At 70.5% G+C, this 57,204-nt stretch carries 50 protein-coding genes and 1 tRNA gene (2 of these 51 only partly in view); 39 read left to right on the top strand and 12 right to left on the bottom strand.

The features are described 5' to 3' along the window. The 9 genes in view from hisD to hisF are tightly spaced (at most 42 nt apart) and all read left to right on the top strand, a layout consistent with a single transcriptional unit that may run on beyond the window. Nucleotides 1–1,194 carry the 3' portion of a histidinol dehydrogenase gene (gene hisD, locus ACIBI9_RS03020; RefSeq protein WP_397220239.1) on the top strand. The gene continues 123 nt to the left of window position 1, outside the view, so only the last 1,194 of its 1,317 coding nucleotides appear in the window; its start codon lies beyond the left edge, outside the window; the stop codon is at nt 1,192–1,194. After that, the gene (locus ACIBI9_RS03025; protein ID WP_397220240.1) at nt 1,191–2,261 is read left to right on the top strand and encodes a histidinol-phosphate transaminase; all 1,071 of its coding nucleotides are present in this window, start codon (nt 1,191–1,193) and stop codon (nt 2,259–2,261) included. Before hisD ends, ACIBI9_RS03025 begins: the two co-directional genes overlap by 4 nt. Continuing rightward, nucleotides 2,258–2,851, top strand: coding sequence for an imidazoleglycerol-phosphate dehydratase HisB (hisB, locus tag ACIBI9_RS03030; protein ID WP_185073043.1), 594 nt, complete (start codon nt 2,258–2,260; stop codon nt 2,849–2,851). Before ACIBI9_RS03025 ends, hisB begins: the two co-directional genes overlap by 4 nt. Beyond that, on the top strand, nt 2,848–3,003 hold the full coding sequence (locus ACIBI9_RS03035) for a hypothetical protein (RefSeq protein ID WP_394494361.1): 156 nt from the start codon (nt 2,848–2,850) through the stop codon (nt 3,001–3,003). The genes hisB and ACIBI9_RS03035 overlap by 4 nt, the downstream gene beginning before the upstream one ends. Continuing rightward, nucleotides 2,994–3,632, top strand: coding sequence for an imidazole glycerol phosphate synthase subunit HisH (hisH, locus tag ACIBI9_RS03040; protein WP_397220241.1), 639 nt, complete (start codon nt 2,994–2,996; stop codon nt 3,630–3,632). Before ACIBI9_RS03035 ends, hisH begins: the two co-directional genes overlap by 10 nt. A gap of 39 nt (nt 3,633–3,671) precedes the next feature. Next, the gene (locus ACIBI9_RS03045) at nt 3,672–4,001 is read left to right on the top strand and encodes a hypothetical protein (RefSeq protein WP_192792284.1); all 330 of its coding nucleotides are present in this window, start codon (nt 3,672–3,674) and stop codon (nt 3,999–4,001) included. Further along, entirely contained in the window at nt 4,002–4,724 is a 723-nt protein-coding gene (gene priA, locus ACIBI9_RS03050) for a bifunctional 1-(5-phosphoribosyl)-5-((5-phosphoribosylamino)methylideneamino)imidazole-4-carboxamide isomerase/phosphoribosylanthranilate isomerase PriA (RefSeq protein WP_397220242.1), read from the top strand. It begins immediately after the preceding gene. 42 nt (nt 4,725–4,766) lie between these two features. Further along, on the top strand, nt 4,767–5,156 hold the full coding sequence (locus ACIBI9_RS03055; protein ID WP_357728606.1) for a Rid family hydrolase: 390 nt from the start codon (nt 4,767–4,769) through the stop codon (nt 5,154–5,156). Further along, nucleotides 5,153–5,914: an imidazole glycerol phosphate synthase subunit HisF gene (gene hisF, locus ACIBI9_RS03060; protein ID WP_357728603.1), complete on the top strand. Its 762-nt coding sequence runs from the start codon at nt 5,153–5,155 to the stop codon at nt 5,912–5,914. The genes ACIBI9_RS03055 and hisF overlap by 4 nt, the downstream gene beginning before the upstream one ends. 60 nt (nt 5,915–5,974) lie before the next feature. On the opposite strand, the gene ACIBI9_RS03065 is transcribed toward hisF, so the two are convergent. The 3 genes from ACIBI9_RS03065 to ACIBI9_RS03075 form a co-directional block, all read right to left on the bottom strand. Continuing rightward, entirely contained in the window at nt 5,975–7,336 is a 1,362-nt protein-coding gene (locus ACIBI9_RS03065; RefSeq protein WP_397220243.1) for a glutamine synthetase family protein, read from the bottom strand. 62 nt (nt 7,337–7,398) lie between these two features. Continuing rightward, entirely contained in the window at nt 7,399–7,614 is a 216-nt protein-coding gene (locus tag ACIBI9_RS03070) for a hypothetical protein (RefSeq protein WP_185079467.1), read from the bottom strand. 128 nt (nt 7,615–7,742) lie between these two features. Continuing rightward, nucleotides 7,743–8,372, bottom strand: coding sequence for a TIGR03085 family metal-binding protein (locus tag ACIBI9_RS03075; RefSeq protein ID WP_397220244.1), 630 nt, complete (start codon nt 8,370–8,372; stop codon nt 7,743–7,745). Between the two features lie 116 nt (nt 8,373–8,488). On the opposite strand from ACIBI9_RS03075, the gene ACIBI9_RS03080 reads away from it, so the two are divergent. The 11 genes from ACIBI9_RS03080 (at nt 8,489) to ACIBI9_RS03130 (ending at nt 22,118) form a co-directional block, all read left to right on the top strand. Next, nucleotides 8,489–10,279 (top strand): ABC transporter ATP-binding protein, encoded by a 1,791-nt coding sequence (locus tag ACIBI9_RS03080; RefSeq protein WP_397220825.1) that lies wholly within the window; start codon nt 8,489–8,491, stop codon nt 10,277–10,279. Then, nucleotides 10,276–12,057, top strand: coding sequence for an ABC transporter ATP-binding protein (locus tag ACIBI9_RS03085; RefSeq protein WP_397220245.1), 1,782 nt, complete (start codon nt 10,276–10,278; stop codon nt 12,055–12,057). Before ACIBI9_RS03080 ends, ACIBI9_RS03085 begins: the two co-directional genes overlap by 4 nt. 67 nt (nt 12,058–12,124) lie before the next feature. Continuing rightward, nucleotides 12,125–12,472 carry a phosphoribosyl-AMP cyclohydrolase gene (gene hisI / locus ACIBI9_RS03090; RefSeq protein WP_397220246.1) on the top strand — a complete coding sequence of 116 codons (348 nt, stop codon included), beginning with the start codon at nt 12,125–12,127 and terminating at the stop codon, nt 12,470–12,472. 9 nt (nt 12,473–12,481) lie between these two features. Next, the gene (locus ACIBI9_RS03095) at nt 12,482–13,060 is read left to right on the top strand and encodes a Trp biosynthesis-associated membrane protein (RefSeq protein ID WP_397220247.1); all 579 of its coding nucleotides are present in this window, start codon (nt 12,482–12,484) and stop codon (nt 13,058–13,060) included. 130 nt (nt 13,061–13,190) lie between these two features. Beyond that, the gene (locus ACIBI9_RS03100; RefSeq protein ID WP_397220248.1) at nt 13,191–13,847 is read left to right on the top strand and encodes a DUF4190 domain-containing protein; all 657 of its coding nucleotides are present in this window, start codon (nt 13,191–13,193) and stop codon (nt 13,845–13,847) included. A gap of 158 nt (nt 13,848–14,005) precedes the next feature. Further along, entirely contained in the window at nt 14,006–14,566 is a 561-nt protein-coding gene (locus ACIBI9_RS03105) for a CD225/dispanin family protein (protein WP_397220249.1), read from the top strand. A gap of 23 nt (nt 14,567–14,589) precedes the next feature. Continuing rightward, on the top strand, nt 14,590–15,021 hold the full coding sequence (locus ACIBI9_RS03110) for a DUF2752 domain-containing protein (protein ID WP_397220250.1): 432 nt from the start codon (nt 14,590–14,592) through the stop codon (nt 15,019–15,021). Nucleotides 15,022–15,151: 130 nt separating this feature from the next. Further along, nucleotides 15,152–15,991: an indole-3-glycerol phosphate synthase TrpC gene (gene trpC, locus ACIBI9_RS03115; RefSeq protein WP_192792295.1), complete on the top strand. Its 840-nt coding sequence runs from the start codon at nt 15,152–15,154 to the stop codon at nt 15,989–15,991. A 23-nt stretch (nt 15,992–16,014) separates the two neighbouring features. Continuing rightward, nucleotides 16,015–17,235 (top strand): tryptophan synthase subunit beta, encoded by a 1,221-nt coding sequence (gene trpB / locus ACIBI9_RS03120; protein WP_397220826.1) that lies wholly within the window; start codon nt 16,015–16,017, stop codon nt 17,233–17,235. 73 nt (nt 17,236–17,308) lie between these two features. Next, nucleotides 17,309–18,103 carry a tryptophan synthase subunit alpha gene (trpA, locus tag ACIBI9_RS03125; RefSeq protein WP_397220251.1) on the top strand — a complete coding sequence of 265 codons (795 nt, stop codon included), beginning with the start codon at nt 17,309–17,311 and terminating at the stop codon, nt 18,101–18,103. 136 nt (nt 18,104–18,239) lie between these two features. Continuing rightward, complete coding sequence (locus tag ACIBI9_RS03130; RefSeq protein WP_397220252.1) at nt 18,240–22,118, top strand: endo-alpha-N-acetylgalactosaminidase family protein; 3,879 nt, start codon at nt 18,240–18,242, stop codon at nt 22,116–22,118. Nucleotides 22,119–22,127: 9 nt separating this feature from the next. Here ACIBI9_RS03130 and ACIBI9_RS03135 read toward each other — a convergent pair whose 3' ends face one another. After that, nucleotides 22,128–22,697, bottom strand: a complete 570-nt coding sequence (locus ACIBI9_RS03135; RefSeq protein ID WP_397220253.1) for a TetR/AcrR family transcriptional regulator — start codon at nt 22,695–22,697, stop codon at nt 22,128–22,130. 175 nt (nt 22,698–22,872) lie between these two features. On the opposite strand from ACIBI9_RS03135, the gene ACIBI9_RS03140 reads away from it, so the two are divergent. From ACIBI9_RS03140 to ACIBI9_RS03165, 6 genes are all read left to right on the top strand, one after another. After that, the gene (locus ACIBI9_RS03140) at nt 22,873–23,358 is read left to right on the top strand and encodes a MauE/DoxX family redox-associated membrane protein (protein WP_397220254.1); all 486 of its coding nucleotides are present in this window, start codon (nt 22,873–22,875) and stop codon (nt 23,356–23,358) included. Beyond that, the gene (locus ACIBI9_RS03145; RefSeq protein WP_397220255.1) at nt 23,345–24,103 is read left to right on the top strand and encodes a DsbA family protein; all 759 of its coding nucleotides are present in this window, start codon (nt 23,345–23,347) and stop codon (nt 24,101–24,103) included. Before ACIBI9_RS03140 ends, ACIBI9_RS03145 begins: the two co-directional genes overlap by 14 nt. Before the next feature lie 110 nt (nt 24,104–24,213). Beyond that, entirely contained in the window at nt 24,214–25,299 is a 1,086-nt protein-coding gene (lgt, locus tag ACIBI9_RS03150; protein WP_397220256.1) for a prolipoprotein diacylglyceryl transferase, read from the top strand. Beyond that, entirely contained in the window at nt 25,296–26,000 is a 705-nt protein-coding gene (locus tag ACIBI9_RS03155; protein WP_397220257.1) for a VIT1/CCC1 transporter family protein, read from the top strand. Before lgt ends, ACIBI9_RS03155 begins: the two co-directional genes overlap by 4 nt. A 1,931-nt stretch (nt 26,001–27,931) precedes the next feature. Beyond that, nucleotides 27,932–28,672 carry a hypothetical protein gene (locus ACIBI9_RS03160; protein ID WP_397220258.1) on the top strand — a complete coding sequence of 247 codons (741 nt, stop codon included), beginning with the start codon at nt 27,932–27,934 and terminating at the stop codon, nt 28,670–28,672. 166 nt (nt 28,673–28,838) lie between these two features. After that, nucleotides 28,839–29,426, top strand: a complete 588-nt coding sequence (locus tag ACIBI9_RS03165) for a hypothetical protein (RefSeq protein WP_397220259.1) — start codon at nt 28,839–28,841, stop codon at nt 29,424–29,426. 921 nt (nt 29,427–30,347) lie between these two features. Here the strand turns inward: ACIBI9_RS03165 and ACIBI9_RS03170 are convergent. After that, a complete protein-coding gene (locus ACIBI9_RS03170; protein WP_397220260.1) occupies nt 30,348–31,892 on the bottom strand; it encodes a bis-aminopropyl spermidine synthase family protein in 1,545 nt (514 codons plus the stop codon). Between the two features lie 1,657 nt (nt 31,893–33,549). Here ACIBI9_RS03170 and gltB point away from each other — a divergent pair. Both gltB and ACIBI9_RS03180 read left to right on the top strand, forming a co-directional pair. Next, nucleotides 33,550–38,055: a glutamate synthase large subunit gene (gltB, locus tag ACIBI9_RS03175; RefSeq protein WP_397220261.1), complete on the top strand. Its 4,506-nt coding sequence runs from the start codon at nt 33,550–33,552 to the stop codon at nt 38,053–38,055. 16 nt (nt 38,056–38,071) lie between these two features. Next, entirely contained in the window at nt 38,072–39,550 is a 1,479-nt protein-coding gene (locus tag ACIBI9_RS03180) for a glutamate synthase subunit beta (protein ID WP_397220262.1), read from the top strand. A gap of 40 nt (nt 39,551–39,590) precedes the next feature. On the opposite strand, the gene ACIBI9_RS03185 is transcribed toward ACIBI9_RS03180, so the two are convergent. Beyond that, nucleotides 39,591–40,421: a helix-turn-helix domain-containing protein gene (locus ACIBI9_RS03185; protein WP_397220263.1), complete on the bottom strand. Its 831-nt coding sequence runs from the start codon at nt 40,419–40,421 to the stop codon at nt 39,591–39,593. A gap of 93 nt (nt 40,422–40,514) precedes the next feature. Between ACIBI9_RS03185 and ACIBI9_RS03190 the strand changes: the two genes are divergently transcribed. The 6 genes from ACIBI9_RS03190 to pyk all read left to right on the top strand — a co-directional run bounded on the left by ACIBI9_RS03190 (nt 40,515) and on the right by pyk (nt 47,460). Continuing rightward, on the top strand, nt 40,515–41,576 hold the full coding sequence (locus ACIBI9_RS03190) for an aldo/keto reductase (RefSeq protein WP_397220264.1): 1,062 nt from the start codon (nt 40,515–40,517) through the stop codon (nt 41,574–41,576). Between the two features lie 111 nt (nt 41,577–41,687). Beyond that, nucleotides 41,688–42,269, top strand: coding sequence for a TetR/AcrR family transcriptional regulator (locus ACIBI9_RS03195; protein WP_397220265.1), 582 nt, complete (start codon nt 41,688–41,690; stop codon nt 42,267–42,269). Nucleotides 42,270–42,415: 146 nt separating this feature from the next. Then, entirely contained in the window at nt 42,416–43,849 is a 1,434-nt protein-coding gene (locus tag ACIBI9_RS03200) for an MDR family MFS transporter (protein ID WP_397220266.1), read from the top strand. 133 nt (nt 43,850–43,982) lie between these two features. Then, nucleotides 43,983–45,647 (top strand): S8 family peptidase, encoded by a 1,665-nt coding sequence (locus ACIBI9_RS03205; protein ID WP_397220267.1) that lies wholly within the window; start codon nt 43,983–43,985, stop codon nt 45,645–45,647. Continuing rightward, complete coding sequence (locus tag ACIBI9_RS03210) at nt 45,644–45,994, top strand: DUF2784 domain-containing protein (protein WP_397220268.1); 351 nt, start codon at nt 45,644–45,646, stop codon at nt 45,992–45,994. Before ACIBI9_RS03205 ends, ACIBI9_RS03210 begins: the two co-directional genes overlap by 4 nt. Nucleotides 45,995–46,029: 35 nt before the next feature. Then, nucleotides 46,030–47,460 (top strand): pyruvate kinase, encoded by a 1,431-nt coding sequence (pyk, locus tag ACIBI9_RS03215; protein ID WP_397220269.1) that lies wholly within the window; start codon nt 46,030–46,032, stop codon nt 47,458–47,460. A 422-nt stretch (nt 47,461–47,882) separates the two neighbouring features. Here pyk and dapD read toward each other — a convergent pair whose 3' ends face one another. The 3 genes from dapD to ACIBI9_RS03230 are packed head-to-tail and all read right to left on the bottom strand — an operon-like array spanning nt 47,883 to nt 50,220. Next, nucleotides 47,883–48,845: a 2,3,4,5-tetrahydropyridine-2,6-dicarboxylate N-succinyltransferase gene (gene dapD / locus ACIBI9_RS03220; protein ID WP_397220270.1), complete on the bottom strand. Its 963-nt coding sequence runs from the start codon at nt 48,843–48,845 to the stop codon at nt 47,883–47,885. A 24-nt stretch (nt 48,846–48,869) separates the two neighbouring features. Next, nucleotides 48,870–49,292: a pyridoxamine 5'-phosphate oxidase family protein gene (locus tag ACIBI9_RS03225; RefSeq protein ID WP_397220271.1), complete on the bottom strand. Its 423-nt coding sequence runs from the start codon at nt 49,290–49,292 to the stop codon at nt 48,870–48,872. After that, on the bottom strand, nt 49,216–50,220 hold the full coding sequence (locus tag ACIBI9_RS03230) for a LysR family transcriptional regulator (RefSeq protein WP_397220272.1): 1,005 nt from the start codon (nt 50,218–50,220) through the stop codon (nt 49,216–49,218). Before ACIBI9_RS03230 ends, ACIBI9_RS03225 begins: the two co-directional genes overlap by 77 nt. Before the next feature lie 71 nt (nt 50,221–50,291). Between ACIBI9_RS03230 and ACIBI9_RS03235 the strand changes: the two genes are divergently transcribed. Beyond that, nucleotides 50,292–51,020, top strand: a complete 729-nt coding sequence (locus tag ACIBI9_RS03235) for an SDR family oxidoreductase (protein ID WP_397220273.1) — start codon at nt 50,292–50,294, stop codon at nt 51,018–51,020. A 4-nt stretch (nt 51,021–51,024) separates the two neighbouring features. Here the strand turns inward: ACIBI9_RS03235 and ACIBI9_RS03240 are convergent, their stop codons facing one another. Together ACIBI9_RS03240 and ACIBI9_RS03245 are read right to left on the bottom strand one after the other, a co-directional pair. Then, nucleotides 51,025–51,795: a helix-turn-helix domain-containing protein gene (locus tag ACIBI9_RS03240; protein WP_397220274.1), complete on the bottom strand. Its 771-nt coding sequence runs from the start codon at nt 51,793–51,795 to the stop codon at nt 51,025–51,027. A gap of 61 nt (nt 51,796–51,856) precedes the next feature. Then, a tRNA-Leu gene (locus ACIBI9_RS03245) sits at nt 51,857–51,934 on the bottom strand. A gap of 113 nt (nt 51,935–52,047) precedes the next feature. Between ACIBI9_RS03245 and ACIBI9_RS03250 the strand changes: the two genes are divergently transcribed. From ACIBI9_RS03250 to ACIBI9_RS03260, 3 genes are all read left to right on the top strand, one after another. Beyond that, complete coding sequence (locus ACIBI9_RS03250) at nt 52,048–52,632, top strand: response regulator (protein WP_364832690.1); 585 nt, start codon at nt 52,048–52,050, stop codon at nt 52,630–52,632. Nucleotides 52,633–52,785: 153 nt separating this feature from the next. Next, entirely contained in the window at nt 52,786–54,126 is a 1,341-nt protein-coding gene (locus tag ACIBI9_RS03255; RefSeq protein ID WP_397220275.1) for an ABC transporter substrate-binding protein, read from the top strand. A gap of 230 nt (nt 54,127–54,356) precedes the next feature. Continuing rightward, the gene (locus ACIBI9_RS03260; RefSeq protein ID WP_397220276.1) at nt 54,357–55,661 is read left to right on the top strand and encodes an ABC transporter substrate-binding protein; all 1,305 of its coding nucleotides are present in this window, start codon (nt 54,357–54,359) and stop codon (nt 55,659–55,661) included. Here ACIBI9_RS03260 and ACIBI9_RS03265 read toward each other — a convergent pair. After that, nucleotides 55,658–56,500, bottom strand: coding sequence for a hypothetical protein (locus tag ACIBI9_RS03265; RefSeq protein WP_397220277.1), 843 nt, complete (start codon nt 56,498–56,500; stop codon nt 55,658–55,660). The two genes, ACIBI9_RS03260 and ACIBI9_RS03265, sit on opposite strands and share 4 nt — an antisense overlap. A 188-nt stretch (nt 56,501–56,688) precedes the next feature. Between ACIBI9_RS03265 and ACIBI9_RS03270 the strand changes: the two genes are divergently transcribed. After that, on the top strand, nt 56,689–57,204 hold the 5' portion of the coding sequence (locus ACIBI9_RS03270; RefSeq protein WP_397220278.1) for an ABC transporter substrate-binding protein. The gene runs 786 nt beyond the window's last position; the window shows 516 of its 1,302 coding nt (coding positions 1–516); its start codon is at nt 56,689–56,691; its stop codon lies beyond the right edge, outside the window.

The following is a 57,204-nucleotide window of genomic DNA, read 5'->3' on the forward strand; positions in this document are numbered from 1 at the left end:
CATCGCGGGGCGGCAGCCGTACGGGAGCTGACCGCCAGGTTCGACGGCGTCGAGATCGCCACCACCCGCGTCTCCGCCGAGGCCGTCGACCAGGCTCTGCGTGAGCTCGACCCCAAGGTCAGGGCGGCGCTGGAGGAGTCGATCAGGCGGGCCAGGCTGGTCCACCGCGATCAGCGGCGCACCGAGGTCACCACCCAGGTCGTGCCCGGCGGCACCGTGACCGAGCGGTGGGTGCCGGTCGACCGGGTGGGCCTCTACGTCCCCGGCGGCCGCGCGGTCTACCCCTCCAGCGTGGTCATGAACGTCGTCCCGGCGCAGGAGGCCGGCGTCGGCTCGCTGGCCGTGACCAGCCCGGCGCAGAAGGAGTACGGCGGGCTGCCGCACCCCACGATCCTGGCCGCGTGCGCGCTGCTCGGCGTGGACGAGGTCTATTCGGTGGGCGGGGCGCAGGCGGTGGCCATGTTCGCCTACGGCACGGAGGAGTGCCCGCCCGCCACCATGGTGACCGGTCCCGGCAACATCTGGGTGGCGGCGGCCAAGCGGCTGCTCAAGGGGCGCATCGGCATCGACTCCGAGGCGGGCCCGACCGAGATCGCCATCCTGGCCGACGAGACGGCCGACCCGGTCCACGTGGCCGCCGACCTGATCAGCCAGGCCGAGCACGACCCGATCGCCGCCGCCGTGCTGGTCACCACCAGCGTCGAGCTGGCCGACGCGGTCGAGAAGGAGCTGCCGGGTCAGGTGTCGGCGACCAGGCACTCCGAGCGCATCGCCGAGGCGCTGGGCGGCAGGCAGTCGGGCATCGTGCTGGTCAGCTCGATCGAAGACGGCATCAAGGTCGTCGACGCGTACGCCGCCGAGCACCTGGAGATCCACACCGCGAACGCCGCGGAAGTAGCCGGAAAGATCCGGAACGCCGGGGCCATCTTCGTGGGCACGTACGCCCCCGTGTCGCTCGGCGACTACCTCGCCGGGTCCAACCACGTGCTGCCCACGGGCGGCTGCGCCTGCCACTCCAGCGGCCTGTCGGTGCAGTCGTTCCTGCGCGGCATCCACGTCGTCGACTACACCCGCGACGCCCTCGCGGGCGCGGCGGCCCATGTGTCGGTGCTGGCGGACGCCGAGGACCTTCCGGCCCACGGCGCCGCGGTCCGCGCCCGATTCGACTGGCAGATTCCCACGGAGACCGCGTGAACCTCGACGACCTGCCCATCCGAGACGACCTCCGGGGTAAGTCGCCGTACGGCGCGCCCCAGATCGACGTCCCCGTAAGGCTCAACACCAACGAAAACCCCTACCCGCCCTCGCCGGAGCTGGTCGCCGACCTGGCCGAGGCGGTCCGGGCGAGCGCGGGCGAGCTCAACCGCTACCCCGACAGGGACGCCACGGCCCTGCGCGCCGACCTGGCCGGCTACCTCGGCCACGGGCTGACCACCGAGCAGGTGTGGGCAGCCAACGGCTCCAACGAGGTGCTCCAGCAGATCCTGCAGGCCTTCGGCGGCCACGGCCGCACGGCCATCGGGTTCGAGCCGTCGTACTCGATGCACCCGATCATCACCAGCGGCACCAGCACCGAGTGGATCGCGGCCAGCCGCGAGGACGACTTCTCGATCGACCCCGGCAAGGCGACGGCGGCGATCGAGGAGCACCGGCCCGACATCGTGTTCCTGGCCTCGCCCAACAACCCGACCGGCACCGCCCAGCCGCTCGAGACCATCAAGGCCGTCCTGGCCACCGCCCCGGGCATGGTCGTGGTCGACGAGGCCTACGCCGAGTTCGCCCGCGAGGGCACGCCGTCGGCGCTCACCCTGCTGCCCGAGCACCCCAGGCTGATCGTCACCAGGACGATGTCCAAGGCGTTCGCCATGGCGGGCACCCGGCTCGGCTACCTCGCCGCCCACCCGGCCGTGGTGGAGGCGCTGCTGCTGGTGCGCCTGCCCTATCACCTGTCCACGCTCACCCAGGCGGCGGCGCGCGTGGCGCTGCGGCACCGCGCCGAGCTGCTGGGCACGGTCGACGCGCTGCGGCGCGAGCGCGACGACACGGTCGCGTGGCTGCGCTCCAAGGGCCTGGCCGTGGCCGACTCCGACGCCAACTTCGTGCTGTTCGGGCGCTTCCCCGACCGGCGCAAGGTGTGGGAGGGGCTGCTGGAGCGCGGGGTGCTCATCCGCGAGGTGGGCCCGCCACAATGGCTGCGGGTGTCGATCGGCACCGGTGAGGAGATGGCGGCCTTCCGCGCCGCCCTGGAAGGAGTCTTGTGAGTCGCGTAGGCCGCGTCGAGCGCGTTACGAAGGAGACCTCGGTCCTGGTGGAGGTCGGCCTCGACGGCACCGGCCGGGTCGAGGTGTCCACCGGGGTCGGCTTCTTCGACCACATGCTGGCCCAGCTCGGCAAGCACGGGCTGTTCGACCTGACGGTCAAGACCGAGGGCGACCTGCACATCGACTCCCACCACACGATCGAGGACACCGCGCTCGCGCTGGGCGCGGCGTTCCGCGAGGCGCTGGGCGACAAGTCGGGCATCAGGAGGTTCGGCAGCGCGTCGTGCCCGCTGGACGAGTCGCTCGCCCAGGTCACCGTCGACCTGTCCGGGCGCCCCTATCTCGTGCACTCCGAGCCCGAGGGCATGGCGCCGATGATCGGCCCCGAGTACGACACGACGATGACCCGCCACATCCTGGAGTCGCTCGTCGCGCAGGCCGCGATCTGCCTGCACGTCCACGTGCCCTACGGGCGCAACGCCCACCACATCGTGGAGGCCCAGTTCAAGGCCCTGGCCAGGGCGCTGCGTGAGGCGTCCGAGCTCGACCCGCGCGCCACGGGCGTGCCGAGCACCAAGGGCGTCCTATGACCGAGAACATCCTCGCCATCGCGATGGTGTTCATCGGGCTGTTCCTGATCGGCGGCGTGTTCTCGCTGGCCAAGCAGGGGCTGAAGATCGGTGCGGCCGTCTGCGCGCTGGGCGCGGCGATGGCGATCACGGCGGGGGTGCTGTGGTGGTAGGCAAGAAGGTTGTGGTGCTCGACTACGGGTCGGGCAATCTGCGCTCGGCCGAGCGGGCGCTGGCCAGGGTGGGCGCCGACGTGACCGTCACGTCCGACTTCGACGCCGCCATGGAGGCCGACGGGCTGGTGGTGCCGGGCGTCGGCGCGTTCGAGGCGTGCATGACCGGGCTCAAGAGCGTGCGTGGCGAGCGGATCATCGGGCGGCGCCTGTCCGGCGGGCGTCCGGTGCTGGGCATCTGCGTGGGCATGCAGATCCTGTTCGCCCGGGGCGTCGAGCACGGCGTGCAGACCGAGGGCTGCGCCGAGTGGCCGGGCACGGTGGAGCGGCTCGAGGCGCCCGTGCTGCCCCACATGGGGTGGAACACGGTCAAGGCGCCCGCCGACAGCGTGCTGTTCGCCGGGCTCGACGCCGCGACGCGCTTCTACTTCGTGCACTCGTACGGGGTGCGGGAGTGGGAGCTGCACGCCGGCGAGGGGTTCGCGGAGCCGCTGGTGACCTGGGCCGAGCACGGCGTCCCGTTCGTGGCCGCCGTCGAGAACGGCCCGCTCAAGGCCACCCAGTTCCACCCCGAGAAGTCCGGCGACGCCGGAGCCGTGCTGCTGAAGAACTGGCTCGGCACGCTGTGAGCGCGCCGAGCACCCGGCTCTCGTGAGCAAGGAGCTCCCATGAGCAAGGAACGCGCGCGCCGCAGGGCCGAGCGGGAGGCGGAGCGGGCGCGCGCGATCCGGGCCAACGAGGAGCGGCAGGCGCGCCGGGCCCGCCGCCGCGCCCTCCTGGCCCGGCTGACCCCGCGCCCGGTGCGGTTCTACCGCCAGGGCGGCCTGATCGCCCGCCGCCATCGCGCCCAGAACATCGTGGTCGCGCTGGGCTTCCTGTTCGTCCAGGCCATCGTGTGGCTGGTGTGGGGCTCGCTCCCGCTCAGCCTCGCCGTCCTGGTCTTCTCACTGCTGCTGGTGCCCGTTGTCGTGACCCTCGCTTTCGACCGGAGGATCTGAATGTCGCTCGTATTGCTGCCCGCCGTGGACGTCGTCGACGGCCAGGCCGTGCGCCTGGTGCAGGGCGAGGCCGGGACCGAGACCGGCTACGGCGAGCCGCTGGCCGCCGCGCTGGCCTGGCAGGAGGCGGGCGCCGAGTGGATCCATCTGGTCGACCTGGACGCCGCGTTCGGCCGGGGCAGCAACCGGGAGCTGCTCGCCGACGTCATCGGGCGGCTCGACGTGAACGTGGAGCTGTCCGGCGGCATCCGCGACGACGACTCCCTGGCCGCCGCGCTGGCCACCGGCTGCCGCCGGGTCAACATCGGCACCGCCGCCCTGGAGAAGCCCGAGTGGTGCCGGAAGGTCATCGCCGAGCACGGCGACAGGATCGCGGTCGGGCTCGACGTGCGCGGCACCACGCTGGCCGCCCGCGGCTGGACCGAGGACGCCGGTGACCTGTGGGAGGTCCTCGACCGCCTCGAGGCCGACGGCTGCCCCCGTTACGTCGTCACCGACGTGACCAAGGACGGCATGCTGAAGGGCCCCAACCTCGACCTCTACCGCCGGATCCTGGCCCGCACCAGCCGGCCGGTCGTGGCGAGCGGCGGCGTCTCCTCCATCGATGACCTGGTCGCGCTCGCGTCCCTCGTCCCCGACGGGCTGGAGGGCGCCATCGTGGGCAAGGCCCTCTACGCTCACGCGTTCACACTGGAAAACGCGCTTGACGCAGTACGCGTGTAGCTCTTGCCGGGAGGGGGCGAGATGAGCGTCAGCATCTTTGGTATGGAAAGCACCGGACGCAGGGTGTTTTCCGGCGGCATCTGGGAGGAGCGGTACGGCTACGCCCGTGCCGTCGTGGCGGGTGACCGGGTGATCGTGTCCGGCTGCACCGCCACGGTCGACGGAGAGGTGCGCCATGTGGGCGACGCCTACAGGCAGAGCCTGACCGCGATCGACATCGCGCTGGAGGCCGTCCTGATGGGCGGTCTGACCAGCGAGGACGTGGTCATGGTCCGTTACTATGTGGTGGAGCAGCGCCACTTTGACCTCGTCGGGCAGGCCATCGGCGAGGTCTTCGGCAAGGTGCGCCCCGCCTGCACCGGAGTGAGGGTGGCCGGGCTGGTCGACCCGAGAATGCTGGTCGAGATCGAAATCGAGGCACACCGAGCATGACCGTAGCCGTAAGAGTCATCCCCTGTCTCGACGTGGACGCCGGCCGCGTGGTCAAGGGCGTCAACTTCGAGAACCTCCGCGACGCGGGCGACCCGGTCGAGCTGGCCAGGCGCTATGACGAGGAGGGCGCCGACGAGCTGACCTTCCTCGACATCACCGCGTCGTCCGGCGAGCGGGAGACCATGCTCGACGTGGTGCGCAGGACCGCCGAGCAGGTGTTCATCCCGCTCACCGTCGGCGGCGGCGTGCGTGCGGTGGAGGACGTCAACCGCCTCCTGCGGGCCGGGGCCGACAAGGTCTCGCTCAACACCGCGGCCATCGCCCGGCCCGAGCTGCTCACGGAGGCGTCCCGCCGCTTCGGCGCCCAGTGCGTCGTGCTGTCCGTGGACGCCCGCCGCGCGCCCGGCACCCCCAGCGGGTTCGAGGTGACCACGCACGGCGGTCGCCGCGGCACCGGGATCGACGCGGTGGAGTGGGCGGCCCGCGGCGAGGAGCTCGGGGTGGGGGAGATCCTGCTCAACTCGATGGACGGCGACGGCACGCTCGACGGCTACGACCTGGAGATGCTGCGCGCGGTCCGCGCCGCGGTGCGGGTGCCGGTGATCGCCAGTGGCGGCGCCGGCCGGCTGGAGGACTTCCCTCCGGCGGTGGCGGCGGGCGCCGACGCGGTGCTCGCGGCGTCGGTGTTCCACTTCGGCACGCTCAAGATCTCCGAGGTCAAGGACACGCTCCGGATGGCGGGCCACCCGGTCCGCTAGCCCACCGGGGCGGGTGTCACGCGTGCGGGCGGGTCGAAAAGGCCCGCCTGCGCGCGTCCGTCAGAAGACCCGCAGGTGGTGGAACAGCTCGTACGCGACGTCCTTCGCGGCGAACGCCGCCGCCTCCGAGCGCTTGACCGCCAGGTACGCGCTGCGCCGCAGCGGCCCCAGCGCCTCCATGAGCACCTCGTCGGCCTCCAGCGCGTCCAGCGCCTCGTCCAGCGACGCGGGCAGGCGGGTGTACTGGCCGGGCCGGGTGTCCGGGTCGACGTCCACGGCCGGCCCCGGGTCCAGCTTGCGCCGGATGCCGTCCAGGCCGGCGTGGATGACGGCGCCGAGCGCCAGGTAGGGGTTGGCGGAGGAATCGGACGGTTTGAACTCCAGGTTGGGTTCGCCGCTCTCGCCGAGCGGGGAGCACACGCGTACGGCGGCCTCGCGGTTGTCGGGCCCGTAGACGGCGTACGCGCTGGACCACGTGCGGGGCGCCAGCCGCCGGAAGCTGTTGACGCTCCCGCACGTCAGCGCCGTCAGGCCCGGCAGGTGAGCCAGCAGGCCGCCGATGAACCCGTCGCGCACCTCGCCGTCCTCGGCGAAGACGTTGCGGTTGTCGCTCCACAGGGACAGATGCAGGTGGGCGCCGTTGCCCGCCTGGTCGGCCAGCGGTTTGGGGGCCAGCGTGGCCCACATCTGCATGCGCAGCGCCGTCCCGCGCACGGTCTCGCGGTAGAGGACGTGGTTGTCGGCGGCGCGCAGCGCGGGCGCGTGGCGCACGGACAGCTCCTGCTGGCCGGGCCCCAGCTCCGGATGGTAGTGCTCGACCCGCAGCCCCTGTGTCTCCAGGGCGTGGATGAGCTTGATCGTGTAGTCGTGGGCCGTGTCGAACCCGGCGTTGGCATAGCACAGCGAGTCGTCGAGCGGGACCAGCCGGTCGGGGCCGCCGGTCGGGTCGGGCAGGCGGCGGCCGAGCGTGAACTCCGGCTCGAACGCCGCGACCAGCGTGTAGCCCTCGGTGGCGAGCTCGGCGACGGCGTCCTTGAGGAAGGTGCGCGGGCAGGCCCCCCATGGCGAGCCGTCCGGCAGGCGCAGGTCGGACAGCATCGCCGCCGCGCCCGGCGCATGGGGCAACGGGACGTAGGTGGCGGGGTCGGGGACAATGCGTACCTCGCCCACCGGACCCATGTGCTCGACGTCCTGGAGCTGGTCGAGCATGTTCATCGCCATCATGGCCACCGTGTGCCCGATGCCCGTGCTGAGCCGTTCTGCCAACCTCGACCGGGACGCGGCCTTGCCCCGGATCACGCCACCGTGGTCGGCGTACAGAAAACGGATCAGCTCGATGCCCTCGAGCTCGGTTCGCTCGAGGATCCGCCGCGCGTTCGGATCGAGCTGATTGATCTTGTTGCCGCTCGGGCGATCTCTCATCCTGCCTGCGTAACACGATCCGGCAGCGCGGGGAAGCATCTGGCGCAGACAGAAGCCTCGCGTCAGGTCAGAACATTTGTAAAGAACACAGCCAATTGGTCGGCTCCGTGAAGGATTCCTTCAAACACTCCGTTGACCGCCGCCGCAGCCTGGGTCGGCTTGGTGAACAGGTAGAACACCACGAACGCGACAGCCACGTAGGTGATCACCTTCTTGACCTGCATGGGGGCCTCCTGCAGTCCATTCCCAGCCGTATATACCCGGATCTGGGCGATCATCGGCATCTTCTGTGAAGATGTACATGATCCTAACCGGGGGGCTTCCTTACTGAGCCAATGGTAAGCGCAGAAGGTCTGGCGTGAGCCCCTAGTTCACCGGGATTTCCGCGATAGGTCGCCCGGATCGCTCAGACGCCGAGGGAGGCGTCGCGGAGCCGTTCGACGGCCTCCGGATCGCCCGTCAGCTCCACCTTGGCGTGCCGCTGCCGCCCGAAGCAGAACATGAGCAGCTCGGCCGCCCGGCCGGTGACCTCGACCCGCGCGCCTCCGCGGGGGCCGCCGAGCGCCACGCCGCCGCCGAGCCGGTGCAGCACCACGCCGACCGGCGCCTTGCGCAGCATCAGCCGGGCCCCGGTGGCGACCCGCTTCCAGACGAGCCGTTCGAGGTCGTCGGACAGCTCGCGGGGCTCCCATGACGGCTGGGCGCGGCGGACGTCCTCGTGGTGGACGAAGTACTCCAGCGTGTTGACGGCGTCGTCGAGGAAGGGCAGCAGCCCGTAGACGCCGCCCGGCTTGCGTACCAGGCCGACCAGTTCGGGGAAGGGGTGCCGGGCCTTGAGGCCGTCCTGCACCGAGGCGGTGTAGCCGGCGAGGGGCTTGAGCGCGATGCCGCCCATCGCGTCGGGCCTGCGCTCGCGCAGCACCAGGTGGGCGGCCAGGTCGTAGGTGGTCCAGCCCGTGCAGAGCGTCGGGGCGTCGGGACCGAGGCGGTCGAACAGGTCGCAGAGCGCGGAGCGTTCGTCGCGGGCGTACGTCACGTGGTCAACCCTACCGGTGGGAATAACGTGCATATCTGGAGTGATAGTGACTTAGGTAGATATGCCGGATTGAAGGGGGAACGTGCCGCGTGGCGACCAAGGTCACCTCGGCCGTGATGCGTCAAGGGCTGCGTGTCCTTGGGGTGGCCATTCGCACGGAGAAGGCGGTGTTCGCGCTGGCGGTGCTGGCCAGCGCGGTCTACGGCGGCATGACCGTCGCGTCCGCATGGGCGCTGGGCTGGGCGACACAGAACGTGGTGCTGCCGGCCTTCGGGTCGGGCCGCATCGCTTCGGGGGCGCTCTGGACGGGAGTGCTCCTCATCGTCGGGACGGCGTTGCTCAAGGCGGTCGGCGTGGCCGGGCGCCGCATCCTGGCGGGGGTCATGCAGTACCGCATGCAGGCCAGGTCACGCAGGGACGTGACCAAGCAGTACCTGAGGCTGCCGCTGTCCTGGCACCACCAGCACCCGACCGGGCAGCTCCTGTCGAACGCCAGCGCCGACGCCGAGGCCGCCTGGGCGCCGCTCGCGCCGCTGCCGATGGCCGTGGGCGTGATCGTCATGCTGTTCACCGCGGCGATCGCGATGCTGTTCACGGATCTCGTGCTCGCGCTGGTTGGTTTCTTGATTTTTCCGGCTATCGCCGTACTTAACCTGATTTATCAGCGCAAGCTCAGCCCGCTGGCCACCCGCGCGCAGCAACTGCGCGCCGAGGTCAGCGAGATCGCGCACGAGAGCTTCGACGGCGCCCTCGTCGTCAAGACGCTCGGCCGGGAGGAGCTGGAGACCGACCGGTTCCGGCGGCGCGCCCACGAGCTGCGCGACGCCAACATCGCGGTCGGGCGCGTGCGCGGGCTGTTCGACCCGCTGCTGGAGGCGCTGCCCACGATCGGCGTGCTCGCGGTGCTCGCCGTCGGCGCGGCGCGGCTGTCCTCCGGTTCGATCGACTCCGGCGACCTGGTGCAGGTGGCGTACCTGTTCACGTTGCTGTCCTTCCCGATCAGGGCGCTCGGCTGGGTGCTGGCCGAGCTGCCGCGCAGCGTCGTCGGCTGGCAGCGGGTGCAGGCCGTGCTGGACGCCACCGGTTCCATGGAGTACGGCGGCGTGGACGCCACCACCTCCTCCACTCCTGCCGCGCTGGAGGTCTCCGGCGTCTCCTACGCCTACGGCGAGGCCGAGGTGCTCCACGACGTCACCTTCGACGTGCCCGCCGGCCGTACCGTCGCCCTGGTCGGGCCCACCGGATCGGGCAAGTCCACGCTCGCGCAGCTGCTCGTCCGGCTCGTGGACCCCGGCACGGGACAGGTGCTGCTCGACGGCGTGGACCTGCGCGAGCTGGCCTACGGCGGCATCGCCGAGTCGGTGGCGCTGGTGCCGCAGCAGACGTTCCTGTTCGACGACAGCGTGCGCGGCAACATCGCGCTCGGGCTGGAGGCCGGCGACGAGGACGTGTGGGCCGCCCTGCGGCTGGCCCAGGCCGACGGGTTCGTGGCCAGGCTCGCCGACGGGCTCGACACGCGGATCGGCGAGCGCGGCGCGACGCTGTCCGGCGGCCAGCGCCAGCGTCTCGCGCTGGCCCGCGCGGTCGTGCGCCGGCCCCGCCTGCTCATCCTCGACGACGCCACCTCCAGCGTGGACCCGCAGGTCGAGGCCAAGATCCTGTTCGGGCTGCGGGACGCGGCCGAGGCCTCGACCGTCGTGGTCGTCGCCTACCGGATGGCCACGATCGCCCTGGCCGACGAGGTGGTCTTCCTCGACCACGGCCGGGTCGTGGACCGGGGCACGCACGAGGAGCTGCTGGAGCGCTGCGAGGGTTACCGCAACCTGGTGACCGCCTACGAGCGCGAGGAAGCCGAGCGCGCCGCCATCGACCTGCAGGCCGAAGAGGAAGAAGGGGTCAGCGCATGACGGCGCAGAGCATCCAGGCGAATTCCGAGCGTTCCGCGCTGGCCACGATCCGGCAGGGCCTTTCGTTCACGCCCGAGTTCCGCAAGGGGCTGGCGGGCACGCTGGCGCTGGCCGTCATCGCGACCATCGGCAAGATCATCGTGCCGATCGCGGTCCAGCAGACGATCGACACGGGGCTCAAGGGCGGCTCGCCGGACCTTCCGTACATCACCAAGGCTGTTCTCATATGCGCGGCCGCGGTGCTGCTCACGGCCCTCGCCGCGTACGTCATGAACGTCCGCCTCTACAAGGCCACCGAGTCGTCCCTGGCGACCCTGCGCGTGCGCGGCTTCCGCCACGTGCACGACCTGTCGGTGCTCACCCAGAACACCGAGCGGCGCGGCTCCCTGGTCTCGCGCGTCACCAACGACATCGACCAGATCAGCGCGTTCATGCAGTGGGGCGGGCTGATGATCATCGTGGCGTTCGGGCAGCTGTTCGTGGCGACCGTGCTCATGTTCGTCTACTCCTGGCAGCTCACCCTGCTCGTCTGGGCGTGCTTCATTCCGCTGATGGTCGCGCTGCCGCGCTTCCAGCGGCTGCTGTCGCGGGCGTACACCATCGTGCGCGAGCGCACCGGCGACATGCTGGCGGCGGTCAGCGAGTCCGTCGTCGGGGCCACCGTCATCAGGGCGTACGCCTCCGAGCGCCGCACCGCCGAGCGCATCGACACGGCCGTGAACGCCAACCGGCGCGCCCAGGTCAGGGCGCAGACCATCGTCGGCTTCGTCTTCCCCCTGACCGAGATCGTGGCCGCCGTCGCCATCGGCGCGATCGTGCTGCTCGGCGTGCGGCTCGGCCTGTCGGGCGACATCACGCAGGGGCAGCTGGTGGCGTTCCTGTTCCTGGTGACCCTGTTCGTCTCGCCGCTGCAGACGGCCACCGAGGTGCTGAACGAGGCCCAGAACGCCATCGCCGGCTGGCGCCGCATCCTGGGCGTGCTCGACACGCCGCCCGACGTGGCCGACCCCGGCGACAAGGGCGTGGCCCTGCCCCGCGGCCCCATCTCGGTCGCCTTCGAGAACGTGCACTTCTCCTATCCCGGCGGCGCGCTCGTGCTGCGCGAGGTCACGGTGGACATCCCGCCGCGCTCGCGGGTCGCGGTGGTGGGGGAGACGGGGTCGGGCAAGACCACGTTCGCCAAGCTCCTGACCCGCCTCATGGACCCGGCCGCGGGCCGCGTCACGGTGGACGGCCACGACCTGCGTGACATCCGCTTCTCCTCGCTGCGCGAACGGATCGTCATGGTGCCGCAGGACGGCTTCCTGTTCGACGGGACACTGGAGGAGAACATCCGCTACGGCAAGCCGTCGGCCACCGTCGAGGAGATCCGGCTCGCGATGACCGAGCTGGGCCTGGCCGACTGGCTGGAGGGCCTGCCCGCCGGGCTGGACACCCCCGTGGGCCAGCGTGGCGAGTCCCTGTCGGCGGGCGAGCGGCAGCTCGTCGCGCTGGCCCGGGCGTACCTGGCCGACCCCGACCTGCTCCTGCTGGACGAGGCCACCTCGGCGGTGGACCCGGCCACGGAGGTACGGCTGGCGCGGGCGCTGGAGGGCGTGACGCGGGGCCGTACCGCCGTCTCGATCGCGCACCGCCTGTCGACGGCGGAGAACGCCGACGAGGTCCTGGTCTTCGACGCGGGCCTCCTGGTGCAGCGCGGCCCGCACGCCGAGCTGGTGGGGGAGCCGGGCGTCTACGCCGACCTGCACGCGTCGTGGGTGTCGGCGGCCCGCTCCTGATCGGACGTGACAGCCGGCCCGCATGCCCGGTAAACCGGGCACGCGGGCCGGCTGGTTGAATGGACGCATGTCCCTTGACCCCAAGATCGCCGCGCGGTTGAAGCGCGACTCCGACGGCCTCGTCGCCGCCATCGCCCAGCAGTACGACACCGGCGAGGTGCTCATGCTGGCCTGGATGAACGACGAGGCGCTGCATCGGACGCTCACCACCGGCCGGGCCACCTACTGGTCCCGCAGCCGCGCCGAGCTCTGGGTGAAGGGCGACACCTCCGGCCACGTCCAGCACGTCAAGTCGGTGGCGCTCGACTGCGACGGCGACGCCCTCCTCGTCAAGGTCGACCAGGTCGACGGCGCGTGCCACACCGGAGACCGCACGTGCTTCGACGCCGACCAGCTCGAGATCGCGCTCGGATAGCAGGTCGCCATGGGGCACAGAGAGCTGTGGGGCTGGCTGGGGGCGACCGTCCTCGGATGCGTGCTCGTGCTGTTCGGCGCGAGCCGGGCCTGGGTGCGGATCCTGGAGGCGGGCTTTGCCGCGCCCACCGGAGGCGAGCTCAGCCCCGTGCTGACCCCCGTCGCGCTGGCCGCGCTGGCCGGGGTGGTGGCCGTGCTGGCCACCAAGGGCGTGGGGCGCCGCGTCGTCGGGGCGCTGGTCGCCCTGTGCGGGGCGGGCGCGGCGGCCGGGACGTGGGCGGCGCTCGGCGGCTACACCGTCACCGGCTGGCTGCGCGAGCAGAACGTCCTGCGCGGCACCGCCGACCTCCCCTGGGAGGTCGCCCCGCTCTGGCCGACGGTCACGGCCGCCGGGGCGGTCCTGGTGATCGCCGGCGGGATCGTGACGATCGTGCGCGGCGGCAGGTGGGCGGGCATGTCGGCGCGCTACGACAGGGCCGCCGACGGCGGCGCCGGCAAGGGTGCGGACAAGGCCCGCGCCGAGGTCAAGGACGACAGGGCGCTGTGGGACGCGCTCGACCGCGGCGACGACCCCACCGACTCCCGCTGACCCCCGCCGCGGCCCCCTGACGGGCCTGCGCTATGACGATTTCTTTACTGTTCTGAACCTCTGTCTGCTTGGCAAACATTTCCTCAATAAGCTGCCGTTGCAACGCCACGAGGACTTAGGAGCCAAGCGCATGAGCTACGGGGATCAGGGCAACGGCGGCGGCTACGGCGCGCAGCAGCCCGGCGGTGGATACGGCCAGCAGCCCGGCAGCGGGGGCGGGGGCGGGTACGGCCAGCAGCCCGGCAGCGGGGGCGGCGGGTACGGTCAGCAGCCACCCAGCTACGGGGGCGGTTACGGTCAGCAGCCCCCGACCGGGGGCGGCGGTTACGGCCAGCAGCCCGGCAGCGGCGGCGGGTACGGCCAGGGCGGCTATGGCGAGCAGCCGCCGAGCTATCCGCAGGAGCCGCTCGGCTACGGCCAGCAGCCCCCGAGCGTCGGCGGCTACGGCCAGCAGCCCCCCAGCTACGGCCAGCCGGCCTACGGCTACGGCATGCCGCCCCAGCAGCCCCGCTCGACCAACGGCATGGCGGTGGCCTCGCTCGTCCTGGGCATCATCGGCCTGATCTTCTGCGGCCTGACCAGCATCCCGGGTGTGATCCTCGGCCACATCGCCCTCAACCGGATCAAGAAGACCGGCGAGGAGGGCTCGGGCATGGCCGTCGGCGGCCTGGTCACGTCCTACATCACCGTCGTGATCTGGGTGCTGTGCTGGCTCATCTTCGGCGGATTCATCCTGTCGATGATCGGGCTCAGCGCCGCCGCCACGTCGTCCTCGTACGACTACTGAACCGGTCGGTAACCCTCCGCGAGCGTGGCCGGACCGTGACGGGCCGCTTGCGGTCCGATTACAAATTGTCCGCAAAATGGACGTTCTTCCACGTAGGGGACTTATCCTCGCTAGGCTGCCGCGCGCAACGCCACAGATGACGACATGAGAGGTCCTTCATGAGTTACGGCAATCAGGGCGACGGCGGCTACGGCTCGCAGCCGCCCGGCGGCGGTTATGGCCAGCAGCCTCCCAGCAGCGGCGGCTACGGTCAGCAGCCTCCGAGCGGTGGTGGCTATGGCCAGCAGCCTCCGAGCGGTGGCGGCTACGGTCAGCAGCCCCCCAGTGGTGGTGGCTATGGCCAGCAGCCCCCGAGCGGTGGCGGCTACGGCGGCGGTTACGGCCAGCAGCCCCCGAGTGGCGGTGGCTACGGCGGCGGCTACGGCCAGCAGCCCCCGGCCGGTGGTAACCCGCCGGACAACCACCTGGTCGCGGCCATTCTGACCACCCTGTTCTGCTGCCTTCCCCTGGGCATCGTGTCGATCGTCAAGTCTTCGCAGGTCAACTCGAAGTGGCAGATCGGCGACTTCCAGGGCGCCGCGCTGGCGAGCGAGGAGGCCAAGACCTGGTGGAAGCGGTCCTTGATCGCGGGCATCATCTGGTGGGTGCTGGTCATCCTCTTCTACGTCGTGGTGTTCGTCCTCCTGGCCGCCAGCGTCCCGAGCACGTCGAGTTACTGAGCCGGAAGGCGGATACTGGGAGCATGAGCATCGCAACAACCGAGCGGCGCGGCACGGCACGCCTCAAGGGCCTGCTCGCGCCGCTCGGTGTTGCGGGCGCGACGGCCGCCGTGTTCGCGTTCGTCGGGCTGGTGGACCCCAACCAGCCGGGTCACTACCCGACCTGCCCGTTCCTGTACATCACCCACCTCTACTGCCCGGGCTGCGGCACGCTGCGCACCATCCACGCGCTCGCCCACCTCGACCCGGCCACCGCGCTCGGGATGAACCCTCTCGCCGTGGCCATGATGCCGTTCCTGCTGTTCTGGTGGGGGAGATGGGTCGTACGCGCCTGGCAGGGCAGGCCGAGACGCACCACGCTGGCCCATCCGGCGTGGCTGTGGGCCTTCATCGCCCTCATCATGGTCTACTGGGTTGTCCGTAACCTGCCGTTCGGGGCGTTCCTCGCTCCGTAGGGCCTCCCACTTGGGGGGCCTGTGGTGAGGTGACCCCGTGCGGGCCGATACCATCGCAGGACAAGGCAGAGAGCGGACGCGACGCGAACTCTCCGCCGCCCCCACAGTCGACCGGAGGGACCTCAAGCGCGTGAGTGAGCGGACGGAAGGGCCGAGTGTCCTCGACGACATCCTCGACGGGGTGCGCGCCGACCTCGCCGCACGTCAGCAGGCCGTGTCCATTGACGAGCTCAAGCGGCGGGCCGAGCGCGCCCACGCCCCCAGAGACGCCATGGCCGCGCTCGGGGGCGACAGGATCTCGGTGATCGCCGAGGTCAAGCGGTCCAGCCCGTCCAAGGGCGCGCTGGCCGCCATCGCCGACCCGGCCGCGCTGGCGGCCGACTACGAAGAGGGCGGCGCCCACGTCATCAGCGTGCTGACCGAGCGACGCAAGTTCGGCGGCAGCCTCGAGGACCTGGCGGCGGTGCGCGCCCGGGTCGACATCCCGATCCTGCGCAAAGACTTCATCCTGACCTCCTACCAGCTCTGGGAGGCCCGGGCCCACGGCGCCGACCTGGCGCTGCTGATGGTCGTCTGCCTGGAGCAGGAGGCGCTGGTGTCGCTGATCGAGCGGGCCGAGTCGATCGGGCTCACCCCGCTGGTCGAGGTGCACACCGAGGAGGAGCTCGAGCGGGCGGTCGCCGCCGGCGCCCGGGTCATCGGGATCAACGCGCGCAACCTCAAGACACTCGAAGTCGACCGCGAGGTCTTCACGAAGCTGGCGCCCAAGATCCCCGATAATGTGATCAAGATTGCCGAGTCGGGCGTGCGCGGCCCGCACGACCTGCTCGCCTATGCCAGGGCCGGCGCCGACGCCGTCCTGGTCGGGGAGAGCCTGGTCACCGGCAAGGACCCGCGCAAGGCTGTGGAGGCCCTGGTGACCGCCGGAGCCCATCCCGCGACGCGCCCCGACCACTCAGCAGAGGGATAGCAGTGGCACACGAAGGCTCCATCCTGACCGCCGCCGACCTGACGGGCAACGGCCCGCTCGGCGACGACCCCGACGTGCACGGCAAGTTCGGCATCTTCGGCGGCCGGTTCGTCCCCGAGGCGCTCATCCCGGCGCTCGACGAGGTGGCCGCGGTCTACGAGAAGGCCAAGAACGACCCGGAGTTCCTGCGGGAGTTCGACCATCTGCTGCGCACGTACGCGGGCCGGCCGACCACGTTGACCGATGTGCCGCGCTTCAGCGAGCACGCGGGCGGCGCCAGGATCGTGCTCAAGCGTGAGGACCTCACCCACACCGGTGCTCACAAGATCAACAACGTGCTCGGCCAGGCCCTGCTGACCAAGCGGCTGGGCAAGAAGCGCGTGATCGCCGAGACCGGCGCGGGCCAGCACGGCGTGGCCACCGCCACCGCGGCCGCCCTGCTCGGCCTGGAGTGCGTGATCTACATGGGCGCGGTCGACTGCGAGCGCCAGGCGCTCAACGTCGCCAGGATGAAGCTGCTCGGCGCCACCGTGGTGCCGGTGACCAACGGCTCCCAGACGCTGAAGGACGCCATCAACGAGGCGTTCCGCGACTGGGTGACCAACGTCGACACCACCCACTACCTGTTCGGCACGATCGCGGGGCCGCACCCGTTCCCCGAGATCGTCCGTGACTTCGCGCGCATCATCGGCGTCGAGGCCCGCCGCCAGATCCAGGAGCTGACCGGCGGCCTGCCCGACGCGGTGTGCGCGGCGGTCGGCGGCGGCAGCAACGCGATCGGCATCTTCCACGCGTTCCTCGGCGACGAGGGCGTCCAGCTGCACGGCTACGAGGCCGCCGGGCGCGGTCTGGAGTCCGGCGAGCACGCGCTGACGCTCACCGCCGGCTCGATCGGCGTGCTGCACGGCTCGCGCACCTACGTGCTGCAGGACGACGAGGGCCAGACCATCGAGTCCCACTCGATCTCGGCCGGGCTCGACTACCCGGGCGTCGGCCCCGAGCACGCCTGGCTGAAGGATTCGGGCCGCGCCACCTACCACGGTGTCACCGACGACGCGGCGATGGCCGCGTTCTCGCTGCTGGCCAGGACCGAGGGCATCATCCCGGCCATCGAGTCCTCCCACGCCCTGGCGGGCGCGCTGGAGCTGGGCCGCGAGCTCGGCCCCGAGGCGACCATCCTGGTCAACCTCTCCGGACGCGGCGACAAAGACATGGGCACGGCGATGAAATACTTCAACCTCTGACGAGCCGCCACCCCGGCGCGGGGCCCTGCGCCGGGGCATAAATGGTGGGACTCGACCTTCGAAACGGACAGACATGACGACTCTTCAGACGGTTTTCGCCAAGGCGAAGGCGGACAACCGGGCCGCGCTCGTCGGCTACCTGCCCGCGGGCTTCCCCTCCAAGGGCGGCGACGTCGCCGCGGCAGCGGCCCTGGTCGAGGCCGGCTGCGACGTCATCGAGATCGGCCTGCCCTACTCCGACCCGCTCATGGACGGGCCGACGATCCAGGACGCGGTGCACCGCTCGCTGGTCAACGGCACGCGCATCGCCGACGTGCTGCGCACGGTCGAGGGCGTCGCGGCCACCGGCGCCGCCACGCTCGTCATGACGTACTGGAACCCCATCGACAAGTACGGCGCCGAGCGGTTCGCCCGCGACCTCGCCGACGCGGGCGGCGTGGGCACGATCACGCCCGACCTGACGCCCGAGGAGTCGGAGCCGTGGCGGGCGGCGTCGGCGTCCGCGGGCATCGACACGGTGTTCCTGGTGGCGCCCAGCTCGACCGAGCAGCGCATCAAGGCCGTCGTCGACTGCTGCACGGGCTTCGTGTACGCGGCCTCGCTGATGGGCGTCACCGGCGCCAGGGAGAGCGTCAACGTCGCCGCCGAGGGCCTCGTCGAGCGGACCCGGGCGCACACGGACCTGCCGGTGTGCGTGGGTCTCGGCGTGGGCACGGGCGCGCAGGCGGCCGAGGTGGCGGCCTACGCCGACGGCGTGATCGTGGGGTCGGCGTTCATCCGCCGCATCCTCGACGCGTCCGACGAGGCCGAGGGCCGGGCCTCCATCGGAGCCCTGGCCAGGGACATGGCCCAGGGGGTCCGCCGGTAAGGGTGTTTTACCGCCTATGTGACGAAATTTCGGGACTGGTGCAAGGATCTGGCGCGTAGGTCCTTGGCGTGCGGGCCGGGGCGGGTGATGATCGGGGCCCCGAAGCGGTGTGACGCACGACCCCGAAAGGACACCGATGCGTCCCAGTCCCGTCACCTTCGCAGCGGCCCTCGCACTCGCGGTCACGGCCATGACCGCACCGGCGTCCGCCGGTTCCGAGCCCGTACCGTCATCCACCCCGTCGGCCACCCCGTCGCCCGCACCGACGTACGAGTTACCGTCCCCGGAGGCGCCGCGGACCGGTGCGCCCCCGCCCAGCCCCACCGCGCAGAACGAGCCGCCCAGGCCGGCGCGGGTGGCCCGGCCGATCGCGATCTCGTCCCCGGCGCTGCGCGTGGAGCTCGATCCGGAATTCCCGCGCGTCCTGGGCTACACCGACCGGGCGAGCGGCGCCACGCTCGGCGGCAGCGCGGGCGTGCCCGCCGTCGTCCTCAACGGCCAGGCGCGGGCCGCCACCGTGGTGCTGACCGGGAACGACGGCGCGACCGCCCGCTACCGGCTGACCTTCCCCGATCTCGACGGCGTCACGCTCGGGGCGAGCATCGGGGTCAAGGGCCGGGTGACGACGTTCCGGATCGACTCGGTGGCCGACACCGAGGCGTTCCGCGTCAACACCATCGACCTGCCCGGCCACGACCTGGTGTCGGTGTCGAGCGCGCAGCCGGGCGCGGCGACCGCGTTCACCCGGCTGGACCCGAACTCCACCCGCACCGCCGACGTCTTCGCCCAGGTCACCCCGGGCACCGCGCCCGACGACAATCCGGTCGGGGCCACGTACGGGATCGTGAACACCGACCGGCTGGCCGCGGCGATCGAGACGAACTCCACCTACGACCGCCCCTCGGGCGTCACCGACCGCGACGCCGCCAGGCTCTGGCACCAGGCCAGGAAGGACGCCGGCGGCACGGTCACCGTGGGCGTGTGGAGCGGCCAGTGGACGCACCGCGCGACCGGCTCGCCGTTCACCGAGGAGCCGCCCTGGGCCAAGGTCGTGATCACGCCCGACACCAACGGCGACGGGGCGCTCGACTGGCAGGACGGCGCGGTGGCGTTCAGGGCCGTCGCCGTCAAGGCGCCCGGCGCCGAGCGGACCAGGGACCGGGTGGTGACGCACATCCCGTTCAACTTCTCCAGCCAGGCCACGCACCCGTTCCTGCGCACCCTGGACGACGTCAAGCGCATCTCGCTGGCCACCGACGGCCTCGGGCAGCTCGCGCTGCTCAAGGGCTACCAGTCGGAGGGCCACGACGCGGCGCACCCCGACTACGGCGGCAACTACAACCGGCGCGCGGGCGGGCTGAAGGACCTGAACACGCTGCTCAAGGCCGGCAAGGGCTGGAACGCCACGTTCGGCGTGCACGTCAACGCCACCGAGTCCTACCCCGAGGCCAAAAGCTTCAGCGAGCAGCTCGTCGGCAAGGCCGCCAAGGGCTGGAACTGGCTCGACCAGGCGTACCTGATCGACCAGCGCGGCGACCTCACCAGAGGCAGCCTGGCCGGGCGCTTCGCACAGCTGCGCGGCGAGACCGACCGCAACCTCGCGGTGCTGTACGTGGACGTGTTCAGGCCGTTCGGCTGGGTCGCCGACCGCACCCTTGCCGAGCTGCGCGAGCAGGGCTGGCAGGTGACCACGGAGTGGTCGGACAAGCTGGAACGCTCGTCCCTGTGGTCCCACTGGGCCAACGACCTCAACTACGGCGGGGTCACCAACAAGGGGCTGAACTCCCAGATCATCCGGTTCATCCGCAACGACGAGAAGGACGTCTGGAACGCCCATCCGATCCTCGGCAACGCCCGGATCGTCGAGTTCGAGGGCTGGCAGGCGAAGAACGACTTCACCGCGTTCTACCGCAACATCTGGGAGCACAACCTGCCGGTCAAGTTCCTGCAGCACTACAAGATCATGGATTGGAACGCCGACGAGATCGTCTTCACCGGCGGCGTGCGCGGCACGTACCGGGACGGGAGGCGCGAGCTGTTCGCCGGCGGGCACAAGGTGCTCGACGGGGGCGCCTACCTGCTGCCGTGGCAGGGCAAGTACTACCACTACAACCCCGCGGGAGGGGACACGACCTGGGACGCCGACCGGCCGATGACCGTGTACCGGCTCACCGACCAGGGGCGGGTGCCGGCCGGTACGGTCACCCCGGACCACGGGAAGATCACGTTACGGGCGGAGGCGGGCGTGCCGTACGTGCTCTACCCCGGCAAGGCGCCCCGGCAGCCGGACCCGGGCTGGGGGCAGGGCGGCGGCGTGCGCGACCCCGGTTTCAACGGCGACCGGCTCGCCGGATGGACCGTCACGGGCCCCGTGAGCGTCCGCAAGAACGACCTGGGCCAGCGGGTGGCGCTGCTCGGCGGCGGCGCGCAGGCGCGGCTTGAGCAGCGGCTGACGGGTCTGCGGCCCGGCCGCACCTACACCGCCTCCGCGTTCGTCGAGGTCGAGCCGGGCAGGACCCGCGAGACCACCCTGGAGATCGCCGGGCAGGCGGTGACGGTCCGCAGGTCCACGGCCAGGAACTACATCGCCTCCGACGAGAAGCACGACACCTTCTTCCAGCGGGCCAAGGTGACCTTCACCGCGCCCGGCACGTCGGCCACGCTGCGGATCACGGCCGCCGCCGCGGACGGGGGCGTGCGGGTAGATGACGTGCGGCTGTTCGAGCGGGAGCCGGCCGGTGACGTGGAGACGTTCGAGTCGGCCGAGCCCGGCTGGGGGCCGTTCGTGAAGGGGGACGCGGGCGGGTCGTTCGACGCGCGCACGCACCTGTCCGAGCGGCACGAGCCGTACACGCAGGCCGGGTGGAACGGCAAGACGATCGACGACGTGCTGAGCGGCGACTGGTCGCTGAAGGCGCACGAGGAGCGCCAGGGGCTCATCTACCGCACGCTGCCGTGGACCGCCCGGTTCGAGCCGGGGCACGCGTACGAGGTGTCCTTCGCCTACCAGAGCGCGCAGGCGGACACCTACCAGTGGGTGACCGGCTACGACAAGAGCGGCGCCACCGTCGAGACGCGGCGCACGCCCATCCCCGAGCGGCGGACCACGGCCACGTTCAGGGAACGGGTGGTCGCGGGATGCGGGGACGTGTGGGTCGGGCTGCGCTCGCTCAAGGCCGAGCAGGCCGGGGCCGACTTCGTCCTCGACGACTTCTCCGTGACCGACCTCGGCGCGGCGCCGGACGCGCAGGCGTGCGGGTCGCTGGAGGTCGCGCCCGCCGCCGTCCTCGAGCAAGGGAGGGCCAACGAGGTCGTCACCACGTTCACGAACCTCGAGGACGCGCCGGCGCAGGACGTGCGGGTGACGCTGGACGTCCCGGACGGGTGGACGGTCACCGGCGACGGTACCGGCACCGTCGATCCCGGTGGGAAGCTGACCACGACCTGGCAGGTCACCCCGCCCGCGGACGCCTCCGGGAGCTACGAGCTCGGGGCCACCGCCGGCTACACCGTGGGCGGCGTGGCGAAGCGGCTCACCGCTTCCGCGACCGTGCGCACGCTGCCCCGGCCGCCCGCGGGGGACGCCTACGCGAGCGACCTGGAGTGGATCACCGCGGACAACGGCTGGGGGCCGGTGGAGCGTGACCGGTCCAACGGCGACACCGGCGAGGCCGACGGCGGGCCGATCGTCGTCGGCGGGCGGACGTTCGCCAAGGGGCTCGGCACACATGCGCCGGCCAAAGTCCGTTTCTACCTGGGCGGCGCGTGTAGGGGGTTCACGGCGTTCGTCGGGGTCGACGACGTGCAGGCCACGCGGGGATCCGTGCAGTTCGCCGTGGTGGCGGACGGGGCGTCGGTGGCCCGTAGCCCGGTCCTGCGGGCCGCCGACCCGGCGTACGAGCTGAGCGCCGACCTGACCGGAGCCCGTTACGTGGACCTGGTGGCCGGGGACGGCGGCGACGGGAACGGCAACGACCATGCCGACTGGGGCCAGGCCAGGTTCACGTGCGGCTGAGCGGGCCGCTCATGCCCGGACCGCCCTGGCGAACAGCGCGGCCAGCTCGTCGGCGTACTCGGCCGGGTCCGCCTCGGGGTCGGCCTCGAGCAGGAACGGCAGCCCGTCCAGCGCGCGCTGGACCGCCATCGCCGTCACCCGCACGTTGAACGTCCCGAACTCGCCGCTCTCCTGCCCCCAGACCAGTAACCGCTCGATCTGGGACAGCGCCGACAGGCCGGTGGCCTCGGTGCGGTGGTTGAGGAGGATCTGGGTGGCCGCGCGCATCTCGGCGCGGTGCTCGCCGGCGTACTCCGCCAGGGAGCGGATGTACGTCTCCAGCGCCGCGCCGGCCGTGCGGGGGGCGCTCACCCGCTCGGTCATGTACGCCGAGAGCCGCCCCTGGAGGGTCTCGATCACCTGGCCGATCAGCTCGTCCTTGCCCTCGAAGTGGTACGAGATCAGGCGTGTGCTGCTGAGACCGGCAGAGCGGGCGATCCGGGCGAACGACGCCTGGTGGTAGCCGAGCTCGGCGATCGTCGCGATGGTCGCCGTCACGATCTGCGCCCGTCTGGCAGAGCCCGTGACCGTTACCTGCATGAGTAAATTTTTACTTGACTGCGTAATTCCCGCAAGAAACACGGCTTAGCCGGTGCTTATCCGCCGCGTGGTCATATGGATTCCCGGTACTGTGCCCATCCCGGTGCAGAGAAAGAGGAGATGGCGTGTGGACGCGTCACTATCGTCACGCGGTGAGTTCTCAGCGATACCCTGGGTGACGACCGTCGCCCGGCTCGTCCTGGGCGGGGTGCTGATCGCGGCGGGTGGGCTCAAGATCGGCAACCCGGCCGATTCGGTCGTGGCGGTCAAGGCTTACCAGTTGCTGCCCGAGCCGATCGCCGTCACGGTGGGCTACACCCTGCCGATCCTGGAGATCGTCGTCGGCCTGCTGCTGGTCGTCGGTCTGCTGACCAGGGTGGCCGCGGTGATCGCCGGGCTGCTCATGTTCGCCTTCGTGTTCGGCATCGCCTGGGCGTGGGCGCACGGCCTGCGGATCGACTGCGGCTGCTTCGGTGGCGGCGGCCAGCTGGGGGTAGGGGAGGAGCCGACGTACTTGCTCGACATCCTGCGCGACTTCGGGCTCGTGCTGCTCGGCGCCTGGGCGGTGCGTTTCCCGCCGGGCCGTTTCGCGCTCGACGGCGCCCTCGGACTGGGGGGCGACAATCGTAATGAAGGGGATGACGACGATGAGCAAGGCTGAGCGCACCAAGACGAAGACGGCGCGCGAGAAGATCAGGGAACAGCAGGCCGAGGCACGGCTGCGTGACAGGCGCAGGCGCATCGCCACGTACGTGACCGCCGGGGCGGTCGCGGTGGCCGCCGTCGGGCTCGGCTGGTGGTACGCGGCCAGCACCTCGCAGTCGGAGAAGGCCGGCGGGGCGCTCGCGGCGGTCACGGTGCAGCCCGACGGTTCGGTCGTGATGGCCAACGAGGGCGTCACCGCGCCCGTGGTGGACATCTACGAGGACTTCCAGTGTCCCGCCTGCAAGGAGCTCGAGCGGGTCAGCAGCCAGACCTTCAAGAACCTCGCCGCCGAGGGCAAGGCCAAGGTCGTCTACCACCCGATCACGATCTTCTCCCAGGAGCCGACCAAGTCCAACTCCGTACGCGCGGGCAGCGCCGCCCGGTGTGTCGCCGACGGCAAGCAGTGGATCGCCTTCCACGACCTGCTCTACCAGAACCAGCCGTCCGAGACCGAGGCCGGCTTCACGGTCGACCAGCTGAAGAACTGGGGCAAGCAGGCCGGGGTGACCGCGCCCGACTTCGACCAGTGCGTCACCACGCAGAAGCACGCCGACGCGCAGCTCGCGTACAGCAAGAAGGTCATCGACGCGCAGAAGATCGACCATACGCCGACGGTGAAACTGAACGGCAAGGAAATCGACAATCCCGTACTCTTCAGCCCGCAAGATCTTCGCGAAGCGATTACGAAGGCGGCCAAGTAGTCTCACTTCCGCTACCCTCACCTGACATGCCCCTTGCCTCGATTCCCAGCCCTTCCCAGGGGGTCTGGTATCTCGGAATCATCCCGATCCGGGCTTATGCGCTATGCATCGTGCTCGGCGTCATCGTCGCCGTCTGGCTGAGCGAGCGGCGCTGGCAGGCCCGCGGTGGCCAGAAGGGGACGATCGTCGACATCGCGGTCCCCGCGGTCATCTTCGGCCTGATCGGCGGCCGCCTCTACCACGTCATCACCGACTGGCAGACCTACTTCGGCAGCCGCGCGATCAAGGAGCCCATCAAGGCGCTCTACATCTGGGAGGGCGGCCTCGGCATCTGGGGCGCGATCTCACTCGGCGCGCTCGGCGTCTGGTTCGCCGTACGCAAACGCGGCATCTCCATGAGCGCCGTCGCCGACACGGTCGCGCCCGGCATCGCCTTCGCCCAGGCCATCGGCCGCTGGGGCAACTGGTTCAACCAGGAGCTCTACGGCTCGCCGACCACGCTGCCGTGGGGCCTGGAGATCGACGGCGACCACGGGGGCGAGCCGGGGGTGCTCTACCACCCGACCTTCCTGTACGAGTCGCTGTGGGACGTGGCGCTCGGCTTCGTGCTCATCTTCGTGGGCCGGCGCCTCGCCCTGCACCACGGGCGGCTGTTCGCCCTCTACGTCGCCGGCTATACGCTGGGCCGCTTCTGGATCGAGGGGCTGCGCATCGACCCGGTCGGCGGCGTGGACCACGCGGTGACGTTCCTCGGGCTGCGGATCAACCAGTGGACGTCGATCGTGCTGTTCGTGGCGGCGCTGGCGTACTTCTGGCTGGCCAGGAACCGGGACAGCGTGGAGATCGTGGCCCCGGCCGACCCGGCCCACCCCGCCGACCAGGCGGACGCCGACTCCGAGGACACGCAGGAGAAGGCGGCGGAGGAGTCCACCTCGACCGACGACGGTGAGGACACCCCAAGCTCTCCACCAACGGCCGAGTCGTCCAAGGCCCCTGAAGCCGCGGACGACCCGACTTCGGCGGCCGGGTCGTCCAAGGACGCCGAAGCCGCGGACGACGGGGCACCGGCGGCCGAGAAGACCACGGACGCCGAAGTCACGGACGCCCCGGCGCCGTCGGCGGATGATGTGACCCCCGCCGACGGGGTAGACGCATCTGACGCCGAAGTCGTGACGAAGGAGAAGAACTCGCGATGAGCGGTCGCGCGGAGATCCACCACCAGCATCGTGACGTCACCGGAGGCTGGTTGCGGCCCTCGGTGTTCGGCGCGATGGACGGCCTGGTGTCGAACTTCGCGCTCATCGCAGGTGTCGCGGGCGGCACGACCAACACCAAGGTCATCGCCCTCGGAGGCGTCGCCGGGCTCGCCGCCGGCGCCCTGTCCATGGCGGGCGGTGAGTACGTCTCGGTCGCCAGCCAGCGCGAGCTGGCTCAGGCCGAGATCGCCGTCGAACGGCGCGAGCTCGCCCGCCACCCTGACGACGAGGAGGCGGAGCTGGCACAGACGTTCGTCGACAAGGGCGTGGAGCCCGGCCTGGCCACCGAGGTGTCCAGGCAGATCTCCCGCAACCCGGACCGCGCGCTGGAGGTCCACGCCCAGAACGAACTGGGCGTCGTCCCAGGCGACCTGCCCTCACCGGCGCTGGCCGCGGTGTCGTCGTTCCTGTCGTTCAGCGTGGGGGCGGTGCTGCCCCTGCTGCCGTACCTGTTCGGCGCCAGGGACCTGGTGCTGTCGGCCGCGGTGTCCTGCGTGGCCCTGTTCGTGGCGGGCGCGCTGGTCTCGGCGGTGACGGCGCGCAGCTGGTGGTACTCAGGATTGCGCCAGCTCATGGTGGGCGCGATCGCCGCGGCGGTCACGTTCGGCCTCGGCAACCTGATCGGGGCGGCGGGCCTGTGATGGCCCGCAGGAGAGCCGGTTCGGGCGGTCACGGCAGATCCTCCTCCGGCCAGGACGGCACGGGCCGCACTCGCGGCAGCCGCTCGGCCGGCAGAGCCCAGGACAACCCCACCACCCCCGCCCCCGGCCAGCCGACCCCAGACCCGGACGCCGCCGGCCAGGGTAGCGGTAGTTGGCCCGCGCGGGAGGCTCATGACGCAGGCGGTAGTTGGCCTGCCCGCGATGTCCAGGACGCGGGTGGTAGTTGGCCTGCTCGGGACATGCGTGACGCTGGCGGTAGTTGGCCGGCCCGTGACGTCCAGGACGCTGGCGGTAGTTGGCCTGCCCGGGATATCCAGGACGCGGGTGGCAGCTGGCCGGCCCGGGATGTGCAGGATGCCAGCGGTGCTGGTGGTCGCCGGGCCTCAGGCGCCGAGGGCGCTGGCCGGGCTGGCGGTAGTTGGCCTGCGCGGGAGGTTCAAGACGCGGGCGGCAGTTGGCCTGCGCGGGATATGCGGGACGCTGGCGGTGCTGGCGGTGCTGGCGGTGCTGGTGGTCGCCGGGCCTCAGGCGCCGAGGGCGCTGGCCGGGCGGGTGGTAGTTGGCCGGCTCGGGATGTGCAGGGCGCGGGTGGTAGCTGGCCTGCGCGGGATGTGCAGGACGCGGGCGGCAGCTGGCCCGCGCGGAATGTGCAGGACGCCGGTGGTACTTGGCCGGCTCGGGATGTGCAGGGCGCGGGTGGTAGCTGGCCTGCGCGGGATGTCCAGGACACGGGTGGCAGCTGGCCCGCGCGGAATGTGCAGGACGCCGGTGGCAGTTGGCCGGCCCGGGATGTGCAGGACGCCGGTGGGAGTTGGCCGGCTCGAGAGGCGCAGGACACAGGCGGTCCTGGCGGTCGCCGGGCGTCAGGCTCGGGTGACGCCGACCGTACTGGCGGCGGCTGGCCCGCGTCGGAGGGACGAGGCAGCCGTCGTGCCGGTGGTCGCCGGTCGGCGGGCGCGGCCGACGACGGGCGGGCCGGTCGCGGTCGGCCGTCCGTAGGCCCGGATGGCGGCGGCCACGCAGTTGGCGGCTGGCCGGCGGCAGGCGCGGACGGTGGCTGGCAGTCGAGCGGCGATGCACAGCCGACGGCCGGTGGAGGTGGCCGGCACTCCGGCGACGGGGGTAGGCATGGTGCCGGTGCCGGTGCCGGTGCCGGTGCTGGAGCCGGAGCCGGAGCCGGAGCCTCTCACGGGGCTGGAGCCAGTGGCGGGGCCGCAGTGGGCGGTGACTGGTCTGCGGCAGGCCAGGGCTACGATGGTCGGCTGTTGGCCGAGGCGACTGGTGGCGGGCGGTTGCCGTCCGGTAGCAGCACTGAAAGGCGTTCGGGGCGCAGGCGGGCGAAGGCGAGCCATAGCGCGGACGACCAGTCCGCGAGTGACGCCGACCGTGGAAACTGGGCGGCCGACGGCGAGGAGTCCGCGGCCGATGCGGTCGGTGGTGACTGGGCGGTCAGCGGTATGCGGTCCGTCACCGACGGGACCAGATCCCGCCGATCCGGCGGTCGACGTTCGGCATCCGAGACCGATGGAGGCCGTTCGGCATCCGGAGGCCGCGGTCGCCGTGCGGCAGGCGGGACCAAAGGCGGCCGTTCGGCGGCTGAGGCCGACGGCAGTCGCTCGGCGGCTGAGGCCGACGGCAGTCGCTCGGCGGCTGAGGCCGACGGCAGTCGCTCGGTGGCTGGAGCCGATGGCGGCCGGTTGGTGGCTGGGGCCGATGGCGGTTGGTCAGTGGTCGGGGCCGAGGATGATCGGCTGGGCGACGATGGCGGATGGGACTTCGGGGCCGACGATGGAGCTTCGGCTTCTCAGGCTCGCGAGGGGAAGGCCGATGATGGCGGGCGGCCGGGAAAGTTCTCACGTACGCGACGGCGTACCCAGCCTTCTGACTGGCAGCTCCCGCTGCTCACCGACATGGGGCTGCGTCCCAAGCAGCAGCGGCTGATCGTCATCATCGCCACGATCGTCGCCGTGCTGGCCGGTGGGGCGGGGCTGGTGGCCGCCATCAACTCCATCGGCGGCTACTCCCCGCAGCAGCAGGCCAGCGCCTCCGTGATCGCGCCGGACACGGCGCTCCCGCACGTCTTCAGGGGGTGGGGCTCGCCCAAGCTGTTCGACCCCGTCACGGACAGGGCCAAGGACCAGCGGGCATTGACCGAGAAGGAAGTGTTCGGCCAGAGCGAATTCGCCGTGTCCAAGAAGCTCAAGCTCAAGCTGGTCGCGAAGAAACTCGACACCGACTGCTCGGCGGCGCTGTGGGGTCCGAACCTCCTCCAACTGGTGTCGGACGCCGAATGCACCCAAGTCGCCCGCGGCCTCTACGCGAGCTCCGACGGCCGGTACATCGGCCAGTACACGCTACTCAACCTCAAGGACGGTAAGTCGGCAGCCGATCTGGTGGAGTCGTTGAAGACGCTTTACCGGGGCGGCTGGACGCGTCCCCTGGAGTCCCCCAAGGCCGCCTTCCCCGCGGGCGGCTACTCGGAGGCGGGCGGCTACGCCCTCGGCCACTACGTCGGCCTGGTGTGGCTGGGGAAGACCGACGGCGCGGATCCCGGCCCCAAGGACGACTTCGTCTCACTCACTCTGGCGCTGCGCGGTGCGGAGAAGGCCGTCTACCGCCGCGTCGTCACGATCACAGGACCGTCCTCCTGATGCCGAACCACCCGCCCTCGAACAACACCCGCCCCTGGCACCGCTCCCGTGACGTCGTCACGATCATCGAGGGCGGTCGCCTGAGGTCCGGGGGAGTTGTCGCGATCGTGGAGGACAGCCGCCCAGGGTCTCGGGATGTCGTCGCGATTGCGGAGGTGGCCTGCTGATGCCGCGCCGTGTTCTCATCCCCTTGGGGATCGCCCTCGTGGCGGTCGTCGCGGTGGCCGGTTGGACGTGGCTGCGGCGCGAGGATCCCAGGCCCGCCAGCTTCCACGCCGAGCCCACCTCCGCCTTCTACTCCGCCATCGACAGCCGCCAGAACGACGCCGCGCCTCTCACCCTGAACGAGGTCTTCACCCCGGCCACCCAGACCCTGGGCGTCATGCGTCTGGACGCCACGCAGCAGTTCAGCGACTGTGACGAGGTTCTCTGGGGGGTCTCGGCCACGGGTTGCACGCAGGCGCTCCAGGCCACGTACAAGGGGGGTGCGGTGGCGGGTCAGTTCGTCATCTTCAACCTGAGCGACGGGCGGGCGGCTGATGCGCTGGTGTCGGCGCTGGGCAAGGACGGGTTCGTACGGCAGGACGCCGTGTTCGAGCCGACCGGCAGCCGGGCCCAGGCACGGGCGATGGGCCACTACGTGACCGTGAGCTGGGCCGGAGGATCGGCGCCCGCCCAGGACCTGGTTGCCGCCCTCGTGGCGCTGGACGGCTTGGGGCGCGTGGTCCAGGGCCGCATCGTCGCCGCAACCTGACCCAACCGCCACCCACCCGACCCCCGCTGGCGACCACGACTGTAACGGACATTCGAGACATCGCGGTTGCGCGACGGCGCCCCCCGACCGCGACGGCGCCCCCCGACCGCGACGGCGCCCCCGCCCGCGACGGCGCCCCCCGACCGCGACGGCGCCCCCCGACCGCGACGGTGCCCCGCGACCGCAACAGCGCCCCACGACCGCGACGGTGCCCCGCGACCGCGACGGTGCCCCACGACCGCGACGGTGCCCGCGACCGTGCCCCGTTACGGTGCTCCGGGACGACGCCCCGAGACGGTGCCCCGTTACGGAGCCCCGAGACGGTGCCCCGTTACGGCGCCCCGGGACGGTGCCCCGGGACGGAGACTGAGATGATGACCGGACCCCGCGACCGCGGCGGCCATCGCCACGATGACCGGGACCCGCGACCGCGACGATGATCGGGACGGCGACTGCGACCCGTGACTGTGACGGTGACCCCCACGGTGCCCGGGACGGTGACCGCGCCCCGTGATGGTGAGCGGGATGGTGACCGAGATTCGCGGCGGTGAACCGGGAGGGTGACCGCGCCCGGCGACGGTGGCCGGGCCCGCGGCCGGTTGCTGCGATCGGGACGGCGACTGCGACCCGCGCCCCGCGACGGCGACCCAAACTCGCGGCGGTCAACCGGGAAGGTAGCCGAGCCCGAGCCCGAGCCCGTGTCCGCGGCGGTGAGGGCGAACTGCGACATCGACCCGCTGCTGGTCGACACGCCCCGACATCGATAGGCCCGCGCCTCGATAGGCCCGCGCCTCGACACGCCCGCGCCTCGATAGGGCTGGCCTCGATAGGCCCCGGCTCGACTGGACTCGGTTGTGACGCACCGGTCTGGCTTTGGCCGTGGTCGGATGCCCCGGGCCCTTCGGTGGAGGTTGGGGTGGGTCAGGTGGTTGTGGTCAGGGCGGAGATGGTTGTGGTGACTGCTTCGGGGAGGGTGGAGAGGCGGTGGAGGGGGGCGTCCAGGGGGGTCAGGCCTTCCGACCAGGGGGCGGCTTCGGCGATGAGGGTGCGGGCCTCGTTCTTGGTCAGGGTCGAGCCTTGGGTGCGGGCCACCGCGATGAGGGCCTCGCGCCATGTGTTGGCCAGCTTGGCGTGCCCGTTGTCCAGGATCCTGCGCAGCACCGAGGCCGCGTCGCCGGGCGGTTGTGGCAGGCGTACGGCGTCCAGGATGTCGCCGCCGGCGCTCAGTTTGTAGACCGTGGACAGTACGTCAGGCAGTGGCGGGAGGTCGGAGCCCACGACGCGTACGTGGGAGGCGCGGGTCGCCAGGAGGATGCGGGGGAGGGCGGCCTCCAGGCCCGGGGGCAGGGCCACGGCCACGCGGTCCAGGGTGGCGGCGTACGGCTTGGCGAGCCAGGTCGAGAGCCGTACCCGGGGCTCGGTGAGGTCCTTGGGCCATTCGCCCACCAGCAGGTCGGGGTTGAAGCCCTGGATGGCCTCCTGCGGGGCTGAGAGGGCGTTATGGGCGCTTTCGACCGATTGTGGGCCTTGAGTGTAGATGGTGGTGGTTTGGCGGCTCAGGCGGGACGTCACGGCCGGGCGCGTCTTGGTGGTGGGTCGGAGGATGTACATGTCGGCGGCCGAGCCGATGGCTTCTGCCCCGAAATATCGGTTGAAGTCTGGATAGATGGCTTCGTAGGCGAGGTTGAGGTCCGCCAAGGCCTGCTGGACCTTGAAGGCCAGCATCGGGGTACGTTCGCTGGCGCCGTACGCGAGCAAAATGCGGCCGTTGTCGGTCAGAGCCTCGGCGGCGCGTGCCACGAACAGGCCCGTGCCCTCCGGCGTGTACGGCGGGTCGGTGAGCGCGAGGTCGTGATCACGGGCGGACGCGGGCAGGCCGAGGCGCAGATCGGCCCAGCGGGTGCGGACGCCCAGGTGCTGGGCGTCGATGTACGCCAGGATGCGCTCGTCGATGTCGACCACCGTGACGTCGGTCTCCGGATGGATCAGTTTGACGGCCAGCGAGGTCAGGTCGTGGTCGCCCACGCACAACAGGCGTGTGCCGGGGAGCCAGAAGCGGGCGCCCAGCAGCAGCGCCCGCCGCAGGATCGTCTCGGGGGTGGCCGAGACGTGGTCGAGCACGTGACGGGCGCGCGGGGCCCGGGCCACGAGGTCCTTGAGGCGGGTGAGCTCGGAGGCGTAGTGGGGGAGCAGGTGGGCCACCGGATCCTCCGGCGGCGGGGCCAGTGCGAGGAGGTCCTGGTAGTCGTTGGTGTGGGTCAGCGGGATCCGGAACGCGTCGCCCTTCCGCTCCATGGGGAGTTCGCGCAGGAGGGTCTCGACGGTACGCCTGGACGTGGCGGTCTCCCTGACCAGATCGGCCAGCGTCCACCACTGGGCGTCGCACAGGAGGGTCAGGGCGTGCCGCAACCGCCTGCTGTCCGCCCCCGCCTCCGCGAGCAGGCGCTCCACCCCGTCACGCTCCATCAGATCCGCGCGGAGGCGACCGCCTGCCTCAGCCGGCGAAGGAATCCGCGCTCCCTCCCTCCAGATTTTGTCGGCGCATGCCGATAGCGTGGCGATCTCGTTACTGAGGGTGGGAGGTGGTGGTGCATGGATCGTCCGCGTTTCTGCTGCGCCCCACCAGCGAGCAGGTGTACGGCATGATCGATCGGCTCGGGTGTGACCTCGTCGGCGCGTCTGGATCGAGTGGGTCGATCCTGGGCGCGGGTCGGGCGGTGTTCCTGGTGGTGCTCGTGCGCAGGGCCGCCGTGTGCTCTCGTCGCAGGTACCGTGCGCATGCCGATGTCGGCGCGTCGATCAACCTTCGCGACGCTGCGCGGGCGGCTTGGCGAGAAGCCGCTCCCTTCGAGGAGCGGAGGAGTCACGAGGGCAACCCTATCGAGGTGCGAGGGTGGACAGCCCTGGGTGGGCGGGCACGTGCGGCGGTGCTCGCCTGGCCACGACCGGCCACGCGGTCGTGCGGGGCGGCCTCCCCGCCCTTTCGTGGTCATGGCGCTCCCAGGTGACTCGGGTGTGAGGGAGGCCATCGCGGCGTCGGCGGGGGTTGCAACAAGTGATGGCAGGGAAAGCGGGCGACCCTGGGTGGGTGATCGGCGGAGCAGGGGTGAACGGTGACGGCGAGCGTGGTGGATGGGTGGGGAAGTCCAGTCGGATCGCGGGGATGAGGTGGTGCGGTGATCGGCGGAGCAGGGGGTGAACGGTGACGGCGAGCGTGGTGGTGCGTGGGAAGTCCAGCGGGGCCGCAGGGTGAGGTGGTGCGGCGATCGTGGGGGCGGGGTGAATCGTGAGGGCGAGCGTGGTGTGGGTGGGAAGTTCGGCGCAATCAGGGGTGAAGCAGGTGAGGCGCTGAGATGGTCCTGGTGGCGCGGGAGTGAGCTGTGAGGGCAAGCGCGGTGGCGGGGAGTCCGGCGGGCCGTCGGTGGGCGCGCGGGGGTGAGGCCGTGCGGCGATCGTGGTCGCGGGGAGTCCGGCGGGCCGTCGGTGGCGGCGCGGAGGTGAGGCCGAGCGGCGATCGTGGTGGCGCAGGGCGAATCGTGAGGGCGATGTGGTGTGGGTGGGAAGGCCGGCGCCGTCGGGAGGTGGACGGGGGCGAGACGTTGAGTGGTCCTGCTGGCGCGGGGGTGCCGTGAGGACGCGGGTGGTGGTGGATGGGAGCTTTGGTGGGTCGTGGGCGGTGGTGCGAGGCGAGGCGGTGAGGTGATGGTGGCGGCGCGGAGGGGCGAATGGTGAAGGTGAGCGTGCTGGGTGGCGGGGGGAACCTCGGCGCCGTCGGTGGTGGCGCGGGGGTGGGTGATCGCGGCGGCGACGACGTGAAATCTGGAGCGGGTGCGGGGGTGTGCGGGCGGATTGGTCGGGTGGGGGTTTGGGCGGGGGGTGGAGTGGGGACGAATCGCTCCCCATGCCGTAAATCGTGGACGTGTGGCGGGAATTTCTTTCCCTACGTCCGGGGTTTGGGATAGGGAGTTCGGATGCTGGGATGTGGCCCAATGTTCGCAATGCGGACGTGGCGGGCACCATTCCGGCAGCGTGCGGTAACCTCTACCCACGATATGCAGCAGGGCCAACGTCGTCCCCGCCTGTAGAGCAGTTTGAGACAGACGATGACGACGGGAGGGATTCAATGCCTGCTGCCCACCTCGGGTTCCCCGAGCCCCAGGGCCTGTACCACCCCGCCAACGAGCATGATGCCTGCGGTGTCGCCATGGTTGCCGACGTCGCGGGACGCCGGGGGCACGGGATCGTGGTCAAGGCGCTGACGGCTCTGTGCAATCTTGATCATCGGGGGGCCAAGGGTAGCGAGCCGGACACCGGCGACGGAGCCGGGATCCTGACGCAGATCCCCGATGGGTTCTACCGCGCGAACGTGCCGTTCGAGCTTCCCGCGGCCGGCGCTTACGCGACCGGCATCGCCTTCCTGCCGTTCGACGAGCAGGCCAGGAGCATCGCCACCGGCCTGATCGAGGAGATCGCGGCCGAGGAGGGCCTCACCGTGCTCGGCTGGCGCGAGCTGCCGGTCGACCGCGAGCTGCCCGGGCCGAGCGCCAGGGCCGTCATGCCGCACTTCGCCCAGCTGTTCGTGGCCGACCCCGAGGGCCGGGAGGGGCTGGAGCTCGACCGGCTGGCCTTCTGCCTGCGCAAGAGGTCCGAGCACGAGGCGGACGTCTACTTCCCCTCGCTGTCCGCCAGGACGATCGTCTACAAGGGCATGCTCACGCCCGACCAGGTCGAGCCGTTCTTCCCCGACCTGAGCGACGAGCGTTACGAGACGGCGATCGCGCTGGTGCACTCGCGCTTCTCCACCAACACGTTCCCGAGCTGGCCGCTCGCCCACCCGTACCGCTACATCGCCCACAACGGCGAGATCAACACGGTCAAGGGCAACCGCAACTGGATGCGGGCCCGCGAGGCGATGCTGGAGTCCGCCCACATCCCGGGCGATATTTCACGACTTTTCCCCATCTGTGACCCGGATGGCAGCGACACCGCCAGCTTCGACGAGGCCCTGGAGCTCCTGCACATCGGCGGTCGGAGCCTGCCCCACGCCGTGCTGATGATGATCCCGGAGGCGTGGGAGAACCACACGGAGATGGACCCCGCGCGCCGGGCCTTCTACGAGTTCCACTCCTCGATGATGGAGGCCTGGGACGGCCCCGCGTCGATCACGTTCACCGACGGCACCCTGGCCGGCGCCGTGCTCGACCGCAACGGCCTGCGCCCCGGCCGCTTCTGGGTGACCGCCGACGGCCTGGTCGTGCTGGCCTCCGAAGCCGGCGTGCTCGACTTCAAGCCCGAGGACGTGGTCAGAAAGGGCCGCCTGCAGCCGGGCCGCATGTTCCTCATCGACACCGCCCGCGGCAAGATCATCGAGGACGACGAGATCAAGGCCGAGCTGGCCGCCGAGCTGCCGTACGAGGACTGGCTGCACGCGGGGCTCGTCCGCTTCGAGGAGCTGCCCGCGCGGCAGCGGGAGATCCCCACGCACGAGGCGCTCGTCAAGCGGCAGCAGACCTTCGGCTACACCGAGGAAGAGCTGCGCATCATCCTGTCGCCGATGGCCAGGGCCGGTCAGGAGCCGATCGGCTCCATGGGCACCGACACGCCCGTGGCCGTGCTGAGCGAGAAGCCGCGGCTCCTGTTCGACTACTTCACGCAGCTGTTCGCGCAGGTCACGAACCCGCCGCTGGACGCCATCCGTGAAGAGCTGGTCACCTCGCTGGCCAGCACCATCGGTCCCGAGGGCAACCTGCTCGACCCGGGTCCGTCGTCGTGCCGCCAGCTCGTGCTGCCGTACCCGGTGATCGACAACGACGAGCTCGCCAAGATCATCCACATCAACGACGAACACGACCTGCCGGGCTTCCACCCGTACGTCATCAGCGGCCTGTACGAGGTCGCCGGCGGCGGCGAGGCGCTGCTGCGCCGCCTGGAGGAGATCAGGGCCGAGGCGTCCGAGGCGATCGCCGGCGGCGCGCGGATCATCGTGCTGTCCGACCGCGGCTCGTCGGAGACGCTGGCGCCGATCCCGTCGCTGCTGCTGACCGGCGCGGTGCACCACCACCTGATCCAGGAGAAGACCCGCACCAAGATCGGCCTCGTGGTCGAGACCGCCGAGGCCCGCGAGTGCCACCACATGGCGCTGCTCATCGGGTACGGCGCCGGCGCGATCAACCCGTACCTCGCGATCGAGACCATCGAGGACCTGGTCGACACCGGCGCGCTCGAGATGGACAAGCGCAAGGCCGTCCGCAACCTGATCAAGGCGTACGGCAAGGGCGTCATCAAGGTCATGTCCAAGATGGGCGTGTCCACGGTGGCCTCCTACACCGGCGCGCAGATCTTCGAGGCGCTCGGCCTGAGCCAGCAGGTCATCGACTCCTGCTTCACCGGCACCACCTCCCGCCTGGGCGGCGTCGGCTTCGACGTGCTGGCCGAGGAGGTCGCGCAGCGCCACCGCCACGCCTACCCGCGTGCTGAGAACGCCCACCGCAGGCTCCAGGTCGGCGGCGAGTACCAGTGGCGGCGCGAGGGCGAGCCCCACCTGTTCAACCCCGAGACCGTCTTCAAGCTGCAGCACGCCACCAGGACCCGCCGCTACGAGATCTTCAAGGAGTACACGAACCTCGTGGACTCCCAGGCGGAGCGGCTGATGACCCTGCGCGGCCTGTTCAAGCTGCGCAAGGGCGACCCGATCCCGATCGAGGAGGTCGAGCCGGCCTCGGAGATCGTCAAGCGGTTCTCGACGGGCGCGATGTCGTACGGTTCCATCTCCATGGAGGCGCACGAGACGCTCGCCATCGCGATGAACCGGCTCGGCGGCAAGTCCAACACCGGTGAGGGCGGCGAGGACCCCGAGCGGCTCTACGACGCCACCCGCAGGTCCGCGATCAAGCAGGTCGCCTCCGGCCGGTTCGGCGTCACCAGCGAATACCTGGTGAACGCGGCCGACCTGCAGATCAAGATGGCTCAGGGCGCCAAGCCCGGCGAGGGCGGCCAGCTGCCCGGCCACAAGGTCTACCCGTGGATCGCCAAGACCAGGCACTCCACGCCGGGCGTCGGCCTCATCTCGCCGCCGCCGCACCACGACATCTACTCGATCGAGGACCTGGCCCAGCTCATCCACGACCTGAAGAACTCCAACCCGGAGGCCAGGGTCCACGTGAAGCTGGTCGCCGAGGTCGGCGTGGGCACGGTCGCCGCGGGCGTGTCGAAGGCGCACGCCGACGTGGTGCTCATCTCCGGGCACGACGGCGGCACCGGCGCCTCGCCGCTCACGTCGCTCAAGCACGCGGGCGCGCCGTGGGAGCTCGGCCTGGCCGAGACCCAGCAGACGCTCCTGCTCAACGACCTGCGCGACCGCATCGTCGTCCAGGTCGACGGCCAGCTCAAGACCGGCCGCGACGTCGTCATCGCCGCGCTGCTCGGCGCCGAGGAGTACGGCTTCGCCACCGCGCCCCTCGTCGTCAGCGGCTGCGTCATGATGCGGGTCTGCCACCTCGACACCTGCCCCGTGGGCGTCGCCACGCAGAACCCGGAGCTGCGCAAGCGCTTCAGCGGCAAGCCGGAGTTCGTGGTCAACTTCTTCGAGTTCATCGCCGAGGAGATCCGCGAATACCTGGCCGAGCTGGGCTTCCGCTCGCTCGACGAGGCGATCGGGCACGTCGAGATGCTCGACATGTCGGCGGCCGAGGACCACTGGAAGGCCAGCGGCCTCGACCTGGCGCCGATCCTGCACCAGCCCGAGCTGCCCGCGGGCACCGCGCTGCGCAGGGTCATCGAGCAGGACCACGGCCTGCAGCACGCGCTGGACAACACGCTGATCCAGCTCGCCGAGGGTGCGATCAACGAGGGCACCCCGGTCACGCTGGAGCTGCCCATCCGCAACGTCAACCGCACGGTCGGCACCATGCTCGGCTACCAGGTGACCAAGCGGTACGGCGGCCAGGGCCTGCCCGACAACACGATCGACATCTCGTTCACGGGCTCGGCGGGCAACTCGTTCGGCGCGTTCATGCCGCGCGGCATCACGCTGCGGCTGACCGGCGACGCCAACGACTACCTCGGCAAGGGCCTGTCCGGCGGGCGGATCACCGTCCGGCCGCACGAGGAGGCCCCGCTCGACGGCCACATCATCTCCGGCAACGTCGCCCTGTACGGCGCCACGTCCGGTGAGGTGTTCGTCCGCGGCGTCGTGGGCGAGCGGTTCTGCGTGCGCAACTCCGGAGCCACGGCGGTCGTCGAGGGCGTGGGCGACCACGGCTGCGAGTACATGACCGGCGGCCGGGCGGTCGTCCTCGGCCCGACCGGGCGCAACTTCGCGGCCGGCATGTCGGGCGGCATCGCCTACCTGCTCGACCTCAAGTCCGAGCGGGTCAACCGCGAGATGGTCGCCATCGAGACGCTCACCGAGGAGGACGGCGAGTTCCTCAAGGAGACCGTCGAGAAGCACTTCGCGGAGACCGGCTCGCCGGTCGCCAAGGAGCTGCTGGCCGACTGGGACGCGGCGCTGGGCCGGTTCGGCAAGATCATGCCGACCGACTACAAGCGGGTGCTGGCCGCCGCCGAGGCCGCCCGCATCGAGGGCAGGGACATCGACGAGGCCGTCATGGCGGCCGCGGTGCAAAGCTAAAGGGAGGCGTAACCGAATGGCTGACCCGAAGGGTTTTCTCACGCACGACCGGGAGCTGCCGGCGCGCCGCCCCGTGGACGTCCGCATCAGCGACTGGCGCGAGGTCTACCAGGACTTCTCGCGGGAGAAGCTGACCAAGCAGGCGGCCCGCTGCATGGACTGCGGCATCCCGTTCTGCCACAACGGCTGCCCGCTCGGGAACCTCATCCCCGAGTGGAACGACCTCGTCTTCCGCACCGACTGGCGTGAGGCGATCGAGCGGCTGCACGCCACGAACAACTTCCCCGAGTTCACGGGCCGGCTCTGCCCGGCCCCGTGCGAGGCGGCGTGCGTGCTCGGCATCAACTCCGACCCCGTGGCGATCAAGCGGGTCGAGGTCGAGATCATCGACCGGGCGTTCGCCGAGGGCTGGGTGACCCCGCAGCCCCCGGCCGTCAAGACCGGCAAGAGGGTCGCGGTCGTCGGCTCGGGCCCTGCGGGCCTGGCCGCCGCGCAGCAGCTCACCAGGGCCGGGCATGACGTGGTGGTGTTCGAGCGGGCCGACCGGATCGGCGGCCTGCTGCGGTACGGCATCCCCGAGTTCAAGATGGAGAAGCGGCACATCGAGCGCCGCCTGGAGCAGATGCGGGCCGAGGGCACCGAGTTCCGCACGGGCGTCAACGTCGGCGTCGACATCACCGCCGCCGAGCTGCGCGAGCAGTTCGACGCCGTGGTGCTGTCGGGCGGGGCCACCCAGTGGCGCGACCTGCCGGTGACCGGGCGCGAGCTCAAGGGCGTCTACCAGGCGATGGAATACCTGCCGCTGTCCAACAAGGTCCAGGAGGGCGACTTCGAGACCTCGCCCGTCTCGGCCGAGGGCAAGCACGTCGTGGTGATCGGCGGCGGCGACACCGGCGCCGACTGCATCGGCACGGCGATCCGGCAGGGCGCCGCGTCCGTCACCCAGCTCGAGATCATGCCCCAGCCGCCGGCGAACAGGCCCGGCAGCCAGCCGTGGCCGACGTTCCCCATCCTGTTCAAGATGGAGAGCGCCCACGAGGAGCTGGCCGACGGCGGGGGAGAGCGGGTCTACGCGGTCTCCACGACCGAGTTCGTCGGCGACGCCGACGGCAACGTGCGGGCGCTGCGGCTGGTCGAGGTCGAGGGGCCGCAGGCCGGGTTCAAGCCGATCCCGGGCACCGAGCGCGAGATCCCGGCCGAGCTGGTGACGCTGTCGATGGGCTTCCTCGGCCCGGAGAAGGGCTCGCTGCTGCAGGACCTGGCCGAGGCCGCCGGTGACGGCTTCTACGACGCGCGGGGCAACGTCTCGCGTGACAAGACGTACATGTCCAAGGTGGACGGCGTCTTCGTGGCCGGCGACATGGGCCGCGGGCAGTCGCTCATCGTGTGGGCCATCGCCGAGGGGCGGGCCGCAGCCTCGGGCGTGGACCGGTACCTGACCGGGGAGACGGCGCTGCCGTACCCGATCCTGCCGACCGCGCGGCCGCTGGTGTAGTTCGGAGAGGCCGGGACCGCTCAGTGCGGTCCCGGCTTTTTCATGCGCATTCGCGGGCGATGGCGTCGAGGACGCGCTGGGAGTCGGCGTCTGCGGCGCGGTAGATGACCAGCCGCTGGCCGGGGGCCTGGATCGGGGCCAGCACCTCGTAGTCGACGGTCACCGGGCCCTTGACGGCGTGCCGCAGCCGCTTGCGGCCCCGGCCGTTCACCCGGACGTCGCGCAGCGCCCACAGGCGGGCGACCTCCTCGCTGCCGGCGGTGAGCTCGTCGACCAGCTCGGTCAGCGCCTTGTCGTCGGGATGGGCCGCCCACGAGGCCCGCAGGTCGGCGATGCCCTCGCGCAACGTGCGCTCCCTGTCGCGGAAGAAGTCGCGCAGGCCCGGGTGGAGCATGCACAGCCACAGGCTGTTGCGCTGCTCGGGCGGCAGCGTGCCGAAATCCATCATCAGCCCCGCCATCTCCGGGTTCCAGGCGAGGATGTCGAAGCGGTGGTTGAGCAGCATGGCGGGCAGCGGCGACAGGTCGAGCACGAGCCGCGCCAGCGGGCCCGCCTCCTCCGCGGCGGGCGCCTGCCGGTTGGGGCGCTGGCGGGCCAGCTCGAACAGGTAGGCCCGCTCGTCCTCGCTCAGCCGCAGCGCTTCGGCCAGCGCCTCCAGGACCTCGGCCGAGGGACGCAGCCCGCGGCCCTGCTCCAGGCGGATCACGTAGTCGACGCTGACGCCCGCGAGCTCGGCGACCTCCTCCCTGCGCAGGCCCGGCGTGCGCCGCTGGGCGCGACGGGCGGGCAGGGCGACCTCACCCGGGTCCAGTCGCTCGCGGCGGGTGCGCAGGAAGGCGGCGAGCTCGCGGGTCTGGTCCACGGTGTTCATCCCTTCGATCCTACGACTCGCCTGCCTAGGAAGGCCTGTCCCAGGAAGAGCCTTCCCTTCCCCCTGGATCCCGGCCGGAGCAGCCTTGACGGCATGACGACTCTTGACACCTACCGCCTGCTCGGCCGCTCGGGACTGCGCGTCTCGCCGCTCGCTCTGGGGACCATGACGTTCGGCACGGATTGGGGCTGGGGCTCGGACAAGGACGAGTCGCGGCGGATCTTCGACACGTACGTGGACCGGGGCGGCAACTTCGTCGACACCGCCAGCCAGTACACGGAGGGCACAGCGGAGAGGCTGGTCGGCGAGTTCGCGTCGGGACGGCGCGAGGAGCTGGTGCTGGCCACGAAGTACACCATGGCCAGGCGGGCCGGCGACCCGAACTCCGGCGGCAACCACCGCAAGAGCATGGTGCAGTCGGTCGAGGCGAGCCTGCGCAGGTTGAACACCGACTTCATCGACCTGCTCTACCTGCACGCCTGGGACTTCACCACCTCGGTGGAGGAGATCCTGCGGGCCATGGACGACCTGGTCAGGGCGGGCAAGGTGCTCTACGTGGGCATCTCCGACGTGCCCGCCTGGCAGGTGTCGCGCATGCAGGCCATCGCCGACCTGCGCGGGTGGGCGCCGCTGATCGCCCTCCAGATCGAGTACAGCCTGGTCGAGCGGACCGTCGAGCGGGACCTCATCCCGATGGCGCGGGAGATGGGGCTGGGCGTCATCCCGTGGTCGCCCCTGGCGAGTGGGGTGCTGACCGGCAAGTACAGCCGGGACGACCTCGCCCAGGAGGTCTCCGCCGACCCGTCCGGCTCGCGCAAGAACGTCGCGGCGGCCAACGGGTCGCTGACCGGGCGCGCCCTGGACATCGCCGACGTGGTGAAGCAGGTCGCCGGCGAGCTCGGGGTCAGGCCGTCGCAGGTCGCGCTGGCCTGGACGACGCTCAACCCCGGCGTCACGGCGCCCATCGTGGGGGCGCGCACGCTTGCGCAGCTGGAGGACAATCTGGGGGCCCTGGACGTGCGCTTCAGCGACAGCCAGCTGGCCGCGCTGGAGGAGGTCAGCCGGGTGGATCTCGGCTTCCCGCACGAGTTCCTGGCCCGGCCGATGCCGCGCCAGGTCATGCTGGGCGGCGTCAAGCTCGACCTAACCCGCTGACCTGCGTGTCTTGAAGGCGCCCCCCGTACGGCGGGCGCCTTCGGCATGTCCGAGGAATTGCACTCCCTGCAAGTCTTGCAGTGAGTGCAAGAGTTGCGTACAGTGCAAGGTATGGAGAGTCCGCAGCAGCGTCGAGACCGTCGGCGGGCCGAGAAGCGGCAGGCCATCAGGCGGGCCGCCGTGAAGATCGCGCTCGACGAGGGGATCGAAGCCGCGACCGTGGAGGCGATCAGCGCGGCGGCCGACATCTCGCCGCGCACCTTCTTCAACTACTTCGCCTCCAAGGAAGAGGCGCTCGTCATGGAGCCTCTCTGGCACCCTGAGGAGCTCGTCGGCATGCTCACGGAAAGGCCCGCCGACGAGCCCGCCTTTCAGGCGCTGAAAACGGTGATGCGGACCTTCGCCGTCCGGAGTCAGCGGATCTGGACGGACATGGAGCCGTTCATGGAGCTGCGCAAGCGCCACCCCGAACTGGCCGCCAAGGCCAGGGCGGCCGACGAGACGAAGATCATGGAAACGGTCTTCGAGGCCGTCAGGAGCCGTCCGGGCGTCACCAGCCCCATGCACGCCAGGCTGCTCATCGTGGCGTCGTTCGGCGCGGCCATCTCGGCGATCCAGGAGGCGACGGCCGGCGGCGGCTCGGTGGAGGACCTGCTGGAAGAGGCGTTCACGCTGCTCGAGAACGGACTCTGACCCCATAGAGAAAGCGGCGACCGGGGTGGCACCCCCGATCGCCGCGGATCACTCCTGCCCTCGCGAAAGAAGCAAGGAGACGGCTATCCACAACCACGGCCGAGGCCGCACCTCGGCGCTCACTCTGGGTGAGCATGGGCTCACTCATGCTCACCATGTTCCTGGCCGCCGTCGACCAGACCGTCGTGGCGACGGCCATGCCGACCATCGTGGGCGAGCTGCACGGCCTGGAGAGCCTGTCGTGGCTGGTCACCGCGTTCGCCCTTACCTCGGGCATCGCCACGCCCCTCTACGGCAAGCTCAGCGACATGTACGGCCGCAAGAACCTCTACCTGTCGGCCATCGTCCTGTTCGTCCTCGGCTCGGCCCTGTGCGGGCTGGCGCAGTCGATGGGCCAGCTCATCGCCTTCCGCGCCTTCCAGGGCATCGGGGCGGGCGGTCTCATGGTGCTGACCATGACCATCGTCGGTGACCTGGTCACGCCCCGCGAACGCGCCAAGTACCAGGGCATCTTCGGCGCGGTCTTCACGCTGGCCTCGATCGCCGGGCCGATCCTCGGCGGCTACCTCACCCAGCACGTCTCCTGGCGCTGGATCTTCTACATCAACCTGCCGCTCGGCGTGATCGCGCTGGCCGTGGCGTTCGCCGTGCTGAAGCTGCCCAAGCGCGTCTCCCCGCACCGGATCGACTGGCTCGGCGCCGTGCTCATCTCCGGGCTCCTGACCTGCCTGACGCTGTTCGCCTCCTGGGGCGGCACCCTCTACGCCTGGTCCTCGCCGGTCGTCATCGGGCTCGGCGGCGGCGCGGTGCTGCTGGCCGTGCTGTTCGTGCTGGTGGAGCGGACGGCGGCCGAGCCGGTGCTGCCGCCGCGGCTGTTCCGCGAGCGGATGTTCACGGTCCCGGTGGCCTCCGTCGTGCTCATGGCCACCGCGATGCTCGGCGCGGCCACGTTCCTGCCCGTGTTCCTGCAGCTGGCCACCGGGGCGAGCGTGGCGGACTCGGGGCTGCTGCTGCTCCCGATGATGGTCGGGATGGTCGTCTCGTCGACGCTGACGGGACAGCTCGTGCACCGGTTCGGCCGGTTCAAGTGGTTCATGGTCGCGGGGACGGCGCTCTCCGGGATCGCCGGGTTCCTGTTCTCCACCATGGACCTCGGGACCAGCGGGTTCGTCTCCGGCGCGTACATGGTGCTCTTCGGGGCCGGGCTCGGCATGGTCATGCAGAACGTGCTGCTGGTCGTGCAGACCAGCGCCACGGCGGCGGACCGGGGCGCGGCGACCTCGGCCGTCACGTTCGCCCGGGGCGTCGGCGGCGCGGTGGGCGTGGCGGTGCTGGGCGGCGTCTTCAGCAGCAGGCTCGCGCTGGGGCAGGGCTCTCTCACGCCCGAGGCCATCCAGGCGCTGCCGGAGGCCGCGCGGCACGCCACGCAGCTCGCCTTCTCCGACGCCATCAGCGGGGTGTTCGCGTGGGTGGGGCCGATTCTGCTGGCCGCCGCGTTGCTGCTGGCCTTCCTCAGGGACGTACGCCTGACCGACCAGGCTCCGTCCGAGCCGGCCCCGAAGCCCGGCGTACGGGCCTGAGCCCAGGGCGAAGCGGATCCCGCGCCCGGGGTCCGCTTCGCCGCCTATAGGCCGAAATTTCATCAGTAAGTTGCATCACCTGGTAAGTGTCGGGAAGATGCAGAATCTGAGGCACTGGGTGGATGGGGGAAGAATGCGGCGAGTCGCCTCTGGCTTGACAGCGCTGGCCGCCGTGGTCGCGATGGCCGGCTGCTCGCCCGGCACATCGGAGACGCCTCCCCGCCCCGCCACCCCCGCGGGCCCCGAATACCTCGTCTTCTACGCCGAAGGCGGGCAGCGCCAGGCACAGCAGGCCGTCGAACGCGCCGGCGGCACCACGCTCGCGAACGACGCCAAACTCGGTTACCTGACCACCACGAGTGGCGGCGGCAGGTTCGTCGAAAGCGTGGGCGGCGACGGGTCCGTCGTCGGGGTGTCCCCGGACCGCAGCATCGGCTTCGCCGACGTCGGCCGCGTCGCCCGCCGTACCGGAGGAGCCAAGGCCCGGACGGCGACTTTTCCCGACGCGAGATCGTTCACCAAGAGCGGCTCGGGAGAGCCGCTCGCCGGCCGCCAGTGGGACATGCGGATGATCGGCGCCGACCGCGCCAACGCCAAGGCGCCCGGCAGCAAGCAGGTGCTGGTCGGCGTCATCGACACCGGCGTGGACGGCAAGCACCCCGACATCGCCCCCAACTTCAACCGCGAGCTCAGCCGCAACTTCGTCACCGACAAACCCAAGGACGAGGACGGCGAGACGCTCGACGGCCCCTGCGAGGTCAGCGGCTGCAAGGACCCCGTGGACGAGGACGACGACGGCCACGGCACCCACGTGGCCAGTACGATCGCCGCCCCGATCAACGGCATCGGCATCGCGGGCGTCGCCCCCGGCGTGCAGATCGTGAACATCAGAGCCGGCCAGGACTCCGGGTTCTTCTTCCTCAAGCCCAGCCTCGACGCGCTCACCTACGCCGGCGACATCGGCGTGGACGTCGTGAACATGAGCTACTACGTCGACCCCTGGCTGTTCAACTGCCCGGCCAACAAGGCCGACTCCCGCAAGGAACAGCTCGAACAGGCGGCCATCATCACCGGCATGCAGCGGGCGCTCGACTACGCCCGCCAGCGCGGCGTCACGCTCATCTCCGCTCTCGGCAACGGCTCCACCGACCTCGGCCACCCCAAGGTCGACAAGGAGAGCCCCGGCTACCCGGTGGGCGAGAAGAAGGAGCGCCAGGTCGACAACTCCTGCATCAACGTGCCCGCCGAGTCCACCGGCGTCATCTCCGTCGCCGGGCTCGGCCCCTCCGGCCGCAAGGCGATCTACAGCGACTACGGCGTCGAGCAGGCCGATGTGTCCGCGCCCGGCGGCGACGCGCTGGACGGCAAGGGCGCCAAGGCCACCCGCTCGATCCTGGGAGCCGCGCCCGAAAACGTGCTGCGGGCCGCCGGGCGGATCGACGCGAAGGGCGAGCCCAAGAGCGCCGACGTCGTCAAGGACTGCAAGAACGGCACCTGCGCGTACTACCAGTACCTCGACGGCACCTCCATGGCCGCCCCGCACGCCACGGGAGTCGCCGCCATCCTCATCAGCCGCTTCGGCAAGCCCGGCAAGGGCGGCCTCGAACTGGCCCCGGCCACCGTCGAGGACCTGCTGTACAAGACCGCCACCCCCAAGGCGTGCCCAACGCCCCGCCAGTACGTGTACAAGGCCTACGGCCAGGACATCACGCAGGTCTGCGAAGGAGACCAGGCGGACAACGGCTTCTTCGGGCACGGTGTCGTGGACGCTTGGAAAGCGGCTACCGTCGAACCATGATGTATCGCATCATCGCGGAGGCCGCGATGGTGGTGCACTTCGCGTTCCTGGTCTACATGGCCGTGGGCGGGTTCGTCGCGTGGCGCTGGCGGCGTACGATCTGGGCGCACCTGGCCGTGGTCGGCTGGGGCCTGCTCTCGATCGTGACCGGCGTCGAGTGCCCGCTCACCGTGATCGAGGACTGGGGACGCCGGAATGCGGGGCTGGCCGGACTGCCCGCCAGTGGATTCATCGACAACTACATCGAGGGCGTGATCTACCCGGAGCAGTACACGAACTTGGTACGTCTGGGGGTCGCCGTTCTCGTTCTGTTCTCTTACGTCGGCTACGTTCTCCGTCGTCAGTGACTGCCAAGTGGTCTGTACCAATTAAGGTAGGACTCGTGACTCGTCGCGCGAAAATCGTCTGCACCCTAGGCCCCGCCACTTCGTCCAAGGAACGCCTCCGCGAGCTGATCGCCGCAGGCATGGACGTGGCACGGTTCAACCTCAGCCATGGCAATCATGACATGCACAGAGAGGTCTACGACCGGGTCAGGGAGGTGGCGGCCGACCTCGGCCGCGGCGTAGGCGTGCTCGCCGACCTGCAGGGCCCCAAGATCCGTGTCGGCACGTTCGAGGAGGGCCCCGTCAGGCTGGGCTTCGGCGACGTCTTCACCATCACCACCGAAGACGTCCCGGGCGACCGCGAGCAGGTCTCCACCACCTACAAGGGGCTGCCGAACGACGTGCGCCCCGGTGACACGATCCTCGTCGACGACGGCCGCCTCGTGCTCGAGGCCACCCGCGTCGACGGTGAGCGCATCACCACCCGTGTCGTCATCGGCGGCATGATCTCCGACAACAAGGGCCTCAACCTGCCCGGCGTCAACGTCAGCGCCCCCGCCCTGACCGACAAGGACGAGGCCGACCTGCGCTGGGCGCTGCGCACCGGCTTCGACATGATCGCCCTGTCCTTCGTCCGCCGCCCGTCCGACGCCGACGTGGTGCGCAACATCATGGAGCAGGAGGCCGTACGCCTGCCGCTGATCGCCAAGATCGAGAAGCCGCAGGCCGTCGACCGCCTCCCCGAGATCGTCGACGCCTTCGACGGCATCATGGTCGCCCGCGGCGACCTCGGCGTCGAGCTGCCGCTGGAGCAGGTGCCGATCGTCCAGCGACGCATCATCGAGCTCTGCCGCGAGAAGGCCCACCCGGTCATCGTGGCCACCCAGATGCTCGACTCGATGATGAACGCCCCGCGCCCCACCCGGGCCGAGGCCTCCGACGTGGCCTACGCGGTCATGGACGGCGCCGACGCGGTCATGCTGTCGGGCGAGACGTCGGTCGGCAACTACCCGATCGAGTCCGTCTCCACGATGGACCGCATCGCCTGCGCCGCCGAGGAGACGTCCCTGCACGCCACCCACAAGCTGGAGCGCATGCCGGAGACCACCGGCGGCGCCATCGCGCGCGCGGCGGCCGAGGTGGGGGCCGTCGTCGGGGCCAAGGCGCTGGTGGCCTTCACGATGTCGGGCGAGACGGCCCGCCGCCTGGCCCGCTACCGCTCGCCGATCCCGCTGCTGGCGTTCACCTCGTCGCCGCACGTGCGGGGGCAGCTGTCGGTGACGTGGGGGGTGGAGACGTTCCACGTGCCGTTCGTGCACCACACCGACGACATGGTGCGGCAGGTGGAGGCGTCGCTGCTGTCGTCCGGGCGGTTGGAGAAGGGCGACAAGGTGGTCATCGTGGCCGGCTCGCCTCCCGGCACCCCGGGCTCCACCAACGCCCTGCGCGTCCACACCATCGGCTCCGCGGTCTCCCACGCGCACTGACTTTCATAGTCGGCCATGCACGGCGGCCACCCGCCCGTGGCTGAGGTTTTTGGGATTCTTTACGACCGGCCACGGTCGGCACCAACCGCCGACTGTGGCGGGGGCTTTTAAGTTTTTACGGCTGGCCACGGTCGGCACCAACCACCGACCGTGGCTGAGGGCCTTCCAGGGGGACGCTTACCCGCCTCACCGGCGCGCCGCCGCAACGGCGCGCCGTGAGCCACCTCCTTGGTTTTCCGCTTGACCGCGCGCCGTGCCCTGGCCGTGCAGGGTGTAGCGAGGCCACGGCGGCGCGTCCTTCGGGTGGCGCGCTGGGTAGGGCGGGCGGCGTCGATGGGTGGGCGCCGCCTGCGGGATCAGCGGGTCCGTCGGTGCACGGCGGGCGGCGCTGCTGGGCGCCGCCCGGAGTATGGGTCAGTGGATCAGTTGGCGTGCAGGGCCGCGTTGAGTTCGATGCCGCCGCCCGTGCGCGGCACCGCCTCCACGGCGCCCGACTGGGAGTTGCGGCGCAGCAGGACCCCGTTCGAGCCGGACAGCTCGGCCGCCTTCACCACCGTGCCGTCCGGGAGCGTGACCTTCGTGCCCGCCGTCACGTAGAGGCCGGCCTCCACCACGCAGTCGTCCCCCAGCGAGATGCCGATGCCCGCGTTGGCGCCGAGCAGGCAGCGTTCGCCGATCGAGATGACCTGCTTGCCGCCGCCGGACAGCGTCCCCATGATCGAGGCGCCGCCGCCCACGTCGGAGCCGTCGCCGACGAGCACGCCGGCCGAGATGCGGCCCTCGACCATGGAGGCGCCCAGCGTGCCGGCGTTGAAGTTCACGAAGCCCTCGTGCATGACCGTGGTGCCGCTCGCCAGGTGGGCGCCCAGGCGCACCCGGTCCGCGTCGGCCACCCGCACGCCGGAAGGCAGCACGTAGTCCACCATCCGCGGGAACTTGTCCACCCCGTACACCGTCACCGCGCCCCTCGCCCGCAGCCGCAGGCGCGTCCGCTCGAAGTCCGGCACCGGGCAGGGACCGAAATTGGTCCACACGACGTTGGCGAGCAGGCCGAAGACGCCGTCCAGGTTGACCCCGTGCGGCCTGACCAGGCGCGCGGACAACAGGTGCAGCCGCAGGTAGACGTCGTGGGCGTCCACGGGCGCCTCGGAGAGCTTGGCGATGCCGGTGCGCACCGCCACCACCTCCACGCCCCGCGCCGCGTCGGGACCCGTCAGCTCGGCCAGCTCACCGGCCTCGCCGGCGGAGAGCCGCTCGGTCCCCGTCGCGGGCGCGTCGCCCAGCTCGGGGGCGGGGAACCAGGTGTCGAGTACGGTGCCGTCGGCGGCGATGGTCGCGAGGCCGACGCCGAACGCGCCGGTCGAGGTGGGATCGATAGCAGTCACGGGCCCAAAAATACCGTTTCCGGCTCAGCCGAGAGCGCCCAGGTCGGCGGAGAGCCAATGCTCGGGTCGCATCCGGAACGTCATGAGCACGTGCAGGTCCGAGCCCTGCACGTATCCCTCCACCGCGTCGGGCGGCAGGTAGCGGGAGGAGATGCGCGTCAGGTCCTCCAGCGTCGTGGGGCCCGAGTGCACGACGGGCCCTTCGACGGACACGTACCGGTAGGTCGGGCTGTCCCGCTGCACCAGCATCGAGAACCTGGTCGCCTTCGCGATCAGCTTGGCCTTGCGCGAATCGCCGTCCGTCAGGAAACGGATCTCGCCGCCGGGGACGTAGTCGTACCAGACGGGCACGATCAGCGGCGCGCGCCCGTCACCCGTCTCCACCGCCAGGCTCGCGATGTGCGGCTCCGCCAGGAACGCCTCCCTCGCCGCCACGCTCAACGGCATGCCGCCCCACCTCCGTCTGCATCGATCTTGAGACGGCTATTCCCGGTGGGAGCGATCCCGAAAGCTCCTCAATCGTGGCTTTGCCCAGGTGATCCCCGTTCGCGGCGGCGGCGTGCCGGGCCGCGACCGTCGTCGCCGTGTGGACGAACGCCGCCAGCGCACGCGACCGTGTCCCCTCCGGCCACGCCAGCACGACCGTCGTCGGCGCGCCGTCGAGCACCGGCACGCACACCAGATCCCGCCGCAGGTGCTCCCGCACCGACTCCGGGACCACCGCGATCAACCGCCCCAACGCCACCAGTTGCATCAGCATGGAGGGATCGCTCAGGTCGGAATGCCGGCCCGGCCAGCACGGCGTCGGGTCGTCCTCCAGCTCGGCCAGGCTCACGAAGGACCGCGTCGCCAGCCGGTGCCCGGGCCAGACGATCGCCACGCTGCCCTCCTCCCGGAGCGGCTCGCTGTCGAAGCCCGTCAGATCCTCGTACGGGCTGTGCAGGAACGCCACGTCGGCCGTGCCGTCACGCAGCATCCGCGCCCGCTCCGTCACCGCGCACAGGACCAGGTCCACCTCGACGGCGTCCGGATGGGCATGGTAGGCGGCGAGGATCTCCGGCAACAGGCCGCCGTCGCCGCCCGCCTTCATCGCCACCACCAGCCGGGGCACTGCGCGCCCCGCCCGCTGCGTGCGCACCGTCGCGGCGGCCACCGCGTCGAGGACCTTGGCCGCCTCCCTGGCCAGCACCTCGCCCGCCGGAGTCAGCGAGATCCGCCGCCCAGACCGGTCGAACAACGTCACCCCGAGCCGCCGCTCCAGCTTCTGGATCGCCCTCGACAGCGGCGGCTGCGCCATGCCCAGCCGCTCGGCCGCCCGCCCGAAGTGCAGCTCCTCCGCGACGGCGGCGAAATAGGCCAGCTCGCGCGTTTCCATACCCTCAGGGTATGGCCCATCACCCACCCGGTGTTGGCCCCGGAACGGCCGGCAGTGGTGTGCTTCCCGACATGACGGACAAGACCACAGCCCTGGTGACCGGGGCGAACAAGGGCATCGGATACGAGGTCGCCGCGGGGCTCGCGCGCAAGGGCATGACGGTGCTGCTCGGCTCCCGCGAACGGGCGCGCGGGGAGGAGGCCGCCGCCCGGCTCAGAGCCGAGGGCGGCGACGTGCGCCCCGTCCTGCTGGACGTCACCGACCCGGCCACGATCGACGCCGCCGCCGCCACGCTCACCCGCCTCGACGTGCTGGTCAACAACGCCGGCATCTCGGGCCCCATGGGAGACCCGCCCAGCGCCATGTCCCCGCGGACCGTCCGGGAGGTGTTCGAGACGAACGTCGTCGGCGTCCTCATGGTCACCAACGCCATGCTCCCCCTGCTCAGACGCTCACCGGCGGCCCGCATCGTGAACGTCTCCAGCGGCGTCGGCTCCCTCGCCCACCACACCGACCCCGGCCACTACATGTCGGCCCTGCCGCCCTCGGCCACCTATCCCGTGTCCAAGACCGCGCTCAACTCCCTGACCGTCCAGTACGCCAAGGAGCTGCGCGAGGAAGGCATCCTCGTCAACGCGGCCGCCCCGGGCGCCTGCGCCACCGACCTCACCAGGGACCTGCCGTACGAGCTCACGCGCACGGCCGCGGACGGAGCCGCCGTCATCATCCGCCTGGCCACCCTCGGCCCCGACGGCCCCACGGGCGGCTTCTTCGACGACGCCGGGATCGTGCCCTGGTGACCGGTCAGTATTTCGGGCCGACGTGAAGATCGAGCAACTCCACCGCCTCCCGCCGGGCGACCGAGAGCTCGTTGCGGTTGTTGAAGCGCCAGGCCACGCCGAGCAGATCTAGCGCCTCACCGCAGAGGGCGAGGATGTCGGGGGACTCGTTCTTGAAGTGGTAGCGAGGATATTCGTACCAGCGGACGCCGCTGGGCAGGACGCGGCGGACCCGATTCATGCCCCGGCAGCCATCGGAGTGGATCAGCCCTCGGACGAATCTCCCAGGATGCGCCGAGACGATCTCCCGCTGCCATGGCTCGAGGACGATGGCGCGCTCATGCTTCTTACCGGGGCCGTGCTGGGGGAACAGGTGCGGCCAGTGCTTGGAGTAGGAGTTGACGTCTTTGCATCCTTGGAGTTGCCGCACGCGGACTTTGTTGGTCGGCCGAATGGCCTGGAGGGCTTCGATGCATTCTTGGACGAGGCCGGGCCACCTGTTGGCGCACGCAATCCGCAGGGCCCAGACCTGCTTGGACCGATCGCCGACCCAGCAGATGCAGCCGTCGCCGAGATAGAGGCCCAGCAGGTAGGCATAACTGTCGGCAGGAGCGGGGGAATGAGGTTGCAGTGCACAACGCGGGCAGGTGCCGGTCATCGGAGATTCATACGCCGGGCGGTTACGCCACCGATGGATCGTGGGGGGACTGATGCCGGTCTGGCGGCTCGTCTCGCTGATGCTGAGTCCCGAGGCGAGCAGGCGGAGCGCTTCGTCACGGACGGCGAGGTCATACATGCGGAGAGTGTCGCACCCGGGTACGACAAAACCGCCCGGCCGAACGGGCCGGGCGGTTGGTTGGTGCCCCGGGTGGGACTCGAACCCACACTGTACGGGTTTTGAATCCGCTCCCTCATGCCAATTGGGGTACCGGGGCATGAGTCCGGAATATCGGACTCATGGGTATCGCTTGGTCGAATCTTAGCCCAACCAGAAGCTGCTCCGACCTGGCGTGGATCTAATCTACCGGACATCGGTACTCTTCTGCTCGTGAGTACGCAGCGGCGAGTAGTGATCGCGGAAGACGAGGCCCTGATCCGCCTCGACCTCAAGGAGATGCTCCAGGAGGACGGCTACGTCGTCGTGGGCGAGGCCGGGGACGGTGAGCAGGCGATCCGGCTGGCCGCCGAGCTGAGGCCGGACCTCGTGATCCTGGACGTGAAGATGCCCGTGCTCGACGGCATCTCGGCGGCCGAGCGGATCGTGGCCGAGCGGATCGCCCCGTGCCTGATCCTGACCGCGTTCTCCCAGCGTGACCTGGTCGAGCGGGCCAGGGACGCGGGGGCGATGGCCTATCTGGTCAAGCCGTTCACGAAGGCGGATCTGGTGCCGGCGATCGAGATGGCGGTCAGCAGGCACGAGGAGATGGTGGCGCTGGCGGCCGAGGTGTCGAGCCTGTCTGAGCGGCTGGAGACCAGGAAGCTGGTGGAGCGGGCCAAGGGTCAGCTGATGACGCAGCACGGCTGGAGTGAGCCGCAGGCGTTCAGGTGGATCCAGAAGGCGTCGATGGATCGGCGGTTGAGCATGCGTGAGGTTGCTCAGATCGTTATAGACGACGCGGCCGAGCGGGGCTGAAAAAGGCGTATATCAGCTCTTTTGGGCCGGTGGGTTGTGGTGTGGTCACGAGTGGGCATCCAACCGGCTTCGAGTGCTTTTCGTGGGAGGTGTCCCGGCGCGTAACTGATGGGCGGACGGAAGGTCCGCTCATCTCGAACGGAGACGCTTTCGATGATCCGTATTTCCCGCGCGCCGGTCGCCGCCACAGCGATCCGCGTACCGGTGCTCGCCGCCGCCCGCTTACCGGTCGCCGTCACAGCGGCGTGCCTGGTGCTGGTCGCGTGTTCGGGCGGAGGCACGACCGCCGCCCCCGCCGGGTCCGCCTCCGCTCCACCCTCCTCGGCCGCGGCCGCGAAGAAGGGGGACGGCACGCTGACGATCGGCACGGTGCTGCCGCAGACGGGTTCCCTCGCGTATCTGGGCCCGCCCATGTTCACGGGCGCGAACCTGGCGCTCAAGGAGGTGAACGAGGCGGGCGGGGTGCTGGGCAAGCCGATCACCAAGTACGACACCGACTCGGGTGACACCACCACGAACATCGCCTCGCAGTCGGCCGACAAGCTGCTGACGCAGAAGGTGGACGCGATCGTGGGCGCGGCGTCCTCGTCGGTGTCGGAGTCGATCCTCGACAAGATCACCAGGGCGGGGGTCGTGCAGTTCTCGCCGGCGAACACCTCGGACAAGTTCACCACGATCAACGACCGGGGGCTCTACTTCCGCACGGCTCCGCCGGACAAGCTGCAGGGTCGGGTGCTGGGTGACCTCGTGGTGGCCGACGGCAACGACACGGTGGGCATCCTGGCCATGCAGGACTCCTACGGCACGGGTCTGGCCGACCAGGTGCAGAAGACCGTCACCGACGGTGGTGGCGAGGTCGTCGAGCGGGTCGACTACGACCCGAAGGCGGCCGACTTCTCCGCGGACGTGGCCAAGATCAAGGCGAAGAACCCGAAGGGCATCGTGCTGATCGGGTTCGAGGAGACGGCGAAGGTCGTGGCGGAGCTGGTCAAGCAGGGCCTGACGGCGGACAAGCACAAGTGGTACATGGTGGACGGCAACATGTCGAACACCAACTTCGTCAGGGCCCCGAAGGGCACGCTCAAGGACGTCAAGGGCACGCTGCCCGGCGCGGCGGCGCCCGAGGCGTTCCAGAAGCGGCTGCTGGCGGTCAATCCCAAGCTGACCGAGTTCACGTACGCGGCGGAGTCGTACGACGCCTTGATGCTGATCGCGCTGGCGGCCGAGGTGGCCAAGGACGATTCGGGGGCGGCCATCGCGGCGAAACTGGTGGAAGTGAGCAAGGGCGGGGACAAGTGCACCGGCTTCAAGGAGTGCGTGGACCTGCTCAAGGCCGGTAAGGACATCGACTACGAGGGTGTCAGCGGGCCGGTCGACTTCAACGAGGTGGGCGACCCGTCGGTGGCGACGATCGGGGTCTACCAGTACGGCGCGGACAACAAGTTCGACGCGGCGAAGGCGCTCGAATATCGCCAGGGCAACATCGCGGGCTGAGGGGCGCCCATGACAGCCCAGATCCGGAAATTTCCGGGTCTGGGCTGTCTCGTGCTCTGACAGGACCGTAACTCACACGAAACACATCATTACCAAGAGTGTTTGGGACATTACGAATCCGCATAAAAGCCGCGTAAGAACTCCCCATCACCTGTTCGAACAGGCATGCTGAGCTCGGAAAACCCAGCGAAGGTGATCGTTCCTTCGTTGAGATAGGGGGAGTCTCTTTTATGATCCGCATTGCTCCAACGGGGCGCGTGCTGGCCGTCGCGGCCGCGGCGAGCCTGGCTCTGACGGCCTGTGGCGGTGGCGGCGGCGACACGGCCGCGAAGCAGTCCGAGTCGGCGGCCCCGTCCACGGCGGCCTCCTCGGCTCCCGCGGCGAAGGGCGACGGCACGCTGACTCTGGGCACCGTGCTGCCGCAGACGGGCTCGCTCGCCTTCCTCGGCCCGCCCGAGTTCGCCGGCGTGGACCAGGCCGTCAAGGAGATCAACGAGGCCGGTGGCGTGCTCGGCAAGCCGATCACCAAGGTCCACACGGACTCGGGTGACACGAGCACGAACATCGCCTCGCAGTCGGTGGACAAGCTGCTGGCGCAGAAGGCCGACGCCATCATCGGCGCCGCGTCGTCGTCGGTGTCCGAGTCGATCATCGACAAGATCACGGGTGCGGGCGTGGTGCAGTTCTCGCCGGCCAACACCTCGGACAAGTTCACCACGATCAGCGACAAGGGCCTGTACTTCCGTACGGCTCCGCCGGACAAGCTCCAGGGCCGCGTGCTCGGAGACCTGATCGCCGCCGACGGCAACGACACCATCGGCATCCTGGCCATGCAGGACTCCTACGGCTCCGGCCTGGCCGACCAGGTCACCAAGACCGCCGAGGAGGCCGGCGCCGGCGTCGTGGAGCGGGTCGACTACGACCCGAAGGCGGCCGACTTCTCGGCCGACGTGGCCAAGATCAAGGCGAAGAACCCGAAGGCGATCGTGCTGATCGGGTTTGAGGAGGGCGCCAAGGTCGTGGCCGAGCTGGTCAAGCAGGGCCTGACGGCGGACAAGTACAAGTGGTACATGGTGGACGGCAACATGTCGAACACCAACTACCTGAAGATGCCCAAGGGCACGCTCAAGGGCGTCAAGGGCACCATCCCCGGCGCCGAGGCGCCCGAGGAGTTCAGGAAGAAGCTGCAGGAGCTCGACCCCAAGCTCACCGACTTCACGTACGCGGCCGAGTCGTACGACGCGGCGAACCTGATCGCGCTGGCCGCCGAGGCGGCCAAGGACGACTCCGGCGCGTCCATCGCCGCCAAGCTGCCCGAGGTGAGCAAGGGCGGCGAGAAGTGCAAGAGCTTCAAGGAGTGCGTCGACCTGCTCAAGGCCGGCAAGGACATCGACTACGACGGCCTCAGCGGCCCGGTCGAGTTCAACGACGCCGGTGACCCGGCGGTGGCCACGATCGGCGTCTACCAGTACGGCGACGACAACAAGTACCCCGGCAAGGCGCTGGAGTACCGCACGGGCAAGATCGAGGGCTAGGAACCCAGGCCGCACGTCTTCATCGCCCAGGGGATGAGGCGGTCCTGCAGCGGCTTGGGCGGCACCACGATGACCACGCGCTCCTGACCCCCGTCGATGCTGGCCCGTACGGGGAACAGGAAGGCCTTCTTGGCCTCGGCGAACGCGTGGGGGTCGCAGCGGCCGGGGGTGAGCGCGATCGGCACCTCCAGCCGCTGCTGACCGGCGGCCAGCACGCCCAGGGGCCGGTGCTCGGGTGTGACGATGAAGTGGGTGGTCCCGCCCATGTCGGTCACGGTGACGGCGCCTTTCCCGCGCCGGGTGATCACCAGGTTGCCCCGCATGGCCTTGTCGACGTCCTTCCACTCCGGGCCGAACTCGATGTCCGCCGCCTCCTTGATCAGGAACTCCGAGCACTCGTCGCGCAGCAGCCTGGCCAGCAGCGGGTCGGGGTGGGGGACGCTGAAGACCACCTTCCGCGGCTGCTCGGAGCCGGTGCTGACGTGCGCCACGACTGTGGCAGGCTGGACTTGGGGCAGCCCCTGGGGGAGGCAGTTGGCGGCCCCGTACGTGATGCGCAGGTCCGTCCGCTCGGTCTTCTTGATGGTGGCGTCGGTCCTTTGCGCCGGCAGGGTTCTGAATGACGGCGTGACGAGCTGGACGTCGGCGAAATAGACCGGTGTGTCCTGGGTATTGCGGACGGCCACCTCCAGCGCGTGCACGGGCTCGTCCGAACGCCATTGCGCCAGTGAGACGGACACTCCCGCCGGGGGCGTCGCGGGTGGCGGGGAAGGCCGTGCGGAGGCGCCGCAACCGGCGAGGAGGAGCACCGTGGCGAGGGAGACCGTAAAGCGCTTCACTCGATGCAGATTAAGCGTGCTTGCCCAGGTCCGTAAGTTGAGGACTGATTACGACTCCGCATCCAAGTGCCGACAGTTCCCCAGTGCATCTGGTTGGAGCACGCAGCAGTTTTATACGTTTCCTGCATTCGTTCGGGAACGCTCGGCGGTGCTGACCGATCCCGGCCTGGAAATGAAGGAGACACTTCATGATCCGCATTGCTCCCGTGGGGCGGGCGCTGGCTGTCGTGGCTGCCACCAGCCTCGCCCTGACAGCCTGCGGCGGTGGCGGCGGCAACACCGCCACGCAGACGTCGGAGTCTGCTGCCGCGCCATCGTCGTCGGCGCCCGCCGCGGCGAAGGGCGATGGCACTCTCACCATCGGCACCCTGCTGCCCCAGACCGGTTCGCTGGCCTTCCTCGGCCCGCCCGAGATCGCGGGAGTCGACGCCGCCGTCAAGGAGATCAACGAGGCCGGTGGCGTGCTCGGCAAGCCGATCACCAAGTACGACACCGACTCGGGTGACACCACCACCAACATCGCCTCGCAGTCGGTGGACAAGCTGCTGGCGCAGAAGGCCGACGCCATCATCGGCGCCGCGTCGTCGTCGGTGTCGGAGTCGGTGATCGACAAGATCACCGGTGCGGGCGTGGTGCATTTCTCGCCGGCCAACACCTCCGACAAGTTCACCACGATCAACGACAAGGGCCTGTACTTCCGTACC

The organism is Nonomuraea sp. NPDC050451 (assembly GCF_044458585.1).

Coding starts and splice junctions, on each gene's coding strand:
- ACIBI9_RS03035 (WP_394494361.1), top strand. CDS start 2,848: ATGACCGAGAACATCCTCGCCATCGCGATGGTGTTCATCGGGCTGTTC.
- ACIBI9_RS03045 (WP_192792284.1), top strand. CDS start 3,672: ATGAGCAAGGAACGCGCGCGCCGCAGGGCCGAGCGGGAGGCGGAGCGG.
- priA (WP_397220242.1), top strand. CDS start 4,002: ATGTCGCTCGTATTGCTGCCCGCCGTGGACGTCGTCGACGGCCAGGCC.
- ACIBI9_RS03055 (WP_357728606.1), top strand. CDS start 4,767: ATGGAAAGCACCGGACGCAGGGTGTTTTCCGGCGGCATCTGGGAGGAG.
- hisF (WP_357728603.1), top strand. CDS start 5,153: ATGACCGTAGCCGTAAGAGTCATCCCCTGTCTCGACGTGGACGCCGGC.
- ACIBI9_RS03065 (WP_397220243.1), bottom strand. CDS start 7,336: ATGAGAGATCGCCCGAGCGGCAACAAGATCAATCAGCTCGATCCGAAC.
- ACIBI9_RS03070 (WP_185079467.1), bottom strand. CDS start 7,614: ATGATCGCCCAGATCCGGGTATATACGGCTGGGAATGGACTGCAGGAG.
- ACIBI9_RS03080 (WP_397220825.1), top strand. CDS start 8,489: ATGCGTCAAGGGCTGCGTGTCCTTGGGGTGGCCATTCGCACGGAGAAG.
- ACIBI9_RS03085 (WP_397220245.1), top strand. CDS start 10,276: ATGACGGCGCAGAGCATCCAGGCGAATTCCGAGCGTTCCGCGCTGGCC.
- hisI (WP_397220246.1), top strand. CDS start 12,125: ATGTCCCTTGACCCCAAGATCGCCGCGCGGTTGAAGCGCGACTCCGAC.
- ACIBI9_RS03095 (WP_397220247.1), top strand. CDS start 12,482: ATGGGGCACAGAGAGCTGTGGGGCTGGCTGGGGGCGACCGTCCTCGGA.
- ACIBI9_RS03100 (WP_397220248.1), top strand. CDS start 13,191: ATGAGCTACGGGGATCAGGGCAACGGCGGCGGCTACGGCGCGCAGCAG.
- ACIBI9_RS03105 (WP_397220249.1), top strand. CDS start 14,006: ATGAGTTACGGCAATCAGGGCGACGGCGGCTACGGCTCGCAGCCGCCC.
- ACIBI9_RS03110 (WP_397220250.1), top strand. CDS start 14,590: ATGAGCATCGCAACAACCGAGCGGCGCGGCACGGCACGCCTCAAGGGC.
- trpA (WP_397220251.1), top strand. CDS start 17,309: ATGACGACTCTTCAGACGGTTTTCGCCAAGGCGAAGGCGGACAACCGG.
- ACIBI9_RS03130 (WP_397220252.1), top strand. CDS start 18,240: ATGCGTCCCAGTCCCGTCACCTTCGCAGCGGCCCTCGCACTCGCGGTC.
- ACIBI9_RS03135 (WP_397220253.1), bottom strand. CDS start 22,697: ATGCAGGTAACGGTCACGGGCTCTGCCAGACGGGCGCAGATCGTGACG.
- ACIBI9_RS03145 (WP_397220255.1), top strand. CDS start 23,345: ATGAGCAAGGCTGAGCGCACCAAGACGAAGACGGCGCGCGAGAAGATC.
- ACIBI9_RS03155 (WP_397220257.1), top strand. CDS start 25,296: ATGAGCGGTCGCGCGGAGATCCACCACCAGCATCGTGACGTCACCGGA.
- ACIBI9_RS03160 (WP_397220258.1), top strand. CDS start 27,932: ATGGGGCTGCGTCCCAAGCAGCAGCGGCTGATCGTCATCATCGCCACG.
- ACIBI9_RS03165 (WP_397220259.1), top strand. CDS start 28,839: ATGCCGCGCCGTGTTCTCATCCCCTTGGGGATCGCCCTCGTGGCGGTC.
- ACIBI9_RS03170 (WP_397220260.1), bottom strand. CDS start 31,892: ATGGAGCGTGACGGGGTGGAGCGCCTGCTCGCGGAGGCGGGGGCGGAC.
- gltB (WP_397220261.1), top strand. CDS start 33,550: ATGCCTGCTGCCCACCTCGGGTTCCCCGAGCCCCAGGGCCTGTACCAC.
- ACIBI9_RS03180 (WP_397220262.1), top strand. CDS start 38,072: ATGGCTGACCCGAAGGGTTTTCTCACGCACGACCGGGAGCTGCCGGCG.
- ACIBI9_RS03185 (WP_397220263.1), bottom strand. CDS start 40,421: ATGAACACCGTGGACCAGACCCGCGAGCTCGCCGCCTTCCTGCGCACC.
- ACIBI9_RS03190 (WP_397220264.1), top strand. CDS start 40,515: ATGACGACTCTTGACACCTACCGCCTGCTCGGCCGCTCGGGACTGCGC.
- ACIBI9_RS03195 (WP_397220265.1), top strand. CDS start 41,688: ATGGAGAGTCCGCAGCAGCGTCGAGACCGTCGGCGGGCCGAGAAGCGG.
- ACIBI9_RS03200 (WP_397220266.1), top strand. CDS start 42,416: ATGCTCACCATGTTCCTGGCCGCCGTCGACCAGACCGTCGTGGCGACG.
- ACIBI9_RS03205 (WP_397220267.1), top strand. CDS start 43,983: ATGCGGCGAGTCGCCTCTGGCTTGACAGCGCTGGCCGCCGTGGTCGCG.
- ACIBI9_RS03210 (WP_397220268.1), top strand. CDS start 45,644: ATGATGTATCGCATCATCGCGGAGGCCGCGATGGTGGTGCACTTCGCG.
- ACIBI9_RS03225 (WP_397220271.1), bottom strand. CDS start 49,292: ATGCCGTTGAGCGTGGCGGCGAGGGAGGCGTTCCTGGCGGAGCCGCAC.
- ACIBI9_RS03230 (WP_397220272.1), bottom strand. CDS start 50,220: ATGGAAACGCGCGAGCTGGCCTATTTCGCCGCCGTCGCGGAGGAGCTG.
- ACIBI9_RS03235 (WP_397220273.1), top strand. CDS start 50,292: ATGACGGACAAGACCACAGCCCTGGTGACCGGGGCGAACAAGGGCATC.
- ACIBI9_RS03240 (WP_397220274.1), bottom strand. CDS start 51,795: ATGTATGACCTCGCCGTCCGTGACGAAGCGCTCCGCCTGCTCGCCTCG.
- ACIBI9_RS03255 (WP_397220275.1), top strand. CDS start 52,786: ATGATCCGTATTTCCCGCGCGCCGGTCGCCGCCACAGCGATCCGCGTA.
- ACIBI9_RS03260 (WP_397220276.1), top strand. CDS start 54,357: ATGATCCGCATTGCTCCAACGGGGCGCGTGCTGGCCGTCGCGGCCGCG.